Origin of the sequence: Traorella massiliensis (assembly GCF_900104665.1) — a bacterium.
Taxonomy (GTDB): domain Bacteria; phylum Bacillota_I; class Bacilli_A; order Erysipelotrichales; family Erysipelotrichaceae; genus Traorella; species Traorella massiliensis.
Window position 1 is genome coordinate 230,687 of the sequence record NZ_LT629968.1, and the last position, 57,671, is coordinate 288,357.

Below are 57,671 nucleotides of genomic sequence, written 5' to 3' on the forward strand. Positions count from 1 at the left end.
ATTGATTGAAATGATATAATAAAATCATGAAAAGTAAAAAAATCTTTATTTTATTTTGTATATGGATATGTTTTATATGGGCTAATTCATTACTTCCGGCCACTCAATCAAGTGAATTATCAGGAGGACTGACATATCAATTGTATCACTTTTTACACTTACCTATTGATTTTGAACTGTTCCATACCTTCATTCGCAAATGTGCACACATTTGTGAATATGCCGTATTAGGAGGTTTAGCCCTCTTATCTTTTGGTTATCGGAAAAGAGGTCTTGGTATAAGTATCCTGGTTGCTTGCCTTGATGAAACGCTTCAGCTTTTTATTGAGGGAAGAAGCGGACAAATTAGTGATGTACTGATTGATAGCACTGGAATCATATGTGGTTTTTTTATTGCTTTTTTCTTTATGAAAAAATTATTTCATCAGGACTAACAAATTTGTCATTCTGGTTGTAAGCAAAACAGAAAAAGAATATACTGAGCATGTTCAAAGGGGGAGGATGTTATGTTAAGTATCCAAAATTTTTCTAAAAGTTATGATGATAAACTTGTAGTAAAGAAAATTAACCTGGAAGTAGAATCAGGTGAAATCTATGGCTTTATCGGTCATAATGGTGCCGGAAAAACGACAACGATCAAAAGCATTGCCGGTATTCTTGATTTTGATGAAGGTGATATTCTGATTAATGGAAAATCCATAAAAAAAGATCCTATTGCCTGTAAATCAATCATGGCCTATATTCCAGATAATCCTGAATTATATGATGGACTTTCAGGAATCAAGTATTTGAATTTTATTGCTGATATATATAAGGTCAGCAGTGAAAGAAGAATCGAATTGATCAAAAAATATAGTGAAGCATTCGAACTGGAAGCCAATCTGGGTGATTCTATTTCATCTTATTCGCACGGTATGAAACAAAAGCTGGCTATTATCGCAGCATTGATACATGAACCAAAACTGCTGTTATTAGATGAACCTTTTGTAGGTCTTGATCCAAAAGCAAGTCATATCTTAAAGATGATCATGCGTGAGATATGTGATCAGGGTGGCTGCATTTTCTTCTCTACACATGTTCTTGAAGTAGTAGAAAAGTTATGTGATCATGTTTGTATTATTAAAAATGGTGAGATCATCAAAGATGGTACGGTTGAAGAGGTCGTGGGTGATCAGTCATTAGAAGATGTTTTCCTGGAGTTAGCAGAACATGAGTAATTTATGGCTTTTGATGAAAATTCAGATCCAAGGCATTCTATTCAGAACGACCACACACCGTAATAAGAAAAAGAAGGCTGCAGGATTTGGTATGCTGATACTGCTGGCAGTAGTATTTATGTATATGTCAGTGGTATATGTTTCAGGAATGGTCATGGCATTTCCTGAAGGATATCAGTATATAGCTTTATATATCATGGGTATGGTAACAATATTTATGTTACTGATATTTGGCTATCAAAGTGCTGGCGGACATCTATTTGGATTTAAAGATTATGATCTGTTGATGTCGTTGCCAATAAAAAAATCAGAAGTTTTAGTAAGTAAATTCTTGTCATTTTTGGTTCTAGAATATTTTTATGGGTTCTTCTTATTAGCCCCATCTATTGTGATCGTAGGTATCGTATGTAAATATGGATTTATGTACTATGTATTGGGACTTGTTGCATGGCTGCTCATTCCTTTAGTACCTATGGTAATAGCGGCTCTTCTGGCATATCTGTCTATGTACATGGCTGGTAAATTTAAATATAAAAATCTTATGAATAATATTTTCTATATTATTCTGATGGGAGCTGTATTTGTCCTTATATTTGCTTATCAGAACCTATTAGGTCAAGAAGCAGGACAGCTTTTAGATTTACTATCTAATATTGAAAGATATCTTCCATTCATGTCTTTCTTATTTGATGGTATGGTATTTGGTGATCTATTGAAGTATCTTCTAGGTATTTTAATAAATGTAGCTGTATTTGGATTATTTGTAGGATTATTTTCAAAGAATTTCATGAAATTAAATTCACAGATTCAATCTGGATACAAAGTGAAAAACTTTAAACTTAGAGCAACAAAAGCGAATTCATCTTTTAAAGCTCTTTTCAATAAAGAACTGAGAACTTATTTCTCAAATACAGTTTATTTCATGAATACAGCAGTCATGCCAATCTTATTAGTAATCGGTTTTGCATATCTGTGTATTTTCATGAGAGAAGAAATGAATATCGTTCGGAATATGATGCCTGAAATCATCATGCCGGTATTCTGTGGAGCCATTTTATTATTAGCGTTGATGAGCTGTACGACGAACTCTTCGATATCACTGGAAGGCAAGAATTTTGATTCTTTGAAATCTTATCCTATTGATGTGATGGATATTTTTATGGCTAAGATGAGCGTGAATTGGCTCGTGATCATCCCTTGTGCACTCATATGCAGTGTGATGGCAGTCATCTTCTTGAACTTATCATTAGGTGATTTTCTATTATGTGTATTAACGACTTTGACAAGCAGCTTCTTTATCAGCTCTTTAGGATTGATCCTGAATCTGCATTTCTATCGTTTAGATTGGGATAATGCTGCTGTTGTTGTGAAACAGTCGATGCCGGTATGGATTACGACGATTGGCGGAATGGTCGTGGCAATTGGTATTATTTTCTTAGGCGTTCAATTAACAGAATATCTTTCAGCTACGATGATCGTTGTTTTGATGAATCTTGTGTTATTATTATTTGATATTGCTTTCTTTGTATATTTAAACAAAGGTGGAAGAAAACAATTTATGAAAATTCACTAAGAGGCGAAAAGCCTCTTTTTTTGAAAATTAATCCTTTTTTTCACATCAAAAAAAGTTATATAATTTAATTAGGAATTACAAATGGAAGTGATAATATGAGTAGAAATAGTGGCGGACGCAACAGTAAAAATTCTGACAATACACGTACTAGTAAAGGAAATCGAAGCAGCAGTGGTTCACGTAGCAGTGGCGGTTTAGGAAATAAACATTCCACTGGTGGATTTAGTGGAGGGGGACGAACCTCTGGAGGGTTTAGTGCGAGTGGACGTACATCAGGCAGAAGCTCATCTGCTGGAAATACTTCTTCACAGAAGCAGTCCACCAGTTCATCTTCAACAAGGCCATCTACTAATGAACGCCCAGCACCTGTAAGAAAACCTGATTCAGCACCTAAAGACAAAAAGATTCATACACCACCTAGAGATTATCATGAGCCGTCATTTCATCATCCCATAGAAGAGCCACCAGTGTCACAAAGTCGGGATAGTTATCATGTACCGCCACCAAGAGTTAGGCCACAGAAAAGGCCAAGAAAATCAATTCCAAAAAGACCAAGAAGGCAAATAAATGATAAGTATAATCTCAAGATTTTATTAAAAGTTTTCGGATATTTTTTACTCTTTTATATATTGGCCTCAATTTTAATGAACTTTCTTGGTTATACTCCTGCATCAACAGATGAAAACATTCCAAATAACACGACCAAAAGAGAACCTTTGCAAGGAATTGTAATGGAAACAGACTGGTATGAGGATGAACTAGGATGGATTCATGATGGTGATCTTCTAACAGATGGATTAGGATATTTCTATTCTGATACTGGCATACAACCGTATATTGTATTAATGGAAAGCGCAGATGAATTCTGGCAGGATTCTTTTCAATCACAGGCAGCTAGTGAATATTTAGAAGAATTGTATGATCAAAAATTCAGTGATGAAGGTCATATTATCCTTGCCTATTTTTCATCTTTAGATGATTCTGAAGAAGAAGTGAATGGAGAATTTTTATATTTAAGTGGTTCTGAAGCTGATAAGATCATGGATGAGGAAGCTTTGACAATTTTTTGGGCAAACTTCGAGAAAAATTATTATGATACTTCACTATCAATTGAAGAAATGATAGCAAATACTTTTGAAACCACCGCAAGATCTATTATGAATATGCCTATGACAGGTTGGGATGTCATAAAAGTGATGATCGTAATAGGAGGAGCTTATTTGATTATTCGCTTTTTATATAGAAAATTAAAAGCTAAAAATCAGAAGAAAGAAGAAAATACAGAAATGCTCTTGAATCAGCCATTAAAAACTTTTGGTATCGATACGACTGAATTGGAAGAGAAATATAGATAATGATTGAAATAGTAAAAACGTCTTTTAAGGCGTTTTTAGTATCATTATTCGTTATAAATTATGTTAGAATATAGGGTGTAATAAATATCGGTACTTTTACCTAGTAATAAAATATGATTAAAAAAAGAGAAAACATCCAATTTTCTCTTTCTATATATTTAAATTATACTGGAATGATAATGTACGATATATCGTTCAAATATTCAAAAGTTTAAAATAATACTGTATTTCTTAAAAATGTATAGAAAAAAAGCGTTAGTTTAAAGTGGGTGGTTATCATGAAAAAAATAGTTTTAATGATCATGATCCTGCTTCTGGCAGGATGTCAAAAAGAAATACCAAAAGCAGAAGAGGATTTTCGTTATTTTCTTTTCGCAACGCCTTTATCTGAGCATCCTATCTGGCTTCACAGCAAGGAAGGTTTTGAAGATGCATGCGAGGAATTAGATGTTATGTGTGACTGGATCGGGCCTAAGATTATTGATACAGAGACGATGGAAGAGGTTATTAAACAAGGCATCATTCAGAATGCTGATGGCATCATAACACAGGGTGTTGTATCTTCGGAGATTCTTGAAGAAGCAAAACAAAATAATATTCCAGTCGTATTAGTAGATTCAAATATGCCTGAAAGTGAGAAACTTGCTTTTTTCGGTAAAGACTTTACCAGACAGGCAGCAATGATCGTAGAAGAAACGGAAAAAAATCTAGGTAAAGAGGTTAAGCTGGTCGTAGCTATTCAAGTAGCAGAATTAGGTTTTGATATCGCAACGGATCAGATAGCAGAATTGGAAAAAGCATTGCAGAAGCATCCCGGAGGCTATGAGATCGTCAGTGTTACGGAATCCAAATCAGATGAAGTACGTGCCCAAAGCGAATGGATGCGTGTATTAGAAGAAAATCCGGAGATTAATCTTTCAGTTAGTTTTGCAGGAGAATCCGCACATGCTTGTGGTGAAATTGCTCATAATTTAGGAATTAAGGATCAATTGTTTGTCTTTGGGGTCGATGACATGGAAACGACGATCGATTATATAAAAAAAGGATATATTGATGCGAGCATCGTTACTTCGTTTTATCAGTATGGTTATGATTCTTTATATATGTTATATCAGTATAAAACAGAAAACAAAGTTCCTTCATCCGTGAATCAGCCAGTAGAATTACTTGTTGTAAATAAAGAAAATGCAGATACATATATGGAGGAATTAATGAAATGAGAAGTAAAAGTTATCGGCAACAGCTTTTATTTTATACGCTTGTTTCATTAGCATCTATTATCTTAGTTGTATTGATTCATGAATTTATTAATACACGACTGATTGATAAATATGACTCAGCATTCTCAATTTATGATGAAATGAGCCGATTTTATGATAATCAGAACCAGGCACACGAATCATTGAGAAACTATCTTTATACAAATGAAAGCTATATCTATGATGAATATGAAGGATATATAGAAAAAGCAAAAGAGAATTTAGAGCATATAACAGTTAGATTAGAAAATCAGGAAAATTTATGGCGATTTCAATTGCTTGAAAATATGGTGAATAATTACGAGAAAAATGTAACGATGATTCAGGTTGTGATGCAGGTTAAAAATGAAGAATATGATGAATATTATAATCGCTTAACTGAAATTAATAATGCGATCATTAAAACAAGTGATGAATATTTTCGTTTGCTGACAGATGAACTTGCGGAAGTAAGAAGTGATATTGATAGAGAGAGAAGTATTTTACAAGGAATTTCATGGGTTATCGTTCTTTTTTGTCTGATCATGATCAGCTGGTTAACTTACAGTATTTTTAGAAGTATTACTCGACCTATCAATGAAATCGTTCAAAATATTAATGAAATCAAGTCAGGAAATTATAATCTTCAAAAAATTGCCTCTGTGAATGATGAAATGAATATTTTATGTATAGCTTTACAAGATATGGCACTGACCGTTAAAAAAAATCAGGAAAATGAAAAAAGGCAGACGGAGCTTGAACGTAAACTATTGATCAAAGAAAATGAAAGCTTACGTAAGGATGAAATTCTTGCAAGCAGTGAGCTGAGATCTTTACAAAATCAGCTAAATCCACATTTCCTTTTTAATACGTTTAATATGATTTATCAGAAGGCTCTTGAAGAGAATTCCAAGAGTACGATTGAGATGATCGAAAAAATGACAGAGTGTATGCGATATACGTTAAGTAATCGAAGCAGAACAACGACTTTAGATATGGAAATTAATTTTATTCGCAATTATTTATTTATTCAAAGTAAACGTTTTGAAGATCGAATACAATTTGAATTCAATGTTGAAAAGAATGTACCGGATATAAAAATTCCATCAATGATCATTGAGCCATTGATTGATAATGCGATTCGCCATGGGTTATCTGATATGGAATCAGGTGGTGAGATTTCTGTCAATATTACGTTTGCAGATGATCATGTTTATATACGTGTAGAAGATAATGGTAAAGGTATGGATGTAGATGAAGTTGAAAAGCTGATTCTAAATAATTTTGAAAAAGATGATGAAAAATATGAAGATAGTTATGGATTATATAATCTGGCAAGGCGTTTAAAGATGTATTTTGGTGATGAGGCAGCCATTAATATCAGCAGTATGCCTGAATGTGGTTTTGATGCCCTGATCATATTACCGGCATCAATGAGTTAGGGGGATCTATTATGAATGTTTTGATCGTAGAAGATGAAAAAATTGAACGAGATGCATTAGTTTCTTTATTTTCGGAATATTTTTCTAAAAGAGTACAGCTTGTTACTTCTGTCAATAATGGGGAAAGTGCTTTAGAAGAGTTTGAGAGGAATAATTTTGAACTTGTTATTTCTGATATCAATATACCACGGATGAATGGTTTGGAACTCCTTCGTGCAATCAAGACACAAAAACCAAAGACACGCTGCATTATCTTAACTTCTTATGATTATTTTGAGTATGCTCAGGAATCTATTCGTATTGGAGTGGATGATTTTATATTAAAACCAGCGAAAAAACAAGACATTTGTAATCGTATCGAAAAGATGATGGATATGATCGAAGAAGAATCAAAAGGAGAAGGGATTTCACTTTCTTATCATTTAAGACAAGTACAGTCTATCTTACAAAGTGATTTATTATATGCAATTCTTTATAATGATTCTGAAAAAAATATTCAGCGTTATTTTAAGATCTTACATATGAATGTGAAGAATGCTGTCTGTTTCTGTATCAAAAGAAAGGAAACAGATATTGATGGGCTTGATAAAGTGGTTTCTATCTTAAAAGAATCAGGTTATATCTGTATCTTTGAAACTTATTTTGATAATTTAGTTGTTTTTGTGTTCTATGATGAGATCATACCCCATCAAAGCGTTGTATTTATCTATAATATGTTTATAAAGTTATGTGCCAATAAAAGTGTGATTGGTGTAGGTAAAGTAAAAAGTAAATGTTCCGAGTATTATGATTCATTCAAAGAAGCTTTAGGAAATATCAATAATAGCGTTGCTTTTCAGGAAGAAAAAAGCAGTGTATCTGTCAATGAGGAAATGTTGAAAATCATTGATGAGATTGAAGAAGCAATTAAAGTTGGGAATGAAAATATTTCTACGAATATTTCTAAGAAAATCTATGATCAGCTTTTAGTTTATGATCGTAAAGATGCGAATACGATATTAGAAAACTTCTTTTATACTTTTATGGAACGTATGGAAAAATATGATCATGCTTTAGATAAAGACAATTTACAAAAAGAATTAAAAAGAATATCACAGGCTCAGAATATTCGTGATATCTATATTCAGTTAACATATTTAGTGAAAAGTATGATCGATCCTATCATTTACAGTACAAAGAAAAATACTCATCACTTGATCAAAGAAGCTTATAAGTATATTGAAAAGAAATATCGTTATCCGATCGGATTAAATGATGTAGCAGCACATTTAGATGTGACACCACAATATATCAGTTCTTTATTTACTAAGTATACAGGAAAGAACTTTACTTATGTACTTTCTGAATATCGTGTTAATAAAGCGAAAGAGTTATTGGATCAGGGTGCTAAGATCAAAGAAATTGCATCACTTGTAGGTTTTCAGAATCAGAATTACTTCACAAAAGTATTTAAGAAAATAACCGGGGTTACTCCTAGTGAGTATAAAAATGAGTAATGTAGTGAAAGTAATTTAAAATATAACTATAATTCTTAAAAAAAAGCTAAAAGATTTTTGTATAGTATGGATATAAGAAAAATAAATGTTCTTATAAAACGTAAAAGTAAGGAGGGCAAATATGAATCTATGTTTGAATTTTAAGGAAGACTTAAAAAAAGTCATAAAATTAGGATTATGTTTTATGATGATTTTTTCCTGTTTTACTGCTAGAGAAATTCATGCAGTAAATGAAAATACAAATGAATATCAGATTACAGAAGATGCTTATATTCGTAATGGGAATAATTCATCAAAGAACTATGATTTTGAGAATATTACTAAGGATCATAGTTCTGATTATGTAGGATTGGATTATAAAGTCATCAATTTTAAAAATGGCGGTGTTAATTCACAAATAATAGGATTGATGAAACTGCCTCTGCCTACTCAGCAGGAAATAGAAGAAAATGGATATAATACTTATGAATTTGTATTTAACATTTTTAAGAATCCAGATTATGGAAATGGTCCTCAAACCTATCATTTTTACTATACAACAGATACAGGATGGTCGGAAAATGAGATTACCTGGAATAATAAACCAGACAGTGTTGATATAGAAGGAGAAAATCTTTTATTTGACTTTACAGTGGCTAAAGATTTTAGATATGAAACACTCACAGATGAAGAAAAAAGAATTACTGTGGATGTTAGCGATACCATTGAAAAGCTTGTAAATGAAGGTACCAGTGCAATTACGATTTTTGTCGTTGCGGAAGAGGAAAAAAATACTTCTTTGATGATTCATAGCAAAGAGAGTGGTAACGATGGCATTTATAGAGGCGCTAAATTAGTAGCATCTGTAAATCAGGAAGCTGAATATGTAGTTACTGAAGATGCTTATGTACGTCAAAGCAAATCAACGACGAATTATAATTATGAATCTATAGGGTCTGGCCATGGTGATCAGTATGTTGGAAAAAATATTAGAGCGTTAAGTTCTAAATACCAGAGTAGTGAAGAAATTTTTACTTTATTAAAGTTTAATTTGCCATCTAGTGAAGATTTAGAGGTATATGATAAATTTGAGCTAGAATTTAATATCTTTAAAAATCCAGGTTATAACACAAATCCAACACAAACTTATCAGTTCTTTTATACAACTGATACAAACTGGGATGAAACTACACTTACTTGGAACAATAAACCTGAATCAGTAAATCGAAATTCATCTAATTTAATGGGAACTTTTACGATTGAACAAGGTGATGAGTATGAAATTAAAACAGATGCGGAAAAATTAGTTCGTGTAGACATTACTCATGCAGTTGAGAAATTGGTTGATGAAGGTGTTACAAAAGCTACTTTCTTTATTACTGGGCAAAATTCTTCTGGAACATCTTTGATGATTCATGATCGTACGAGTGGTTCAGTATCTACAGATGTCAATGGTGATAAAGGAGCTAAAATTATTGCTTCAAAGACAGGAATCACATTGGATTCTTTAAAAGGGTTGATTGAAGAATGTAAACTGATTTCTTCAGATAATTATTCAGAGGATAGTTATTCTGCTTTACAGAGTGCAATTAGTGAAGCAGAAGCATATGTACAGACAAATCCGACAGACGCAAGAAAGATTCGTGATATGTATATTAATCTTGAATCAGCTAAAAATGCATTGGTTAGTACATCAGATCCTGATGATACAGATAATGTTGCATATCAAAAACCAACAAGAAGCAATCTTTCAAAAGATCAGACAGTATATGTTAATGATGGAAATAATCAAACACAATGGACAGGAAAATTTTATCCGTCATATGTCGATGTTGATTTAATGGATACTTATGATATTGAGGACATAGTACTAAATTTCCCTGAAAACAAAGTCATCTATTATACATTGTATGGAAGTAATGATGGAAAAAATTATGATGAAATATTTCAGCACCATAGTGATGAACCTAAAACAGCTGAAGGTGATGTTATTTCTGTAAGTGGTTGCCAATACCGCATTATTCGAGTTTATTTAGAATATACAAAAGGCGATGTAAAATCTTATTTATCTGAAATTCGTGTTCATGGTACAAAAACAAATACGAATACTGAAGAGTTGCGTAAAGGTACTTTTGAAGAGATAACAGGAATTCAAGCATATGAAGATACAGAATACGCAGCACCAATTACACAAGAAGAAACAATTGAAAATGTTTATGGTATCATTGATCGTACTATAGGAGCCGAATATAGAGATTGGTTTACATTTGAAATTGCTCCAAACACGGAAAATGATTATGATTATTTCGAACTGAGTGATGTTAATGGTAAGATTCATATTAAAGGTAATGAAGGATTATCTTTAACAACAGGATTGAATTACTATTATAAAAATTATGTAAATGTTCAGATTTCTGAACAAACAATGCAGGTAAATATGCCTGACAGTATTGTTCCAATTGGTACCACAGTCCGCAAGGAAACACCAATAGAAGTGCGTTATGCATTTAACTATTGTACATTAAGTTACACATTTGCATTCTTTGGGGAGGAAGAATGGCAGAGAGAAAATGACTGGCTGGCATTAAATGGAGTTAATGTTGTTCTTGATTTGGCAGGCCAGGAAGCCACATGGATCAAATTCTTAATGAATTTTGGATACTCATTTGATGATGCGAAAGACTGGTTAGTAGGCCCGGGATATGAAGCATGGCAATTTATGCAAAATATGGAAGTATTTGGCGGACCTCTTCCTGATGGATATGTCATTGACCGTGTTGAATTAGCAAGATCGACTCAACGCTGGAAAAGGTCGTTAGGAATGGATACTGTATTGCAGGGCTACGCAGGAATGGTACCGACTAATTTTACAGATTTTTATGATGTTGATGTTACGGTACAAGGCAGTTGGGGCGGATTTGATCGTCCATCAATGATCGCAACTGATAGTGAAGCTTATGATTTGTTTGCTGAGAAATTTTATGAAGCTCAGAAATTTGTCTATGGCGATACCACAGATTATTATGCAGTCGATCCATTCCACGAAGGAGGAAGAAGACCATCAGGATTAACTGATGATGTGATTTCTAAAGAAGTTCTGGAATCTATGCTTAAATATGATCCGGATGCAGTCTGGACCGTTCAAGGCTGGCAATCAAATCCAACAGATAAATTGCTTGAAGGTATGGGAGAATATCGTGAAGATCATGTTTTAGTGGTTGATTTAATTAAATATCCGTTGCTTTCAAGTGGGGAAGCTCAGTATAAGAAGAATGAATTCCAAGGTACTAGCTGGGCTTGGTGCTTATTAGGCAATTTTGGTGGCAACCCGACAATGAACGGTGAAGTTGAAACAATGGTAAATGATATTTTAAGTGCTAAGAAAAATTCAAAACATATGAAAGGAATTGGAATTATTTCGGAAGCAACTTATGATAATCCAATGATTTATGATCTTATCTTTGATCTTGCATGGGTTGATGAAAATTTTGACTTAAATGCATGGGTAAAGAAGTATATTCAAAGAAGATATGGTGCAACTTCAACGAATGCTGAATATGCATGGAACCTAATTATTGATGCGAATTATGATTATGGTGTTCGATTGACTCCTGAAATTTTAGGTTTGAGAACAGGAGGAATACCAGCTAAATTAGGAAAGAAAACTATTGGATATGATACATCAGATTTAGAAACTGCCTTACGTCTATTACTTGAAGATTTTGATACATTTAAAGATAGTGAAGGTTATCGCTATGATTTAACTGAAATTATGCGTCAGGTAGCTAGTAATTATATTACTTTGAAGTATCATGAAGTAATTGATGCTCGTGATTCTAAAGATTTAGAAGCATTCCAAAAAGTAAAAGAAGAATTTTTGAATGCCTTTGATGTGCTTAATGAAGTTACAGGAACACAGCAGGACTGGTTAGGTGGAGAATGGATTGGAAAAGCTGAAGATCGTGCAGAAAATTATGATGATTTCTCAATGTCAGCATTTAAAATGAATGCAAAATCTTTAATTACTACTTGGGGAAGTACGACAGATGCATTGATTGATTATGGCTTTAGAACATATGAAGGAGCATTCAACGATGTTATCAAAGCCCGCTGGGTTGAATACCTTGATCAAGTAGAAGCAAATATTAAAGATGGAACTCCAATTACAGTGCCAACTTCTACTTCAGGATATGCATCATTCTATTGGAAATGGGTTATCGGAGATCAGGATTATACTCGTGAAGCCAAAGATACACCGGAAGACTTGAAGAGAGTAGCGGATCGTGTATTAGAAGAATGCGTATTTACAGGTGAGTTAGATCCGAATATTGGCAATGTTGCATTGAATCGGAAAGTTCAGAGTCGTGATGTTGAAAGTGGAAAAGCTTCTCAGGTAAATGATGGCATGATTGATACAAGTGTAGTTTTAAGTGGCAATCATCCAGAATTGACCGTTGATCTGATAGCTGAATTCCAGCTTTCAAAAATTCAGGTTATTCTTGATGGTACTGATAATAAAGCATATCAGTATGAAATATATGGAAGTACTGATGGAAAAGAATGGCATCTTATCGCTCAAAAAGATGATGATAGTATCGCAACTGATGAAGGAGTAACACATGAAATTACAAGTTCAACAGATCGATATATTAAAATTGTGGGTACAGGAAATTCATCTGATCAGACATTGGTAATCAAGGAAATTCGTGCATATGGTGAGCGAAGACTTCCGGAGTTAGAAGCACTTCAGAGATTAGTTGATTATGCAGAAACAATCGAGAAAGGAATAAATAGCGATACTGATTATGCACAGTTCCAGAAAGCTTTAGAAAATGCGTATGCAGCTTTAGAAGAAACATCTCCTGACACAGTAAATACGGCTTATTGGAATTTGTATGATGCAATTGTTGAATTAAATATTAGTGATGTTCACAATGTTGCTTTAAATAAGCCAACTGAGGCTTCAAATGATCCGGATGGTCATTCAGAAGGAATGGTTGATGGAACAACATCAACGAATTGGAATTCAGGACGCTTAAGTATTCCAGGTAAGCCATATGATCATGATACTTTATTACCAGGTGAAAATATCATTGATTTAGAAGATGTTTATAATATCAATGAGTTGAGAATTTATTTTGGAAGTTCCTCAATTTGGTATAACTATGAAATTTATGGTAGTCTTGATGGAGAAAAATGGGAAAAACTTGCTGAGAAAACAACCCAGACACTTCCAAATGAAGATGAAGATGTTCACGTAATTGAAACTGGACAGTATCGATATATTAAACTCTTGACAACGAATGTTCAAATTGGAAGTGACGACAGAAGAAATAATGTCAATGTTACAGAACTTGAAGTCTATGGATATGAAGTAGCTGATACCACTCAATTAAAGGCTAAGATAGAAGAATTAGAAAAGCTTGATGAATCATTGTATACAAAGGAAAGCTGGGAAAATCTGAAGGAAGAATTGAGTTATGCTAAGGAAATTGCAGAAGACCAGTATTCAATGCAGTCAGATGTAACAGATGCTTTAGGATATTTGAATGATGCACAGCTGAATTTAGTCTATAAATTCGCTGATTACACAGCTTTGAATTCTGCAATATTAAAAGCAACGAGCTTAGATAAGAACTTGTATAAAGATTTCTCAGCGGTAGAAAAAGCATTGGATGCAGTTATTCCGGATTTAGATATCACACACCAGGAAGAAGTGGATGCAATGGCAAAAGCTATCGAAGATGCCATCAATGCTCTTGAGTACAAAGATGCTGACTACAGTAAGGTCAATGATGCAGTTACAAAGGCTAATGGGCTGAACAAAGATCTTTATAAGGACTTCTCAGCAGTAGAAAAAGCATTGGAAGCAGTCAACCCTGATTTAGATATCACTCAACAGGAAGAGGTAGATGCCATGGCAAAAGCTATTGAAGATGCCATCCGTGCTCTTGAATATAAAGATGCTGATTACAGTGCTGTAGAGAAGGCAAAGGAAAAAGTACCAACAGATCTAAGCATCTATACAGAAGAATCAGTGAAAGCATTAAATGATGCACTGGCAGGTGTAGTAGAAGGCAAGAACATCACTGAACAGGAAGAAGTGGATGCGATGGCTAAAGCGATTGAAAATGCAATCAATGGACTTGTGAAGAAGGATACAGGAAATAGTGATAAACCAACAGAACCGACAACACCGACTGATCCTGAAACACCATCAGAACCGGAAGGACCAAATACAAGTGACAATTATCAAGTTGCAGTATTTGCAGGACTGATGATTCTGAGTGCAGGAGTACTTGCATTCGTACTTTTCAAAAGAAAAAGGGATGTAAAATAACGTATAAGAGTTAGTTGAATGACTAACTCTTTTTTAGCATTAATAAAGAATTCAATTAAATAGAACACAAAAAAAATTTAAAATTTAACTATAAATCTTAAAAAATAACCAAAAATAATTTATATGATTTGAATGTAGAATTCAGATATTTCTTTTGTACATTAGTTGTGATTATTTAGAGAGGAGGAGAAATATGAAAAAAGTAAAGAATGCAATCAAATTTTTGATAGTTTTTTTAATGTCCATCAACATATTTGGAGTAAATATTAAAGCAGTTAATACTAAAATTGATGTTGATGATATGCAAAAACTAGTGTACTCAGATGGAGAAAGTTCTATGCCATATCGTTTATATATTCCAGAAGATTATGATAGTACAAAAGAATATCCAACAATCGTATTTTTACATGGTGCAGGAGAAAGAGGTAATAACAATACATCACAGTTAGCCAATGCCATTCAAAATTTATTTGATACACAAGAACAAATGAAAAATGCAATTGTTATAGCTCCTCAATGCCCATCAGGGAAGCGCTGGGTTGAAACAGACTGGACAAAGGGTAACTATGATAGTGATGCTATTGCAGAAGAACAATTAGCAATCGTAATGAAAATATTAGAATCTGTTCAAATGCAATATTCTACAGATAATGATCGAATTTATGCAATAGGTCTATCTATGGGTGGATTTGGTACATGGAATTTACTGATGAATCATAGTGATGTATTTGCAGCAGGAATTCCAATTTGTGGAGGTGCTGATACAAGCAAAGCAGAAATATTAAAAGATATTCCTATTTGGACATTCCATGGTACAAGTGATCCAACTGTTCCATATTCAGGAACAAAGGAAATGGTTGATGCTATTCAAGCTGTTGGCGGACAGAAAATAACATTTACCACTTATGAAGGAGCCAATCATATCATTTGGAATACAGCAGCTGAAACAGAAGGATTGATTGACTGGCTCTTCTCACAAAAACTATCAGATCGTCAATTATATAATTTGTATGATAAAAATCATTATGATAATTGGGATAATGCTTTGACAAACAATGGTAATAAATTAGTGAATGAAACGAATTATCAAAATATATTTACAACACATCCAATTGAAGTAAAAAACGGTGATACATTATATTGGGGAAGTTTTGGACAAGAAACTTATGTGATGGAAGTTTATAATAAAGATCATCAATTTATTAAACAGGTACTTTTTAAAGAAGTTGAAAGTACGGCTTTAGGTACGACCGTTACAGGTGTTGGAAACAAGACGGTAAATGAATATCGGTATTCATATAAAATAACAAATGAAGATGCAGCATATGTCAGAATTTTAGGAAATATTTCTACTAAAGATCGTTTTCAAGTTTTTAAAAACTTAGAAGAAAATAATTTGGAATATCCAGACACATACATACCTTATGAAGATAATGTTTTAATTGGTAAATCTGTTTTATTTGCTGGTGACAGTATTACCAATGCTATTAAGGATGACTATCAATTAAGCGGATGGGCTGGAAGAATTGGTGAAAGTAATAATATGAACTGGATCAACGCTGGTGTTAGTGGTGCTTCTGCATCAACAAGCAGAGGATCGAATCGTGTAATTAATCAATTAAAAAATCATAGTAACAAAGATTATGATTATATTATTTTACATGCCGGTGTCAATGATGCGATGGATAGCGTAGAAGTTGGATCAATGAGTGATTCATATAACATAAATGATTTTGATACTTCTACATTTGCTGGCGGATTAGAAGAATTATTTTATTACACAACAAAAAATTACTATGGTAAAAAAATTGGATATATCATAAACTATGCAACACCTAATTCGACATGGGGTGGCAATACAAAAGATATGTCTGCTTATTTTGAAACTGCAAAAGAAATTTGTGATAAATGGGAGATACCATATATTGATTTATATAGTGGTACAATAGAATTAGATGGAAAAGAATATTCATATAGTCATGATATTCTAAATGTAGAAAGTTCAGGTTCATTTTACAATAATGATTCAGGTGAAGTTCATATTGGCGGAAAGGGATATGATATCATATCACCTTACATTGGGTATTGGATGAGATCAATAGAAAGTAATACTATTGGATCAGAACTAGGTGATATTCAAGAGAATATCGCTCTAAATGCAACCGTATCTGCTGATAAAGAAGCTAAAGATAGATCTTCAATTGCAGGAATAAATGATGGTATCATGCAGGATGTCAGAAGCAATTTTACTATTTTTTATAATAGTGATCTTCCTACAATTGAATTGAAATGGGAAAAACCTCAAACTATTACAGATATTCATTTATTTACTTTCTGTGCTAAGAGATTTGGTCCTACGAAGTATGAATTATTCTATATATTAGAAGGACAAGAAGAACCACACTCTTTAGGTATTAAAACTATTGAATGGCAAACTGATTTAAATACTATTTTTGAAGCTAATGAATGGAAATTTGAGGAACCATTAGAAAATGTAGTTTCTTTGCAATTTAAAATGATGCAAGGCGGTTCAGCAGGTAAATGTACGATACAGGAAATTGAAGTTTACGGCTATGAAAGGAAAGAAATACCTTATGTTGTTAGTTGTGAATCGTTTGCAGAATTGAATGTAAATCATATAGATGAAGTATCAAGCAGCCTGCCAAAGAGTGGAAGTGTATTATTATCTAATGATGAAAAATTATATGTGCCAATTAATTGGAATTTAGAGAATCTTAATGATGAAACGAATGATTTTATTTTAGAGGGAACTTTAGAATTGCCGGAAGGCTATAGCAATAAGGACAATATTAAAGCAAAAATAGAAGTAAGTATCCATGTAGATAAATCACAGTTAATAGATTTAATAAATAGAATTGAATCAAAACTTAATAAAACTGATGAAAATCTATATACAGAAACTTCTTTATCTGCTTTAAAAAAGAGTTTAGAGGATGCTAAAAAGGTAGTAGAAGATGATAGTTTATCTCAAAAATATGTAGATTTTGCATATGATTCTTTAATCAAGGCTAATAAGTTAGAATATAAGTCAGCAGATTATGAAGAATTGAATAAAGTGATAGCAGAGGTAGAAAATATTCTAAACAGTAAAAATTATGAAAAATTCTATACAGAAAGTTCACGTAACGATTTGGAATTAAAATATGCGGCTGCGAAAAAAATAGAAACTGATTTAGATATTACCAAACAAGAAGAAATTGATACTGTAAAGGACGCATTGGAAAATGCTAAAGCTAATTTAATTTTTAATTCAGCTGACTACAGTAAGGTCAATGATGCAGTTACAAAGGCTAATGGTCTGAACAAAGATCTTTATAAAGACTTCTCAGCAGTAGAAAAAGCATTGGAAGCAGTTATTCCGGATTTAGATATCACGCATCAAGCAGAAGTAGATACAATGGCTAAAGCGATTGAGGATGCAATTAATGCTCTTGAGTATAAAGATGCTGATTACAGTGCTGTAGAGAAGGCAAAAGCAAAAGTACCAACAGATTTAAGCATCTATACAGAAGAATCAGTGAAAGCATTAAATGATGCACTAGCAGGTGTTGTAAAAGGCAAGAACATCACTGAACAGGAAGAAGTGGATACGATGGCCAAAGCAATTGAGAATGCAATCAATGGACTTGTGAAGAAGGATACAGGAAAACCTGAGGATCCATCAAAACCAACAGATCCAGCAATTCCGGTTGAACCAGAGAATCCAACAACACCAAGTGAACCAGAAACACCAACAGAACCAGAAGGACCAAATACAAGTGACAATTATCAAGTTACAGTATTTACAGGACTGATGATTCTAAGTGCATGCGTGCTTGCATTCGTACTTCTCAAAAGAAAAAGAGAAGCAAAATAACGTATAGGAGCTAGTCCATAGACTAGCTCTTTAAATAGATATTGTTGCAAAATTGTAAGGGTTTACAATAAATGCTTATTGTACTATAATGCAGATATAAGTATTTGAAAGAGGAGGGGGAACATGGATTAAATGGAATTTATTCTGTATGTTTTTGGTATATATGTGAGGAATTGTTTGATGATAATTTGAGAAATGAATTAAGTATGTTTTTTTAATATAAGAAAGGAATTGACCATATAAGGGAAAGGTTAAGAATTGGATATAATATGAAAAAAAAGTTTTGTTCTATATTGGTAATATTTTCAATGATTTTAAGCGTGCTGCCTGTTAATTATGCTTATGCTTCAGCAGAAGAACCTCTAACAATTGAAAAGGTAGATTTTACTACGACTTCAATTGAGAAAGAGAGGACTTCTGATGATGAAAAACTTTTAGAAAATTACCAGCAAATTAAAACAGAAGCACCTCTTCTTTCAGAAGATAAAACACATATTATTTTACCTTCCTGTGATGAAGGATACGAAGTATCATTATATGGTACAAGTAATCCTGCTGTTATCGATATGGAAGGAAATGTAACTCAACCATTAGAAGATATGGAAGTCTATTTGTTTTATCAGATTGAAAACACTGAAACAAACGAGAGTCTTCATATGGATGATCCTATTAAAGTAGTAGTAAATGGTAAATATGGTGATGAATATAAGAATATTAATCGTCCGGAAATTATACCAGGAATACGTGAATGGAAAGGTAACGAAGGTGATTTTCATTTTACTGGAAAAATAGTCATTGCAGATGAATCACTACAGGAAGCTGCTTCTTATGTGTCATATTATATTAATGAAATGACGGATATAGAAACAGCTGTGGTTCAGAAAAAAGCTGAAGCAGGGGATATATATCTTGAATATAATAAAAGTCTATCTGTAGGAAAAGAAGGGTATACGATTGATATTAAAGATATTATGACTGTACAGGCAACAGATTATCAGGGAATTGTATATGCAGGAGCGACAATAGCGCAAATGTTCATGCAAAGCACAAATCAGACCATTCCTTGTGGAATCATGAGAGATTATCCGCAATATGAAGTTCGCTCAACTATGTTTGATGTAGCACGTTTTTATATGCCACTTGATTATGTAGAAGAAATCACAAAATATGCTGCATTTTTTAAGATGAATGAAATTCATCTGCATATCAATGATTGTGGTGGTGAACAAGATGCAGCATTTCGAGTTGAAAGTAAAAAGTTTCCTGCATTGAATACAGGATTGGCTGAGGATGAAATTTATTCTCAAGAAGATTATATTAACTATCAGAAACGAATGAAAAAATTAGGAGTGGATATTGTTACAGAAATTGATACACCCGCTCATGCCACCTCTTTCTGGTATGTCGATCCATCAATTATGATAGATACCGTCCATGTGAATATTTATGATGAAGAAGCAAGGAATTTTGTAAAATCCGTTTACGATGAATTTTTAGATCCAGAAAATCCAGTGTTTTTAGGAGAAGCTTTCAATGTAGGTGTTGATGAATACCCTCCTGGAAATAATGAACAGGTACGAGCTTATATGGATGAAATGATCAAATATATTGATTCTAAAGGAATTGAGGCTCGTCTTTGGTCAGGATTGAATGATGTAGTAAGTGATCAGCCATATACGGGGTATGCAGGCGAAACCCCTGTATCCAACAAAGGTGTTTTTCATTTTTATAATGATGCTGTTGCTGATTTGACAACGATGTTAGAGGGCGAATACAGAATGATTAATAATATGTATCAGAATCTGTATATTGTTCCTGTTGTTGTAAATGGAACAAATGATTTTCTTAATTTAGAAAAAGTGTATGATACCTGGGAAGCAGGAATTGTGTCATTTGGTGAAGGGGAAATTATGCCGGGGCACCCACTTTTGCTAGGGTCAGAAACATCTATCTGGAATGATGCCAAAGCAGGATGTTCAGAGTTTGACTTATTTGATCGAGCGAAAGATCAGATTATGTTAATGGCGGAAAAAAACTGGTATGGCAGGAAGGGTGAAGGACAATCTTCAGAAGAATTTGTGAATCGTGTGAATAAATTAGCCAATACAGCTCCTGGTTCGAATCCAGCACGATATATTGAGTCTACAACAGAAGTTATCGCAAGATATGATTTTGGTAACAGTATGGAAGACTGTTCTGAAAATGGCTATGATGCAAAAGTTAATGGTTTGACCATTGATGAAGAAATGAATGCTTTGAAGTTAGATGGTAATGGCTATATTTCATTACCTTTCAATAGTGTAGGTTATCCATATACAGTTGAATTTGATATGTATATCTCTTCAGATACTCCAGCAAATGCTCTTATGTTTTCTGGTAAGGATGGAGAATTAATATATAATGTAGATGGAACTGGTAAAATTGGGTTTAAGAGAAAAGGATATACATATCTTTTTGATTATGAAGTACCATTAAATGAAATGATACATTATACTTTAGTTTGTAAGGATGAGAGAACATATTTGTCAACAGAAGATAGTTTTCAAGTTGAAGCAGATTATTATCAAGTTAGTGCATATACAAAAGGTAGCAGTTCTTTTGTATTCCCTACTGAAAAAATAGGTTCAGGCATAAAAGGATATATTAAATCTTTAGTTATTTCTAAAAGTGAAAACAATTCATTAGCAATAGAAAATATAGCTCTTGGAAAGGAAGTAATGATAAGCGGACCGGAAGGTGGTTATAATGAAGATGGTACCTATGTATATCCTCAATTTGATAAAGATAATGTGACAGATGGTAATTCGAATACAAGAACTTCTTTAGAATACAAAGATGATGCATGGATAGAAATTGATTTAGGTGAGGTATATCTTGCTGATACGATTCAAATTCAATTCACAAATCGTCCAATAAGTTATGAATTATATGTTTCTGAAGATGGCAATAAATGGGAACTTATGGATACGAGAACTGAACTGGCAGGTGGCAGTTCTGGTGCGGAATTGCATACATTAACAAATGGTGAAAAGGTAAGATATATCAAATATCAGCAAACAAAGATGTGGTATCACACAGATCAAGACTTCTATTATTCCGCAGGAATTTCAGAAATAGAAGTTTATGGACTTTCTTTCATAATGATTCAAGAAGTACTTGATAAAGCAACAAATTGTTTAACATCTGTACCAGAGATGGAGGAAAATAAAGATATCCGTGCTAAACTTGAAGAAAGTATTTCTATTTGTAATGATTTAATGGATAATGGAAGTTGTGAAGAACTCATAAATATCATTCATACGATACAACAATTGAGTGATAAACTTTATAATGGTAATTATGATATACCGATAACAGATAAAACAATTTTGAAGCAACTACTTGACGAAGAAATAGATATTACAGGATATGACTCTAATTTAGTAAATATATATTTGGATGCTTTAGAAAAAGGAAAAGAAGTTTATTATGATATAACTGCATCACAAAAAAAGATTGAATTAGTCGTTGATATGATTCAGGAAGCAAAAGAAAACATGATGGCCGTTAATCTAGCTTTAAATAAACCTGTTACAGTAAGTGGGGTAGAAGGAGGTTATGATGAAAACGGAAATCTTATTTATCCACAGTTTGATCCGAAACATGCAACAGATGGTGATATGAATACACGTATATCTTTAAATTATGCTGATGATGCATGGGTTCAGGTAGATTTAGGAAGTGTTTATGTTTTAGATTCTATTAAAACATATTTCTCTCAGCGGCCAGTCGGTTATAAGATGATGGTTTCCAGAGATGGTATCAACTGGAAAACAGTAGATGAAAAAAATAATCTAGAAGGTGGAAGTTCTGGACTCGATGAAGTTACATTTAAAGAATATACAGAAGCAAGATATGTGCGATATCAACAGACTGCAATGTGGTATTCTGAAGCTTCGGGTGCTCAATATTACTCTGGTAATTTTTATGAATTAGAAGTTTATGGCAGTTTAGTTAAATATGAAAATGTATCAAATGGTAAATCTGTTGAAATTAGTGGACCAGAAGGTGGTTTTAATGATGATGGTTCTTTTGTATATCCGCAATTTGATCCGAAGCATGTTACAGATAATGATTTCAATACGAGAACTTCTCTTGAATATAAAGATGATGCCTGGATCAAAATTGATTTAGAAAAAGAATATTATATAGATCGTATTATCACATCTTTAACAAATCAACCTATAAGTTATGAAATCTATATATCACAGGATGGTAACGAATGGATTCTTGTTGATAAAAAAGAGGGTCTTACTGGTGGAGTAGCGGCTACATATGAAACGGTTTTAAGTGAAAGCCTGAAAGCAAGATTTGTTAAGTTCCAACAAACAGAAATGTGGTATCATACAGACCAGGATTTCTATTATTCAGCAGGAGTGTCTGAGATTCAAATATTAGGTAGAGAAGTTCCTGATACAACACAGATAGAAAAATTGATTGCAGATAGTGAAAATTTAATTCAAGATCATTATACAGTTGAAAGTTGGCAAATATTTAATGAAAGATTAGTAGAAGCAAAAAAAATGTTACAGCAATATTATTTGACTGAAACTGATATTGATAATGTATACAACCTACTACAAAATGCTTTTAATAGTTTAAAATACAATTCCGCTGATTACACAGCAGTAGATGAAGCTATCACAAAAGCCAATGGCTTGAATAAAGATCTCTATAAAGACTTTTCAGGAGTAGCAGAAGCATTAGCTAATGTAGTTTATGATTTAGATATCACGCATCAAGCAGAAGTCGATGCAATGGCTAAAGCGATTGAGGATGCAATTAATGCTCTTGAGTATAAGGGTGCTGATTACACAGCTTTGAATTCTGCGATTTTAAAAGCAACGAACTTAGATAAGAATTTGTATAAAGACTTCTCAGCAGTAGAAAAAGCATTGGAAGCAGTTATTCCGGATTTAGATATCACGCATCAAGCAGAAGTAGATACAATGGCTAAAGCGATCGAAGATGCAATTAATACTCTTGAGTTTAAAGATGCTGATTACAGTGCTGTAGAGAAGGCAAAAGCCAAAGTGCCAGCAGATCTAAGCATCTATACAGAAGAATCGGTGAAAGCATTAAATGATGCACTAGCAGGTGTAGTAGAAGGCAAGAACATCACTGAACAGGAAGAAGTAGATGCCATGGCCAAAGCAATTGAGAATGCAATCAATGGACTGGTGAAGAAGGATACGGGAAATACAGATAAACCAGCAGAGCCAGCAATTCCGGTTGAACCAGAGAATCCAACAACACCAAGTGAACCAGAAACACCAACAGAACCGGAAGGACCAAATACAAGTGACAATTATCAAGTTACAGTATTTACAGGATTACTGATTCTAAGTGCATGCGTGCTTGCATTGATCTTTATTAAAAGAAAAAGAGAAGCAAAATAACATAAAAGAGTTAGTTGAATGACTAACTCTTTTTTAGCATTAATGAAAAATTAAATTAAATGTAATCTATCTTGTATTTTTTTGCCATCTATTATTTCGAAATCTATAGTTCTTATTCCGTTTTTTATCTTAAATTCAGCGTAATAACAAGGAATTAAAAAATCTTTTATCATTCTTATTTTCTATCCTTAAATCAATTCTTCAAGACTGATTAACTCCAATGACTTACAAAGATATCCGAATGCACTGAAATTGAATCTCTTTATATAAAACAATGATTTTAATTTGTTCGGTAACTTTGTAACTTCTTTATATTCATTGAAGTCAATATCTTTTTCAAATTCATGTTCCGATAACAAACAAGAACATAAGTACAAAACCTTTGATGTTTGATCTAGCGCATCATCTGGATTATATTTGTATCCTATCATATGTCCTTTTACTTTACGGATACCGATTAAAAACTGCTGATAATCTTCTTTGCATATTGTTCCTTTTGCCATAACAGACAGACAAGCACGAATTGTATCTCTTAAACATTCTTTATAGTCGATATCTAATCCTCTGAAACTTATTTCAATTTCAGCTGTTTTTAAATAGGTTTTTCTGACAGCTTCATAATCTTGAAGTTCATTAAATAAACATGCGATATCATTTAATTGTTTAATAATCTCCAATTCTTTATCTACGCCAAATGGTATTCCGGTTGTGTAAGGAGCAAATGCAGTAAGTTTATCTCCTAATATGCAATCGATTGATGGAACTTGTATTGGAATTTTAGGTGTACTTACTTTCAAGAAACGATTATCGATTTCTTTTTCTATAACTTTTGCATATGGACTTTCCCCAAAAACAACATCTAAAATGATATTTGTTTCATTTGATTGTATTGGAGAATCATAATAGAAACGGAAATGACGCTTTTCAAGCTTGTTTCTTCCTTTTCTTTTGTTCTCTTCCATATGCTTAAAAGGAAAAATCTGTTCTGCTTTTCTTAAATATTCATCCAAATCAATGCAAGGTTCTACAATAATATCAATATCAGTTGATAAACGCTTTGGATTATTTAAAAGCAACAATAAACAGGTTCCACCTTTGAAAATGAAGGGCATCTCAGCTCTAGCCAATGCTTCTAGTAATCCAAAAGCAAATAGCGATCTTTCTACAAGATTTCGATCTGCTCTTATTTCATCAGTCAAATTTTGGATATAGTCGCTTGTATAAATACTTGTATCAATCATAATCTATTCTATCCCTTCACTTTATCTAATATTTCTTTTATTTTCTTTTGTGCATTTCTTCTTCTAGCGTAACGCATTAGTTTTCTTCCGTCTATCTGGTATTGATTAAAACAATATTCGTATATATCATAAATCTCTGAATTATTGATTAAACTAGAAGTAAATTTATCAACAACTAGATCCACCAACAATTTCTCTAATCTTATTTGATGAGGTGTATCAATTTCAGTAGGAGATTCTGAAACTAAATTTTTAACAACAATCGTTTCCCATGTAGCGTAATGGTAAAAATCATCACTATTTGGTTTTAACAAAACATTATTATACTTTTTTTTCAATACTTCAAAAAAAGATTCCACAAAAATTGATTCCACTTCTACAACATAAGTTTTATTAGCTAATAAATGATTCAAAAATTCATTTAATTGAGTAAATTCCCAAACTTGTAATTTGATGAGTGGATATTGCTCTTCTAAAAAATCATGAATTTCTTTCAGCTTTTCACTCAATTTGTAAGTATAGAGCTTCTTATCGGAAGTAACAACATATTTATCTTTATCTACTTTTTTGATTAAATTCTTTTGCAAATAACTTTCTAATAGACTACTAAGATTATTGAAGTTATAATTAGGATCTTTTTCCCTGATTACAGTTCTTAAATCTTCTCGACTAAAATTATCTTTATTTCTTATCAAATTAATTACTTCATTACGAGTCAAGATAAACACCTCCAACATGGGATTTTGGCAATTATTTAATATTTTGCCGATTTTCCATCTCACATTTATAGTATAGCACAAATAAAACACAAATAATAGTAATGGAATGGTTTTCAGCAATTTTTAATTTTTTGCCAATTTTCCACGTGGAGAGTGAACTGATAGAGGTATAATCAAGATGAAGAGTACTAACAAGTAATCTTCCTCATAATAGTGATCTTCCAAATTGAATTGAAATGGAAAAAGGACAAGAAGAACCGATACAAGAAATTGAAATTTATGATTATGAAAAGAAAGAAATACCTTATATTGTTAGTTGTGAATCGTTCGCAGAATTGAATGTAAATAATGTAGATGAAGTATCCGACAAGTCCATGGACTAGCTCTTTAAATATATAAAATTTTTACAAAAAAGTGGGAAAAATGAAGATTGAGTGCATATAGAAGAGTAGGAGGTACTCTTTTATGAAGCAGAAAATCTTACTCGATCAGCATTTCAAGAATATCTTAAGGAACAAGCTGATCCTTGCTTATATCATGAAGGACAATCTTGATGAATATGCAAATTCCTCTATCGGTGAGATCATGAAATGCATCGAGCCTCAAGGAGATGTCCCTTTACATACACATCTTATTTCTGGACATCGCAATGAGAACAATGAAGATGACGTCAGTGTTGTCTTTGATTCGCTTGTCTATGCATCCCTGCCCCATGATGATAAAAGAAAAATCGCCATGATCATCAATCTGGAAGCACAGGGTGAACTGAAAGGAAGAAGCCATGTCTTAAGCAGGGCCAACTACTACAATTCCCGCAATGTATCGATGCAGGTGAATGAGTTCTTCGACCATGCGCAGTATGACGATATCGTAAAGGTCGTATCGATCTGGATCGTGTTCAATGCCCCCAAGCATAAGCAAAACTGCATCAACCGCTACCGGATGGTGGAGGAGCATATTATCGGGAATGCGTGCGAGGAGGAAAAATATTTTGATAAGCAGCAGATCCTTGTGCTATACTTAGGGTATAAGGAAAGCGAATATATTTCGATGAACATCCTAAGGATATTGGCAGATAATGGGATGGACTATGAAACAAAGAATGAGGCATTAGAGAAGTACGATATAAGGCTTAAGGGAGGACTGGCAAAGGAGGTAAGAAGCATGTGCGACTATGGAGATTATGTAGAGAAGATGGGCACAGAGAAAGGCTTGCAACAAGGATTACAGAGAGGAATATTACAAGGCAAGGAACAGGGATTTTTACAGGGAAGTGAAAACAAAACAGTTGAAGATATTCAAAGCTTAACAAAGACATTGAAATTAAGTGTTGATGAAGCGATGGATGCTTTACAGATTCCTATTGAAGAAAGAGCGAATTATTTGAAGTTATTAAGTGAGAAAAATATTTGAAAGAATTCTGATTGTTTAAAAAATTACTCATTGTTAGAAATAATTACTTATAGTTTTTTGTATCATAGAATCAAATAAAAAAGTGATGAAGATAAGTATTTGATATACAGTTTATCTGTTTCTCACATATCAGATATTTATCTATAAACTTTTTTGCTGCTATTCCACCAGCTAGCAGCTTTTTTTATAAATGAAATAGTTTTTGTGTTACAATATACAAAGATAAGGATGTGAAGAAATGGAATTTATAGTTTTATATATATTATGTATACTTATTATTGTGCTTTTATTTGTTTTATTATTAAAACCAAATAAAGAAAAAGATGAAATGAGAAATATTCATTCAAAGATTCAGACACTGAATGAAACACAGAAAATCAGTAATGATATGATGAGCAATCGTTTAAAAGAGATGAATGAAACGATCAAGGGAATGAATGAGATGTCATTTCAGACAAATGAATCCATACGTAAGCAGCTTTCGGAGACAACAAGCAAGTTAGAAGAAAAGGTGAATAGCTTAACTTTACAGAATGAAAGTAAGTTGGAAGCGATGCGTTTAACTGTAGAAAATAAGATTACTTCTTTACAGGAAGATAATGCGAAAAAGCTGGAAGCGATGCGCTTGACCGTAGATGAGAAATTACAAGAAACCTTAGATAAACGTATCAGTCAGTCATTTCAGTTAGTAAATGATCGTTTGGAACAGGTGTATAAAGGCTTAGGAGAGATGCAGACGCTGGCAAGCGGTGTAGGCGATCTGAAAAAGGTTTTAAGTAATGTGAAAACCCGTGGTATTTTAGGTGAAATTCAATTAAAAGCAATATTAGAAGAAATTTTAACACCAGAGCAGTATGAAGAAAATGTCGCAACTAAAAAAGGTAGTAGCAATGTAGTAGAATTTGCATTAAAACTACCTGGCGATGGTTCCGGGTCAACGGTTTATCTGCCAATTGATTCAAAATTTCCAGGGGATAAATATGCTCAGTTAGTTGATGCTTATGATGAAGGTGATCCAGCTAAAATTGCTCTTGCCCAAAAAGAATTAGATACTATTATTAAGAAAAGCGCAAAGGATATTCATGATAAGTATATTGATGTTCCTAATACAACAGAATTTGCGATCATGTTTTTACCTTTTGAAGGGCTTTATGCAGAAGTGGTACGTCGAGGCTTTGTAGAAAGTTTGCAGAGAGATTATAAGATCAATATTGCAGGACCTACGACGATGGCCGCACTTCTAAATTCTTTACAGATGGGATTTAGAACTCTTGCGATTCAGAAAAGAAGCAGTGAGGTTTGGGAAGTTTTAGGAGCTGTTAAGAGTGAATTTGAAAAGTTTGGTACAGTGTTAGAAAATACGCAAAACAAATTGAATCTGGCTCAGAAAGAATTAGATCATCTAGTAGGAGTACGTACTCGACAGATACAGAAAAAACTGGATAAGGTATCAAGTATTGATTCTATACAATCTGAAAAAATATTAGAAATAAATCAGTCAAATAAATCGACACTTGATTAGGGCTGTTTTATAATAATGATATATGGAGGTGAAGCGGATGATTTATAAAATTCAATTGAATGATGTGCTGGTGACAAGTAATTGTGAAATAAGCGAAGAAGAGGGAAAAGCTTATGTTGAATGGGCACAGAAAAAGTATGCGGGTAAGAAAATTGATGAAGTCAGGCTGAACTTCAATGGCGATGATGTTGATGTGGAAACTCATTTAGCACCGGAGTCTTTTGAAAAGATTCGACGTATCACAGGTTATTTAGTAGGTACGGTTGACCGTTTCAATGATGCAAAGCGGGCTGAAGAAAGAGATCGTGTCAAACATATGTAGAAAGCTCAATCATGAGCTTTTTATTTGAGGTATAGTTATGGAAATAAAAAATGAATTATGTGCATGGTTTGTATCAAATCATCGAAAACTGCCATTTCGGGAAAGTAAAGATCCTTATGCCATCTGGGTGAGTGAAATCATGGCTCAGCAGACAAGGATCGAAACGATGCTGCCTTATTATGAAAGATGGATGAAAGACTATCCTACAATTGAATCTTTAGCTTCGGCACCTTTAGAAAAAGTATTAAAAAGCTGGGAAGGACTAGGATATTATAATCGTGCACGTAAGCTGCATGAGGGTGCCAAACAAGTCGTGGAACAATATCAGGGCCAGCTTCCTGCTGATATGGAAGAACTTGAAAAAATCAGTGGTATTGGACCCTATACGGCTGGGGCTATTGCCTCAATTGCTTTTGGTATACCTGCTCCCGCAGTTGATGGCAATGTACTTCGAGTCATAACACGTCTTCTAGAGATCGATGATGATATTTCTAAACAGACAACAGTAAAGAAAGTAAAAACGATCGTTAGAGAAATGATGCAGGGAAGCAATCCAAGTGATTTTACACAGGGATTGATGGAACTGGGAGCACTCGTATGCATGCCGCAGGTAATACTTTGTAAAGATTGTCCACTTAATCAAACATGTCTTGGCTATGCACATCAGACACAGATGAACTTTCCTGTTAAGACAAAGCCAAAGAAAGCTCCTGTATTTAATTATCAAACACTTCTGATCATCAAAAAACATCAGATTCTTTTAAGTAAAGATGATCGTGATGGTCTTATGAAAGGATTTTATCGTCTTCCTCAATATGAAACTTATGATACGAATGGTTATGAATATATAAATGAGATGAAGCATGTATATTCTCATAAAATATGGAAAATGAAAATATTTCAGCATCAAAGTGGAATAATACCAAATGATGAATATGTGATATGGGTAGATATCGATCAATTGGATCAGCTTCCTATTATTGGTGCACATTTAAAGATCTTGAATCAAAGAATTCATAAAATCGGATAAAATCTCTAGAGATTTTATTATCAATTTAACTTTACAAAAAAAGTAAAAAGTTTAGATAAAAATTGGGAAAAATGAAACTTTTGCGCATATATAAGAGTAGGAGGGATATATGCGTAAAAATAAAATTGATCAATTTTTTAAACATATTCTAAGATACAAGATCGTATTGGCTCATATCATGAAAGATTATCTAGAAGAATATATGAACTATTCGATTCCTGAGATCATGGAATGCATTGAACCAAAAGGGGATGTGCCTTTACATAAACATACCGTAAGCGGTCATAGAAATGAAAATAATGAAGACGATACTAGCATTTTCTTTGACTCGCTTGTCTATGCCTCTTTGCCACAAAACAAGGGCAAAATTGCCATGATCCTCAATCTGGAAGCTCAAGGAGAACTGAAAGGAAGAAGCCATGTCTTAAGCAGAGCTAACTACTATAATTCCCGTAATACATCGATGCAGGTGGAGGAACTGTTTGATCACGCCTGCTATGATGATATCGTGAAGGTGGTGTCGATCTGGATCGTGTTCAACGCAGTGAAGTACAAACAGGGTAGCATCAACCGGTACCGGATGGTGGAGGAGCATATTATTGGAGATACATGTGAGGAAGAAAAATATTTTGATAAGCAGCAGATCGTTGTGCTATACTTAGGATATAAGGAAAGCGAAAAAGTATCAATGAATATCTTGCGGGTGTTGGCAGATAATATGTCATCACAAGAGAAGATAGAAAGACTGAAGAAGTATGATGTAGAACTAACGAAAAAACAGGAAGAGGAGGTTAGCCGGATGTGTGATTATGGTGCATATGTAGAGAGCATAGGTATTGAAAAAGGTATCAAGGAAGGCTTAAAACAAGGAAGCGAGAACAAAACCATAGAAGCTATCCAAAGTCTGACAAAGACCTTGAAGCTAAGTGTTGATGAAGCGATGGATGCTTTACAGATATCTGCGGAGGAAAAGAGTTATTATTTAAAGTTATTGAATGAAAAAGTGAATGCATGATCATTAACATATATGTATGTCAAAAATAAAGCAGTGATATCAATGAATACCACTGCTTTTGTCTATTTAAGTGTATTTAATAATCCACCATGTTCAAGGATATTGATCTGTTCTTCATTATAAGGAAGAAGTAATCGATATGTTTTATTTTTGGTAGTATTTTGAACTTCAATGACAGAATTTGGTTTTAACTTGTGCAAATCAGTAAAATATAATTCATCAGTTTCATCAATGGTATCATAATCTTTTTCATCTTCAAAAATACATGGCAAGATACCAAAGTTAATAAGATTGGCCTGATGGATACGGGCAAAGCTTTTTGCCAGAACAGCTTTGATTCCTAAATACATCGGAGCTAAAGCTGCATGTTCACGGGAAGAACCCTGACCATAATTCTGCCCTGCTACGATAAATCCGCCCTTATTATTTAAACAATCATCGTGGAAAGATTCTTTCTGATTCATAAAGCAGAATTCAGAAATCTTTTCAATATTGCTGCGATATGGAAGAATCTTAGCTCCCGCTGGCATGATATCATCTGTAGTGATATGATCGCCTACCTTGATGATTACTTTTTTAGATAGCTGATCATCTAATGGTGTATTGATTGGCAAAGGCTTGATATTTGGCCCACGAACAATTTCTACATCTTTTGAACAGCTTGGATAAATGATGTTTTCATCATGAATCGTATAGATTTCTAAATCTTCAGCACATTCATAATTACATTCCCTAGGATCGCTGATGACGCCTTGAATAGCACTGTAAGCAGCAGTTTCGCATGATACAAGTCCTACCTTAGCACTAAGCGTTCCACTACGGCCATAGAAATTACGATTAAATGTTCTCAGTGAGAAAGCATTGGTAGCAGGGGATTGGCCCATGCCGATACAAGGTCCGCACGTACACTCTAAAAGCCTTACGCCACTTTCTAGAATAGGCGTTAACTGATTATTTTGTGAGAGCATGCATAACACCTGCTTGCTTCCACATGAAAGAGAAGCTGAAACATTTGGATGAACGACATGTCCTTTTAAGATATTTGAAACAGTAACTATATCCAGATAAGAAGAGTTGGTGCATGATCCAATATTTACTTGCTGGATTGGCGTTCCCGCCATGCTTTTTACAGTTACGACATTGTCAGGCATATGTGGCAGGGCAATGAGCGGTTCTAATTCATTGAGATCAATGACATATTCTTCATCATACGTAGCATTCTCATCAGCTTTGATTTCCACATAATCTTTTTCACGATGCTGCTTTTTTAAAAATTCATATGTTTTTTCATCACTTGGAAAAATAGAACTGGTGGCACCTAATTCAGCCCCCATATTGGTAATAGTGGCTCTTTGAGGAATACTGAGTGTTGAAACACCTTCCCCAGTATATTCTATGATCTTTCCTACGCCGCCTTTGACGCTAAGCATTGAAAGAACTTTTAAAATAATATCCTTTGCAGCCACACCCTTTTGAAGCTTACCTTTAAGTTCCATTTTTACGATTTTTGGCATTATGATCTGAAAAGGACGTCCAGCCATAGCGGCAGCAACATCTAATCCTCCAGCTCCCATGGCCAGCATTCCCATTCCACCAGCTGTTGGAGTATGCGAATCACTACCTAAAAGTGTTTTTCCAGGAACTGCAAAACGTTCAAGATGTACCTGATGACAGATACCATTTCCAGCTTTTGAGAAAACGATGCCATAACGGTCAGCAACACTTTGCAGATATGCGTGATCATCAGCATTTTCAAAACCGCTTTGAAGCGTATTGTGATCGATATAGCTGACAGATAATTCGGTTTTAACACGATCGATACCAATACTTTCAAGCTGTAAATAAGCCATGGTGCCAGTCGCATCCTGTGTCAGCGTCTGATCGATTTTGATCTTAATAGGTTTTCCTGCACACATTTCACCACTGACTAAATGTTGAGCAAGTATTTTTTCACTAACTGTGTTCATAATATCACCTCTCGTCTTTTTGATTATAACATAGTTTTCGTTGAAACAAGATACTAAATGTAATATAATGAAAATAATTGAAAAAAATGAAACAGGTGATTCTATGGAAAAAACTTTAAAAACTATATTGGAACAGGCTATTAAAGATAACCAGATAGATAATGAATTATATTCTTTTTATAATGTGAAAAAGGGTTTGCGTAATGAAGACCATACGGGTGTTTTAGTAGGACTGACTCAAATTGCCGATGTGGTTGGTTATGAAAGAGCCGACAGTAAAAAGATTGAATGTGAAGGAAGATTATACTATCGAGGTTATGAAATTCGTGATTTGATGAAAATATTTGATTTTAGTCATCATCGTGGTTTTGAACAATGTTCATTCTTGCTTTTATTTGGTCATCTTCCAAGTGATGCGGAAATGGATCTTTTTCTAGATTATTATCGTCAGAATACTGCTCTTCCACAAGATTTTTTAGAATTAAATATTTTAAGGATGCCTGGAAAAAATTTGATGAATAAGATTCAACAAGCGATTTTAATGCTTTATGCATATGATGATAAAGCAGATGATATAACACCTTATAATACACTGATACAAGGCTTAAGCTTAATGGCCAAGATGCCCAGCATCATTGCTTATTCTTATCAGACAAAAATTCATAACTTTGATGATCGGTCACTGATCATACATCGGGTATTACCCGATGAGAGTATCTCTGAAACGATTTTAAGACTAACACGAAGTGATGGCAAGTATACGCAAACAGAAGCTGAAGTACTTGATAGCATGCTGGTTTTACATGCCGATCATGGTGGTGGAAATAATTCCACTTTCACAAATGTCGTGATTTCATCAACAGGAACTGATCTATATTCTTCAATGGCGGGAAGTGTTGGAGCTTTAAAAGGGCCAAGACATGGTGGAGCTAATCAGGCGGTCGTGGAGATGATGAAAGCCGTAATTCAGGAAATAGGTTATTGTGAAGACGAAGCAGTGGTAAGAGATTTAATTGAGCGGATCGTTGATAAAAAATTCTATGACGGCAAAGGCTTGGTTTATGGCATGGGCCATGCCGTTTATACACTTTCTGATCCAAGAAGCTGTATCTTACAGGAAAAAGCAGCTATTTTAGCTAAAGAAAAAGGAATGGAAAAGGAATTTGCTTTCTATCAGCGTTTTGAAAAATGTGCGAAAGAAGTTCTATGGGAGAAAAAGCATAAACATGTATCAAGCAATATTGATTTTTATAGCGGCTTTGTTTATGAAATGCTGAATATTCCTTTTGAATTGGTCGCACCATTGTTTGTCTGTGCCAGAATGGTTGGCTGGCTGGCTCATAACATAGAAGATAAGTGCTATTGTGATAAGATCGTCCGTCCAGCAACAAAATATGTAGGAACGATAAAGGAGGCAGGAAAATGAAAAAAGTAACATTATTTAAAGGGGACGGTATCGGCCCTGAAATCTGTGCATCTGTTAAGAAAGTCATTGAAGCAAGTCGTGCAGATATTGAATTTGAAGAATTTAATGTTGGAGAAGCTGAATATAATGCACACGGTGCATTGATCCCACAAGAAGCATTTGATTCTATAGAAAAAAATCATGTTATTTTAAAAGCACCGATCACAACACCTATTGGTAAAGGATTTCGCAGCTGCAATGTTTTGCTTCGTGAAAAATATGATCTTTATGCCAATATCCGTCCGGCTAAAAATCTTCCTAATGTCAAAAGTCCTTTTGATCATGTAGATATGGTAATTTTTAGAGAAAATACAGAAGATTTATATGTTGGCAAAGAAGAAAAGATAGATGAAGATACTGTCTATGCGACAAAAATCATTACCCGAAAATGTTCTGAAAGAATCATTCGGGCAGCTTTTGATTATGCACTTGAAAATAAGAGAAAAAAAGTCAGCTGTATTCATAAAGCCAATATTTTAAAAATGAGCGATGGTTTGTTTTTATCTGTTTTTCAGGAAATCAGTAAAGAATATCCAAATATTGAAGCAGATGCTTATATCGTTGATAATGCCTGCATGCAAATGGTCATGCATCCTGAAAAGTTTGATGTGATGGTCATGCCTAACTTATATGGAGATATTTTAAGTGACCTGGCAAGTGGATTGATCGGTGGCTTAGGCTTTCTTCCAAGTGCTAATATCGGAAAAGAGATTGCGATGTTTGAAGCAGTTCATGGCAGCGCTCCGGATATTGCCGGACAGAATAAAGCAAATCCAACTGCCCTTCTTCTGAGTGCTTGTATGATGTTAGATTATCTGGATGAACATCAAAAAGCTGAAAAAATTCGGGAAGCAATTTACAAGGTTTTGCAAGAAGGAAAGGTTCGTACACAGGATTGTGGAGGAAATGCTACAACAAGTGAATACACGGATGCCATTTTAATGGCTATGAGTTAATATTTAAAGTGTAATAAAGCAAATAGAAAGCAAGCTTGTGAAAATTTGTAAAAGAATATTGAAAAAAGATAGCATTTCATACATAAAAGTGCTACAATAATCATCGTCTGTGAGACAAAAAGGAGATACAGAATGAAAAAATTTTTATCAGTGCTTGCATTGCTTTTAGTGGTTGCAGGTTGTAGCAATGCTCCAGCAGAAAATGAAAACACACCAAATGAAAATCAGCCAGCAGCTATTACTACTTTGGATACTGTAACATTTGCAGATGAATTGGAAAACACAGAGACTGTTAAGGTTTATGTAAATGATTCAGCAGATACTTCAAAGACATTAGTAGAGGCTTATTTAGATGCAGATTCAGCAGATCTTAAGACTGTTGTGGTAGATACGCTTAAATCTTTAACTCTTGAAGAATCAAGCGATTAGGAAAAGGTTTATGGAACACCATATTTCATGATAGATTTAAACTCTGCACTTGATTCAAATTATGTGCGTTTTGCAGTGTTTGAAGATACTGTAGTTATTCAAACAAAAGAAAGTTATGTCAATTATACATTAGATGATGCTTCTGCCGAAACAATCAACACATTAACAAGCAGTATTTATCAAGCATTTGTTCAAGCATTTGCTTCAGAAGAAGAGTAAACCTCTTCTTTTTTTTATTTATAAGATAAAATTATAAATATCTTAGCACTCTAAGCACAAAAGTGCTTGCAATCTTCTAAAAGTGGAGTATAATACTATTAGCACTAAAATGGTCGGAGTGCTAAAGGAGGAAGAGGTAATTATGAGTCGTAATAAACAATTTAAAGCTGAATCTAAAAGATTACTTGATTTGATGATTAATTCTATTTATACACATAAGGAGATATTCTTGAGAGAATTGATTTCTAATGCAAGTGATGCCCTAGATAAACTCAATTATCTTTCTTTCAATGAAGAAGGAATTGACAGAGAGAATTTAAAAATTAAAATCAGTACAGATGAACAAAATAAAACAATCATTATTAGTGATAATGGTATTGGGATGAATGAAAGCGAACTAGAAGAAAATCTTGGTACGATTGCTAAGAGTGGTTCATTGGTTTTCAAACAGGAACTTGATGAAAATAAGAAAGATGATGTTGATATCATCGGACAGTTTGGTGTCGGCTTCTATGCAGCTTTTATGGTAGCAAAGGAAGTGGTTGTAGAAAGTAAAAAATATAATGAAGAAAAAGCTTATCGCTGGGTGAGTGATGGCAGTAATGGCTATCGTATTGATGAATGTGATAAAGCCGATCGTGGAACAACGATTACTTTATTCTTAAAAGATGATACAAAAGAAGAAAATTATTCTGATTTTGCGAAACAGTTTAAAATTGAAACATTAGTAAAGAAATATTCAGATTACATCCGTTATCCAATTACGATGATGGTATCAAAGTATGAGGGTGAAGGCGATGATAAACAGTTAGTAGTGGAAGAAAAGACTTTGAATTCAATGGTTCCTTTATGGAAAAGAAAGAGATCTGAAATCAAAGATGAAGAATATAATGAATTTTATAAAAATAAATTCAATGATTATGCCGATCCTCAAAAAGTAATTCATACCCATGTAGAAGGTGCAGTTACTTTTGATGCCCTTCTATTTATTCCAAGTCATGCACCTTATAACTATTATTCACAGGATTATGAAAAAGGCTTGCAGCTATATTCTAGTGGTGTATTCATCATGGATAAAGCGAGTGATCTGATTCCAGAACATTTCCGTTTTGTGAGAGGTCTTGTGGATTCTCAGGATCTAAGTCTGAATATCTCACGTGAAATGCTTCAGCACGATCGCCAGCTGAAAGTTATGGCCAATCGAATTGAAAAGAAGATTCAGTCTGAATTGAAAAAGATGTTAGCTAATGAACGTGAAGAATATGAAAAATTCTGGGCAAATTTCGGTTTACAGCTAAAGTATGGTGTGTACAATGATTTTGGTGCCCATAAAGATATGCTGGTAGACTTACTGCTATTTACTTCTAGTAAAGAAAAGAAGCTTGTTACATTGAAAGAATATGTAGAAAGAATGAAGGAAGGACAGGAAGTCATCTACTTTGCAAGTGGTGACGATGTGAATAAGATCGATCAGTTACCGGCAGCTGAGCTTGTAAAGGATAAAGGTTATGAAATTTTATATCTGACAGATAATGTTGATGAATTTGCACTTCAGGTACTTCAGGAATATGATTCTAAGAAGTTCAAGAATATTACACAAGGTGACTTAAATCTTGAAAGCGAAGAAGAGAAGAAACAGGTAGAAGAAAAGAAAGAAGAAAATAAGGATTTATTGGAAGCTTTGAAAGAAAGCTTGAAGGATAAAGTCAGTGATGTGAAACTATCCACTCGTTTAAAGAGCCATCCTGTATGTTTAAGTGCTGATGAAGGGCTTAGCTTTGAGATGGAGAAAGTATTGGCACAGATGCCAGATGGTAATCCATATGGTATGAAAGCTGTACGTATCCTGGAAATCAATCCAAATCATGCAATCTTTAATGCATTACAAAATGTGTATGCGAAAGATAAAGATAAGATTTCAAAATATGCTGATTTGCTTTATGATCAGGCATTATTGATTGAAGGTTTTGATCTGGAAGATCCGATTGCTTTCTCTAATGCTGTCTGTGAATTGATGGTAGAGGCAAGTAAATAGAAATTTAAGAGCAAGATGAATATATGCTTGCTCTTTTTTTACGTTTATTTTACTGTTTTGTGATTGTGAATTTTTAATAAAATGATTATGGTTATGATAGGAGGTAAGAATGATGGCATTGTTAATGAATGATACAGATATGGATCGAATGTTAAATGAAATCTGTCCTAAAGGAGAAACTTATCGTGCAAAGGCATGGGGAACGATCATGGCGGGAACTGCTGAAGTATTAACTCTTGGTGCTCTAAGCAATACATATTGTTATCTTGGGATAAGTGAACATTATTTGGTCATTGCAATTGTTGGAACATTAAATATTGATACGATCAAGGGCAAGATATGCTTGCCATTTGACAAAATTGAAAGTGTTTCTGTAAAACACGGGATTTTTCCTTCTCAAAGAATTATTAAGTTAAAAAGTGAAAATGTAAAACTTAAAATATCTTTGATCAATAATCCTCTGGGTGCAAAAGTCAAAAATCAGAAAGAGGGAATGAATGGAATTTGCGAAGCCTTAACATCTTTAAAATAAAAGAACATGAGCATTTAAATGGTATTTTTCACTAAAAGGTTTATAGTTATGTTATAGAAAAGAGGTTACTATTATGAGAGTAAAATTTAAAGGTGAATATACACCGCTTAGTGAAAATATAAAGGAAAAAGATCATTTAGGCGAATATACAGTTGTAGATTCAAAGATGAATGAAATTAAAAGTAATGATCTAAAGGGAATTAAAATCATCCTTACGGTCCCAAGTGTTGATACTTCGGTATGTTCACGTGAACTAGCAAAATTTATTGATATTCTAAAGAATGAAACGATTACGATTCTTTCTGTTTCCATGGATTTACCTTTTGCGTTAGATCGCTGGTGTCAAAGTCATGCTTCTGAGAATATCGTTACTGCTAGTGATTTCAGATATCATGATTTTGCAGATGCAAGCGGATTATTAATGCCGGAGATTGGATTATTTTCAAGAAGTGTATTGCTTGTGGATGAAAATGATATGGTTCGTTATCTAGAAATTGTTGAGGATGTCTCCAATGAACCTGATTATGAAAAGGTCATGGAACAATTACAATTATTGAAAAAAAGTGCATAAGCACTTTTTTATTTTACCTTTCTTGTCCACCCATATGGATCTTCACTTTCACCCCATTGAATTGACGAGAGAATATCATAAAGAAGACGGGTAATATGACCTATCTGATGGTTATTGATGACTATATTTTGTTTTTTATAAAGTAGTTCTCCAATAGGTGTAATAAGAGCTGCTGTACCACAGCCAAAAGCCTCACTGAGACGTCCGTCATGTGCTGCTTCCATTAAGAAATGAATATCTATTTTTTCTTCTTTAACTTCAACTTGCTGATCTTTTAGAATATGAAGAATGGAGTCACGGGTAATTCCAGGCAAGATCGATCCGCTAAGAGGAGCTGTATAAACAATATTGTCAATAACAAACATGACATTCATCGTTCCTACTTCTTCAACATATTTTCTTTCGATGCCATCTAACCACAACACCTGATCACAGCCTAATTGTTTTGCTTTGCTTTGGGCAATGATGCTTGAAGCATAATTACCACCGCATTTTATGTTTCCTGTACCTCCAATGACCGCTCGTACATATTCATCTTCCACATAAATCTTTACAGGCTCCAGACCATTTTTGTAATAGGAAGCAGAAGGTGAAGCGATAATGACAAACTGATAGCTTTCGGAAGCATGAACGCCTACTCCGGCTTCATTGGCAAACATAAATGGACGGATATACAAGCTGGTACCTTTTTTTGAAGGAATCCAGTCTTTTTCTATTCTAACGAGTGCTTCCACAGCTTCTATAAAGTCATTCTCTGAAATAAGAGGCATACATAGTCTTTGATTAGAATTCATCATTCGCCAAGCGTTCATTTCAGGGCGGAAAAGTAAGATTTCATTTTTTTCGGTTTTATAAGCTTTTAATCCTTCAAAGGTTTCCTGAGCATAGTGAAAAACCATACTGGCAGGATCCATAGTAATTGGAGCATAAGGAACGATACGGGCATCATGCCAATGATGATCATCATAGTTCATGACAAACATATGATCCGTAAAATATTTTCCAAATCCTAAATGTTCAAAATCAGGTTTTTCTTTTAAAATAGTGTTTTTTTCAAATCTGATGTCCATAATTACCTCCAAAAAAAGACACTACTTCCATAGTAGCGTCTTTGCCTGACTCCATTATAGAAAAATAAGGGTCACTTGTCAATATTGCTTCGTTACTCTCATCCAGGTAGTTGTGATTTTTCTTGGATTTTCTTCTTCCACAACTGTTTTTCTTTCCATTGAAAGGCTTCTACAGTTGCTTTGACTCATATCACGATTACATTGCCAATCAATATTTCCGTTTTCATACATATCTCGGTTTTCTTCGTCTTCAAAATTCATTTCATCATCCATGTTATTCATTTCATCAAGAAGGGCCTCCATATCAAATTCATCATCATTTTCATCATCCATGACATAAGAAGAATTAACAGGTAAATCATCTTTAAAGTCATAAGGTGAAATATCCTCTGGTTTCCACATACGAGCCTGCTTGGGTGCTTCCATATAAACTTTTTCCATTTGTACTCTTCCTTTCGCTTTATACTATGTATGTCTTTGCCTTTGGTTCTTCAGTTAGCCTTGACAAACAATATAAAGTCCTTTATACTATGTTAGACAATACTAACAAAAAGATTTTATTTTTTTGTCTTATATGTTATATAAGGCTAACAAGGAGGGTTTATGATTAATAAGCGATTGATACGGGAAATGAAAAGTTCGCTTGTCTTTATTTATAAAAATGTATTGACACAATGGCTCATGCTGATTCTGAATATTCTTATGATGATGCTCATAGCGATGACGCTGGAAGGATTGCTTAAAAATACTTTGATTTTGAATCAGATGATGCTGTATCTAACAGTGGTAATTGTGATTGTAGCGCTACGTTCTATCCTTTCTAAAAAAAGTGTCATGTATGGGTATGGAGCTTCAAAGGAAGTAAAAAAGGTGCTTCGTGAAAAGATTTTAACAAAACTGAATGAAATGGGTAGCGGTTATCATCAGAAAATTGCGACATCATCACTGGTACAGATGTGTGTAGAGGGAATTGATCAGCTGGAAATCTATTATGGTTCGTATCTTTCACAGTTCTTCTACAGTATGCTGGCTCCTTTAACTTTATTTATTATATTATCGTTTGTTAATTTCAAAGTGGCTTTAATCCTGTTTATCTGTGTCCCTTTGATTCCTGTTACGATCATTTTAGTTAGTAAATTTGCCAAGAAACTGTTAAGTAAATACTGGGGACAATATACGACACTGGGGGATAGCTTTTTGGAAAATCTTGAGGGATTGACTACTCTAAAAATTTATCAGGCAGATGGTTATAAGCATGAAAAGATGAATGAAGAGGCTGAAAATTTCCGTAAAGTAACGATGAAGGTTTTGACAATGCAGCTCAATTCAATTACGATCATGGATCTGATTGCTTATGGAGGAGCCGGTATCGGTATGATGGCTGCTTTGTTTGAATTTCAAAGCGGAGCTGTTTCAATAGGAGAGTGTATCTTGATCATCTTATTGTCAGCTGACTTTTTTATTCCGATGCGTACACTGGGCTCTTTATTTCATGTTGCTATGAATGGGATAGCAGCGAGTGACAAATTATTTCGTTTTTTAGATGAAAAAGTAGAAGAAGACGGTACGATAAATGATATTAAGACTGACCAGAACATTTACTTAGATCATGTTAGCTTTGCTTATGAAAATGACCAAAATGTCTTAAATGACATCGTTATGGAAATAAAACCGCATCAGATGACAAGCATTGTTGGTGAGAGCGGTTGTGGGAAAAGTACGATTTCTTCTTTATTGATGAAAGAGATAAGAGCCAATCAGGGTCGTATTTTTGTAGGGGATAAAGAATTAGTTCATTTTTCTAGAAAAGCATGGATGAAGAAAATTACTTATCTTTCAAGCAATGCTTTGCTTTTTAAGGGAAGTGTTCGTGAGAATCTTTTGATGGCCAAAAAAGATGCAACTGATTCTGAAATGATTGAAGTATTAAAGAAAGTAAAGATTTATGATTTTTTAGAAAATGAGCAAGGCTTAGATACACCTATACTTGAAAATGGAAGTAATTTATCAGGGGGACAGTGTCAGCGCATTGCTTTTGCTAGAGCTTTGCTGCATAACAGTGAAATCTATATTTTTGATGAAGCAACTTCAAATATCGATGTAGAAAGTGAAAATGATCTGATGAAACTGGTAGATGAAATGAAAGATGAAAAAACGATTCTTTTGATTTCCCATCGGCTGATGAATGTAGTTAAAAGCGATCAGATTTATGTCATGGAGAAGTCAAGGATCATTGAAAATGGTACTCATGAGGAATTGCTGAAAAAAGCAGGCGCTTATCAAAACTTATGGGAAAGTCAGAAAAAATTAGAGACATTGAAGGGGAGGTCATTATGAAGAAAAACAGTGTGAGCATATTATTCAGACTGATTGGATTAGTCAAGCCTTTACTTGTCTATATGATCCTGGCAATCGTTTTAGGAGTGTTAGGGTTTGTTTGTGCTAACTTCTTGACCGTACTGGCAACAGCAGGTCTATTAAAGATCATACAGAAAGATGCTGTTTCGCAGATCATTCTTATTTTATTGTTTTTTGCTTTTATTCGTGGTTTCTTACGTTATGGAGAGCAGACTTGCAATCATTATATCGCTTTTAAACTTTTAGCACTGATTCGTGATCATGTGTTTGCTGCTTTAAGAAAACTTGCACCTGCAAAACTGGAAGGAAAAGATAAGGGAAATCTGATTTCGATCATTACAAGCGATATTGAACTTTTAGAAGTATTTTATGCTCATACGATTTCACCTGTCATGATTGCTTTACTGATGAGTATCATTATGATGTTTTTCTTTGGTATTTTTCATCCTTTATTAGCATTATATGCACTTATGGCTTATGCTCTTGTAGGAATCGTGATTCCTCTATGGACACATCATCGCTATGGCAGCTTAGGAAGTCAAGTGCGTCATGAATCAGGATCATTATCAAGTTTTGTTCTTGAAAATCTTCGTGGACAAAAAGAAATTATTCAATATGATGCTTTTGAAGACAAGCTATCACAGTTAAAGATGCGCAGTGAAAAGCTATCTGATATCGAAAAGAAGATGAAAAAAGTCCAGGCAGGAAATACTTCTTTGAGTTCTTCAGCCATCATCCTTCTTTCAATCGGAATGATTGCTCTTTCAGGAATATTTGTATTTGAAAATCTGCTTACTGCTGAACAGGCGATCATTGTCAGCGTAGCTATGTTTTCTTCTTTTTCACCTTATTTGGCACTTGCAAATCTATCAAGTACGATTCAGCCAACGATTGCGGCAGCATCACGAGTATTAGAAATTTTAGATGAAAAGCCACAGATCGTTGAAAATGAAACCGGTGAAGTGATCAATGGCAAAGAAATCAGTGTTCATCAAGTATCTTTTAGCTATGACCAGGATCAGATATTAAAAGATGTGAGTCTTCACATATCAGAAAATGAAGTAATTGGCATCGTAGGAAAGAGTGGTAGCGGCAAGAGTACCTTATTAAAGCTTTTGATGCGTTTCTGGGATAGTGAAAGTGGCAAGATTACGATCGATCAAAAAGCGATTGTACAAATCAAAACACGATCACTACGGGATCATGAAAGTTATATGACTCAGAAAACCCATCTTTTCCATGATTCTATTTTAAATAACATTAAAATAGCTAAACTAGATGCCACTTTAGAAGAAGTACAAGAAGCCTGTAAGAAAGCAAGTATTCATGATTTTATCATGAGTCTTCCTAAAGGTTATGACACGCCTGTAAGTGAGTGTGGTGATTCCTTAAGCGGCGGTGAGAAGCAGCGTATTGGTCTGGCAAGAGCTTTCCTTCACGATGGGGCCATCATGCTTTTAGATGAACCTACTAGTAACTTGGATTCCTTAAATGAAAAAATTATCTTAAAAGCACTTATGGAACAAGCTTCTTCCAAGATCATTATCCTTGTATCACATCGCCCTTCAACTATCAGCTGGTGTGATCGAATGATCTCTATGGAAAATGGGAGAGTCAGTTAATGAATAAGAGTGCCATTGTTATTCAAATGATTGATCTTTATTATAAAAAAAGAGGCGGTACACAATGTGAAGAGTGTATTGAATTAAAAAAATATGCTCAATATCGTTTAGAAAAGTGTCCTTTTAAGGATAAAAATATGTTTTGTTCAAAATGCAGCATTCACTGCTATCAGCCTGATAAAAAGGAACAAATCAAAAAAGTCATGCGTTATGCAGGTCCAAGAATGTTGTTCTACCACCCTATACTTACAATCAGACATTTTATTGGAGGATAATTATATGAGAATCATTTACTTTATTGTCGGACTTATTACTTTAGCAATCGGAGCGATTGGTGCCGTATTGCCAATGCTGCCATCATTCCCTTTTCTTCTATTAAGTGCTATCTGTTTTGCGAAAAGCTCAAAGAGGATGCATGACTGGCTTGTGGAAACCAATATGTATAAAAAAGTGGTCGTTCCATTAAGAGATGAAAAGAAGATGACTCTGAAAAATAAAATCAAGATCATGGCACTAGTAACAGTTTTGATGAGCATTGGTTTTGTGATGATGAATGAGGTAGTAATCGGACAGATCGTATTAGCATGTGTATGGCTATTCCATATGTATTATTTTATATTTAGAATAAAAACAAAGAAAGCAGAGAATCTTTAAGAATTTCTGCTTTTATTTATATCGATGACATTTACTTGCGGACGATTGAAAATTCGAGGAATGACGACCATGGTGCCAACTCCTCTGCTAACGATCATTCTGGTGTTATTCTTTTGATAGATCCCACTTGTATATTTAGGAAAAAGTCCCTGATTAGGAGCCAATATTCCCTGATTGATGAAAGGGATCCGCCATTGACCGCCATGAGCATGTCCTGCAAAGATTAAATCAATATCATGAATATCTAACTTATCAAAAACTTCAGGCTGATGCATGAGCAGAATATTGAAATCAGAAGCTTTTCTTTTTATATTTGCTTCGCTGATATTTCCATAACGGATGATCGCTTCATCAAGTGAAAGAATTTTTATATGATCTTGAAATAAGATACTTTTATTGTGATCAAGTAATATAATATTATTTTCCATTAATTTGTCATAAAATAATTTCTTTTTAAAAGAATCCATCGCTAATTCATGATTTCCATCAATATAATAAGAAGGAATATCAGCGAGTACCTGAAAAAAGTCAGCTGAATTCATATAATGATTGCCAGCGACAAAATCTCCTGTTAAAAGAACAAGATCCGGTTTCGTATCTTTTACGATCTTTTTTAATTGTTGAATAAATATTTGATTATTATGCAGATCACTGATATGAAGGATTCTTAAAGACTTTTTGATTTTTGATGATGTGTGATCATAATGTGTAAGTTCAATCGTATAATTGCTCCAAAGATAGATGATAAGTACAATTACCAATATAATAATTCCTACAATAATTTTCATAAAAAGCCTCCTTCATAAAAGAATATCATGACTTTCTTCTTCTGAATTCAATATATTCTTTCATATCTTTGAATATTACCATAGAGATAGAGGATATACAAATCAAAAGACTTTACTCACATATTTATTTTTTTGTCATAGATTAAAGTGGAGGCTCTTATGACAAAAATACTCGTTTATGATGAATCAGATAACAGAATGATGACCTTGAATCGTGAGGAAAGCAGCCCAATGCCATATTCTTATGAAAGAACTTTATTAGTGAGAGAATTTCGTGGTTCCTCACGCAGTTCTCTTTTATATACGACAACACGGGCCATGGAAGCGTGGAATGCAACAAGAAGAACATATGGATCAGCAATTCCAGTAGGTTATGCTTTCAAACGTATTTGGGAAGGTGGGCATGGACAGCAATCTCAGCATTATGCAGGAGTTTCTTTTGATGTTGGACAGCGTTTAAGCCAGGCACAGCGGAATCGTATCCATCAGATAGCAACAGATTTAGGTGTCTGGGGTTATGTGGAACCATTAAGTATGACACCGACATGGGTTCATTTTGATCGACGATATGGAAGGGGAGCCTGTAATCCGGGAAGTGGCTATCCGCTTCTTCGAATGGGTGATACTTCAACCTATGTCATTATTCTTCAAGATGCATTAAATGCTCTTGGTTACAGCACAAAATACCTGGATGGCATTTTTGGAACACATACAAGAGATGCTTTAATTAGCTATCAGCGTAATAATTCTTTAAGTGCTGATGGTATAGCCGGGTGTAATACGTGGCGTAAGCTTGTCAGTATGGTCGTAGGTATCGGTCGTACTCCTACAGTAATCGATTGAGGTCCGTAAGGACTTCTTTTTTGATAGCAAAATAATGAAAGTTATTTATGAAATGTGTATAATAATATTAGTATTTATTTGGAGGAAATTGTCATGGAAATCACTCACAAACAGCCTTTATTTATCATAACGGGTGATTCCTGTGTAGGAAAATCAACGATATGTAATGAGCTGTTTAAAAAGGAAAGCGCCTATATTGTCATGGAAAGTGATCTTTTATGGCATGAGATTTATGATACACCTGAAGATAACTACTATGCTTATCGTCAGCTATGGATGAGGGTATGTGGAGCTATATCACAGGGAGGCAAGCCTGTGGTTTTATGTGGCTGTAACACACCTGAGCAGATGGAAAGCCTGCCACAACGCAAGTGGTTTCTCAATGTATACTATCTTGCGTTCATAGCTGATGAAAAAGTTTTGAAAGAAAGACTTAAGAAACGAGAGGTTTATGATGAAAAGTGGATCTTATCATCATTGCACTTCAATCGCTGGCTGAAAGAGAATGCTCATCTTACGCAGCCAAAAATAGATGTTTTAGATATTTCTGATCTGACATTATCACAGTGTGTACAATATGTCGATCAATGGATCATGTGCAAAATAAAAGAAAGTGGGGAAATGATATGAGTTTAGTTAAACATGAAATAAAAAGTGAACGAAGAATGCAGCTAATCAATATTACGGATATAGTTAAAAAGGATTTAGATATTCAAGAGGGTATTTGTGTGGTTTATACACCACATACGACCTGCGGCATTAGTGTTAATGAAAATGCCGATCCATCTGTATGTAATGATATGATCTATGGTTATGAAAAAGTATTTCCTACAAACGATGACTTTTATCATCACATGGAAGGGAATTCAGCTGCTCATATGAAAAGCAGTGCTTTTGGCTGTAATCAAACCTTTATCGTTCATGAAGGCAAGCTGATTCTAGGAATCTGGCAGGGTATTTATTTTTGTGAATTTGATGGTCCACGTAATCGAAGTTTTTATGTGAAAACGATTGAAGGGTAGAAATTGTGTAAAAAATGATTGAGTGAAAGAAGTTATACGTTATTCATAATAAAATAGCAGTATTCATTATATTTGAATACTGCTTATCAGGTTTGGCGATGAAGCTTTAGTGTTTTAGTAATTGCTGGTATTTTGAAAAATCCTCTACTGGAAGCTCTAAAATTTCCATGGCCTTTTTTAAATCAACTTGTAAATGTTTCATAACACTTTGAAGTGATTTTAAGGTTGTTTTCTCAATGCCTTGAGCCAATCCTTCAGCTTTGCCTCGATTTGCCACATACTCATCTAAATTACACATTTCTCGGATCTCCTTTCTCAATTCTTCATTCATTTTAATGCCATAGTCTTTTTCTAGAACTTCAATTTTTCTTTTTTCTTTGATATTTCCATCAAATAATGTCTGCAAGAAACCTAAGCATTCATTCTTGCTTTCCTCACCTAAGTAAAGCAGGATCACTGACAGTTTGTCATAGTCTTTTTTTCTAAGCTTATTGTATCCAAGAAGAACTTTTTTGTCCAGTGAGATTTCTGTTATGCTGCCTCTTTCTTCCTTGGGAGGATTCAGACAGATCCAAATTGAATAGACCTTCTTGAGATTTTCATAATGGGAACTTTTGATCTGATCCTCATACTGCATGGAAAGCATCCTTCCGCCATAATAGACCCCTCTTGCCGATAAAGGATAGTTGGGATAGAAGTCATCCTGAATTTCGATATTGATGTAGAAGTCAATATCCTGATCACTCTCAGGCAGATGTGCCATAAAGAAGATATCAAAAACGACTTTTCCTTCTTTCAGAGTATCATCTTCAAACTGGGTAATGAAAGGTGACAGACGATGGACTTCTTTCTGATTGAAAGAGATATCATGGATACAGTCAGAAGCGATGATGCCGATTGGAATCTTCTTAAATTCTGAGATACAGTGGTGAAGGATATAAGCAAGAAAGAGAGGGCGTGAGAGAACATATTTGCTTTGATAGTCATAGCTTTTATGTTTCATTATAACTGTTACCTCCTACTATTCTTATATGCATCAAAACCATAAAATTCCTAAAAAAAATAATTTATTTTTTTGTGATTAATTTTTAAAAAATATAAATTTTTATGCTACAATAGTAGCTATGAGCGGATTAAGTAAGTCATATTTATTAAATGGGGATATCAAAGCAGGGTTGATGAAATTGGCCCTGCCTTTAATGGTACTTAATCTTGTGAATTCTTTATATAATATCGTTGATACATTCTGGGTTGGCAGGATGGGGGAATTGCAGGTAGGGGCAGTTGCCTTGATTGGGCCGATCATGGGCTGTGGCAGTGCTTTGGTCGTTGGGTTAAGTGCAGCTGGTATTTCAATGATCTCGAAGGCTTTGGGAAGCTCGGATCCTGAAAAGGCGAATGAATATGCAACTCATTTATTAGTCATTGCCATGGTTTTTGGCATTGTAATAGGGGCTGGATGTCTTTTATTTTCTTCGCTGATTTTAGACTGGCTGCAGACACCTGCAGATATCTATCAGGATGCTTCTGCTTATCTGTTTGGCATTTCTTTTGATTTTCTATTTTTGTTTGTTTTGAATATATTTCAAACAATTCGACAAGCAGATGGAGATGGGCGAAGTGCTGTTGTTTTTAATGCAATCGCAGCTATTTTAAATACGATCTTAGATCCATTTTTTATCTTTACCTTACATATGGGAGTTTTGGGAGCGGCAGTTGCGACTGTATTAAGTAAAGTCTTAGTGATGCCTTTTGTGTTTTATATTCTTTTTCATGATCATGATCATGTCGTATGTTCATTTAAGAGCAAAATGAAATGGCAGGTATTCAAAGAACTGATCTTTGTAGGAATTCCAGCTTCATTAGCACAGTTTTTATCTAGTTTTGGATTTGTCTTGATGAATAAGTCAATTGTCGGTTATGGATCAATTGCAATGAGTGCATATGGTTTAGGAAATAAGGTCACTGATCTGTATTATATTCCTGTTAATGCTTTTGGTGGAGCATTAGCGCCATTTATTGGTCAGAATATTGGAGCTGGCAATCGTGAAAGAGCAAAGGAATGTTTCAAACAAGCCATGATCTTAACAGCAATATGCAGTGCCATCGTAATGATCATAGGCCTTTTTGCATCTCGTTATCTTGTCTTATTGTTTGTCAGTGATGCTTCTAATGAATTGATGAATATGACACTTGAATATTGTTTTTATGTTGTTGTGACGATCTTTTTTATGGGGTGGTTTCAGAATATTCATGGTGTATTCAGTGGAGCTGGAAAAACAAGACTCATCTTAATTCTTTCAACTTTTCGTTTATGGGGTCTTAGAATTCCAATGATTTATCTGTTTTATTATTTTACAAATCTAGGACCTGCCGGTATCTGGTGGGCGATGGTCATCAGTAATTTTATTACTTGTCTTGCAGGGCAATTTTTCTATCAGCAATATAGCTGGCTAAAAAATGAACAAAAAGAAGGATAACAGAAATGTCATGCTTTTTCCGTATAAGATATGATATAATCTTTTATCATGGAGGAAGTAAACATGGACGAAAAAGAAATTAAGAGAAGGATCAAAGCTGGCAGGAATTTTATGAAATTCAGAGCTGAAGATGAAAATAGTGATTTTATATCAGATCAGCAGTTAAAAAAACCACAGCCTCCTTTGTGTAAAGAAAAAACCGGCAATTGTTTGATTGCTCTTTCAAAGGATTTCGATGCTTTGAATATCAACAAAGATTTTACTACAATCTTAATGGAAAGAAAAAGTCACCGTATTTTTTCTCAAAAAAAGATGACTTTACTTCAGCTTTCTTATTTATTATATATGACTCAGGGAGTCAAGGGTATCCGAGGAGAAAATTATGCAACGATGCGTACGGTTCCTAGTGGAGGTGCCCGTCATGGCTTTGAAACATATTTGATTGTAAATCAGGTAGAGGGGTTAAAAGCAGGAAAGTATCATTATCTTCCTATGACACATGAACTTGAATTTTTAGGAAATATAGATCATGCAGAAGAAATTATCGATGAAACGCTTGTTGGACAAAAGTGGGCTGTCAAAGCCAATGTGATTTTTTATTGGTCTTTTGTTGCTTATCGTTGTGAGTGGCGTTATGGTATTTATGCCCATCGGCCAGCTTTGATCGATGCCGGACATGTAGGACAAAACTTATATCTGGCTTGCAGTGCTTTAGGACTGGGAACTTGTTGTTTAGCGGCCTTTGATGATTATAAATGCAATGAAACATTTGCACTTGATGGTGAGGAAGAATTTGTGGTCTATGCAGCACCGGCAGGAACGATCGACTAGGAGGAATATGATGAAAAAATCAATATTTAGTCGTTTTATGAAGGCGTTGGCAATGGAGATTCGTGAACATAAAAGTACCTTCATTGTTTATTCTGTATTGCGTCTTGCAGTCATTGCAGTAGGTATCCTGCAGTTTTTTAACGGCAATTATGAAAATGTCTTCTTATGTATCCTGACGCTGATTCTATTAATGGTTCCTAGTTTTATACAGCTTACTTTTAAAGTAGAATTACCGACAACATTGGAAATTATTATTCTGCTGTTTATTTTTGCGGCTGAAATTTTAGGAGAAATAGATGATTATTATCTTCTTTTTCCGTTCTGGGATACGATGTTACATACGATAAACGGCTTTTTGGCTGCAGCGATCGGCTTTTCATTAGTTACTCTTTTAAATGATAGTGAGAAGATCCAGTTTGAACTTTCACCTATATTTGTTGTTATCGTCGCATTCTGTTTTTCAATGACGATTGGCGTTGTATGGGAATTTTTTGAATTTGGAATGGATCAGATATTTGGAATGGATACTCAGAAAGATACAATCATTCATATCTTGAATTCAGTGTCTATAAGTGCTGATGGTTCTATGACGACCTTTAGGGATATAGGTAATGTGGTGATTGATGGAACAGCTTTGCCTATTCATGGTTATTTAGATATAGGGCTGATTGATACGATGCAGGACTTGATCGTTAATTTTATCGGCGCTTCAGTTTTTTCTGTATTTGGCTTTTTCTATATTAAATTTAAAGGGAAGATCAATCTTGTCAATCGCTTTATACCGACAAAGAAAAGCAAAGATAGAGATTATTTAGAAAAGGTTATTAATGATGCTGAATGATATAGATGAAAATAGAATAAAATTAACAAGAATCAGCAAATATATGTCAATGCTTTTACGTCATCACCCGGAAGCAATCGGTTTGGACATGGACGAACACGGCTGGGTAAAGGTAAATGATTTGATTGAAGGTATTCAAGAAAATAAGAGCAAGACGTTTGGTATGAATGAACTGGAAGAAATTGTCAGGACAGATGAAAAACAAAGATATTCTTTTAATGCAGATAAAACATTGATCAGGGCCAATCAAGGGCATTCGATTCAGGTCGATGTTGAACTAAAGAAAAGAACTCCTCCAGAAATTTTGTATCACGGAACGGGTGAAAAATATGTTGCTTCGATCGATCAGCAGGGCTTATTATCGAAAGCTCGATTATATGTACATTTGTCATGGGATATTGAGACCGCTATAAAGGTGGGAAAGCGTCATGGAAAAGTAGTAATTTATAAAGTAGACGCTAAAAAGATGGCTAAGGATGGTTATGATTTTTATCTTTCCGTAAACAATGTATGGCTGACTCATGATGTGCCTGTTTTATATTTAAGCAAAGTAGAATTGGATAAATGATCATGAAAAAAGTGGATTTGCATATACATTCCATGTATTCAGATGGTACATATACGGTGAATGAAATCATTGAAAGGGCAAAAGAAAATCAGGTTGAACTCATCTTCATCTGTGATCATAGCTGTATAGAAGCTTATGATGAATTGGAAAATAAAAAGTTAGATGTAAAAATTCTTCCTGGTGTTGAGATTGATAGTGTAGATGATTATATTGATTTTCATATTTTGGGATATAATTTTGATATTCATGATCAGCAATTTAAAAAGTTTATCGAAGAAAATAATTCTCGTCTTGAATTAGTGAATGTAAAGCTGCTTGAAAAAGTGATACGTGATCATCCTGCACTTTCACTTCAGGAATACCGGAATTTTTCTTATGATTGAAAAAAAGGAGGCTGGAAGCTTCTGCATTATTTTGCTGATAAGGGAATTTGTGAAACGATCTGGGATGGCTTTGAAATTTATGCCAGATATCATCATTCTTATGCGGAAGCAAATTTCCCGTCAATTGATGAAGTCTGTGATCAAATTCATAAAGCAAATAGAAAAGCGATTCTTGCTCATCCAGGAAAGACGATTCCTTATCATACACTCAATGAATTTAAGACATATCTAGAGCGTTTGCTGGAACACCCTTTTGATGGCGTAGAATGTTACTATTCATCACATAGTGAAAAGATTACAAATATTTGTCTAGAATTTTGTCATAAGAAAAAAAGAATGATCACTTGTGGCAGTGATTGTCATGGGGAATTTGAGAAGACAAAGATGGGTCAATTGAATATTTCTGGTGATTTTCTTCAGCTAAAAGATTTTATATAAATAAAGGCATCATCTCTCATCTGAGAAATGATGCCTTTTAAAAGAAATTAAAAACACCATGATTATTTATTTTCTTACAAAAGCAATAATTCTTCCACCAGGCCCGGCATGAGAACCGATAACAGGTCCTACGATTCCATGGATCACATTTTCAAAATGAAATTCTTCTTTTAAAAGATTTTCAAATTTATCTAATCCTTCGCTGTTCCCAGTATATCCGATACATACAGGTTCTTGCAGATCAATATCACCAGTTTCATGGATCAGTTCAATGATCTTAGAGATGCTTTTACGAGTACCACGACAATTCGCAAATAATTCAAGCTTTCCGTCTTTGATACCTACGACAGGTTTAAACTTTAATAAAGTTCCTACAGTAGCACTTGTTTTAGAAAGACGGCCTCCTTTGTAGAAATATTCTAAAGTATCTACTAAAGCAAAAATATGAACTTTTTGTTTATAATCTTCTAAGAAAGCTACAATTTCTTCTAATGTTTTTCCTTCATCTCTTAATTGAAGAGCTTTTTCAATAATGATTCTTAATCCAAATGTTGCACTGGCACTGTTTATAACCTGAATTTTGTTATATTCTAGTAGTTCTTTTGCAATCATGGCACTTTGATAAGTTCCACTAACTTCACTAGATAAAGTAATTACTAAGATTTCATCTCCAGCTTCTTTAGCTTTTTCATAGACTTTTAAGAAGTCTTGTGGTGATGGCTGTGATGTAGATGGTGTCAGATCTTTTTCTTCCAGCTGTTTATAAAAGTCTTCTGGTGAAAGTTCAACACGGTCTTTGTATTCATTCCCGTCAACACGTACGATCAGCGGTACGATTTCAATATTCATTTCTTTCGCAAGCTCTAAAGAAATATCGGATGTAGAATCGGTAATAATTTTAATCATTTGTATGTTCTCCTTTTTTCATTTCGTCATCAATCTTAATAAGCATTTTTTCAAGAAGAGCCACTTCTTCAGGGTCAAAGATCTTTTCAATATGATTGAGCGTTTTTGAGATATATAGATCATTTTCCCGATAACAGTCAATAAATTTCTGTGTGACCTTTAAATGTGAAGCACGCTTATCTTCTTTGCTTGGCACTTTAGTCAGATAACCTTTTTCGATCATCTGATTGATCTTATAGGTAGCATTGGGCTGTGAGATTCCCATATAGCTGGCATATTCAAGAATTGTAGGTTCTTTCAACATATGAATAATATCTAAGCTGAAAGCTTCCTGCATGTTTAAATCTTTTGTATTACGGCATAAAGACGCATAGAAATTCATTTTGAAGATGTCATAAACTTTCTGGAATTCTTCTGCTAACATAATCTCCTCCTTAAATACTTAAAATATTTTAAATAAAATATTTTAAGTATATTATATGCCTTTCCTGATAAATGTCAATATAATATAAGTTGATTTTGTATATTGAATGTTTAGGGTAAACATAATATTAGGAATGATTAATATAACTATAAAAAGCGATGTTTTGTTTAAATAATATATGAATGCATTAAATTGCTTTTAAATATAATCAGATATTTTTTTATGATTTTATCTGAGAATAAAATAAGTTTTGATGATGTATAAAATATAATATATTTGTTATCATATACTTTATTTTAGCTGTATTTTATTTATTTTTGTTTTGATTTATATCAATGAATTTTTTATCATGAAGCATGGTTTTTATGATAAAAATCATAGTTAAGAATGAAATATAAATAAATAATAAGAGGGATATTGTTGAACAAAAAAGATATTGACAAAAATCATTGCTGGTGTAAAAATAAGTATATTGATATATATGCAGAAAGGACTTGATAAAGGTGATGACAGACAGAATAACTATGTCAATGATCCTGCTTAAGTTAAAAACTATTTTATATCATAAAGTGCATGCGCCCTTTAAATTAGGGTTAAATTGCGCTTTTTTTCGTTTCTTTTAAAGAATTCGATGAAAGGATGGAGGTAGTATGTTGAAGATGAAACGGAAATTATGGAGCATTCTGGTAGCAGCGTGTATGACTTTTGCATTTATGCCAACAATGGTATCGGCAGCTGGAGGAGAAGCCAGTGCAGACGGAGTAGAATATGCAACTCTTAAAGAGGCCCTGGAAGCCGGAGGGAATGTAAAATTGCTGCAAGATGTAGAAGTTGATTCGATCATTAATGTTACGAAGTCAACAGTGCTTGATCTTGGTGATTATACTATTACAAACAGAGTAGAAAATGAACGTCCTATTTGTGTAAACACAGATAGTTTTACTATTGTTGCTGATGAGGGAGGTATGATCATTCCTGAGGAAAATACAAGTGCTCTTGGTTTTATTAAAGTTGAGGCTGTTTCTGATTTCACTATTAATGGTGGTAATTATACAGGCAATACGAATAATGGTGCTTTTTTCCGTTTTCTAGAAGGAGCATCTGGTGCTAATATTGAATTAAATGATTTAACTGTCACAACCAACAATGATGCATTTTATGTTGCAGAAACATTTGACACGGTTAATATGCAAGTTAATGGGGGAACTTATGAAGTAGACACTAGAGCTTTTTTGGTAGATGTTTATGACTATGAAAATAGCCCGGTCGTATTTGACGGTGTTACGATAACAGCGAATCGAGGCCCTTGTATTGAAATGTCAGGCGCTAATACGACTTTTATTGATTGTAATTTTACTGTTACTGGTGATTTTACAGGCGGTTATACCTGGGCCCGTTGTGCAATTGGTATTGGATATGAAGGAAGAGCAACGATCAAAAGCGGTACTTATATAGCTAATGGATCTTTGATGAAAGAAAATGAAGGATATGGTGTTTATATTTATTCTTCTGGCGGAGAAGTAAATATTGAAGGAGGCAGTTTTTCTGGTGCGTCAGCTTCACTTAAAGCAGATGTCGATAAGAATAATTATGGTAATCCTGCAGTCATTCATGTTATAGGTGGTAATTTTGATGGCGATATTTTAGCTGTGACTAATACAGGATTGGAAAGTATTATAATTGATGGAGGAGAATTTACAGGTATAACAGAAAAAACAACATCGAATACTATAAATAATATATCTGTTTCCGGAGGATCATTTAATCTTTCGATGATGAATTTTGTGGATAGTGAAATAAAATATGAGCTACAAAATAATGATTATTATACATATTATTCTACATTACAAGAAACTATTGATCATGCAGATTCAGAAGCTGTCATTACAGCGATAGATGATGGATCTTCTACTGTTTCATATACTGCTACGTTAGTTTACAATGATGGTACGAATAAAATGGTGCAGATTGTGACTGAAGCAGAAGGTGAAATTGAACTTCCAGCTTTAAATCGTACAGGCTATTTATTCTTAGGATGGGATGATGGAACTGGTTCAATCATTGAGGCAGGTGAGGTTTACGCTTTGACTTCTAATAAGACGTTAACTGCACAATGGAATGAATTAACGAAGATTAAAATTGAAATGAAAGAACCTACATGTACGGAAGACGGTAATATTGAATATTGGTACTGTCCGGAATTAAATCAATATTTTACTGATGAAACATTAACACAAGCTATTGATTTAGAAGATACGATATTAACGGCCAAAGGTCATGATTTTGTTGGCGGCAAATGTACGATTTGTGGTGAAACAGACACGGCTTTTGATCCGGTCATCATTGAGGGTGCAAATAGTATTTATAATGGTGAAGCTGAAGGTCTTGCTTTCCGTTCAAATGCTGACTTTGATCATTTTCTAAGTGTTAGGGTCGATGGTAATGAGGTTGCGGCAGAACACTATATCGTTCAGGAAGGAAGCACCATTGTAACACTTAAAGAGGAATATCTGAATACTTTAAGCAAAGGTAAACATACCCTGGCTATTATATCTGTCACGGGTGAAGCTACAACTGAATTTACGATTGCAGATAATGGTGAGGTACCGACGAGTCCTGTGACTCCTTCAACACCTGATACAGGGGATCATTCAAAAAACTTAATGTGGATTATGATCGCACTGTTGTCATGCATAGGTTTAAGCAGTAGTATTCTTTATAAGAGAAAGTTAAATAAAAATAGTTATTAATTGCATAGAATATGATCAAAAAGATGGATACATGATCTCTGATTTTAATCCATCTTTTTTGATTAGCTAAAACATGGATAAATATTCTAGTAAAAATGATTATAAGTATAAGGGTGTCAATATAGTTTTTCTGATGTCTGATTTATCCCATATCTGTTTTATGATAGAATAAGTTTATATAGAAGAAAGCAAGAAAGCAGGTGGAAAAATGAGTGAATGGCAAGAAATTAGCCTACATGATATGAAAGGTATTCGAATCGGTCATGCCCAGGATGAAGAACATGCAACAGGATGCAGTGTGA

46 protein-coding genes and 1 pseudogene (1 of these 47 cut by a window edge) are annotated in these 57,671 nt (G+C 34.0%); 38 read left to right on the forward strand and 9 right to left on the reverse strand.

Features of this window, described 5'->3' with window-relative positions:
* The first annotated feature begins 26 nt into the window (after positions 1–26).
* The 10 genes from BQ5367_RS05625 to BQ5367_RS05670 all read left to right on the forward strand — a co-directional run bounded on the left by BQ5367_RS05625 (position 27) and on the right by BQ5367_RS05670 (position 23,955).
* The gene (locus BQ5367_RS05625) at positions 27–434 is read left to right on the forward strand and encodes a VanZ family protein (protein ID WP_071441562.1); all 408 of its coding nucleotides are present in this window, start codon (positions 27–29) and stop codon (positions 432–434) included.
* A gap of 72 nt (positions 435–506) precedes the next feature.
* Positions 507–1,217, forward strand: coding sequence for an ABC transporter ATP-binding protein (locus tag BQ5367_RS05630; protein WP_071441563.1), 711 nt, complete (start codon positions 507–509; stop codon positions 1,215–1,217).
* Positions 1,210–2,790, forward strand: a complete 1,581-nt coding sequence (locus BQ5367_RS05635; protein ID WP_071441564.1) for an ABC transporter permease — start codon at positions 1,210–1,212, stop codon at positions 2,788–2,790. The genes BQ5367_RS05630 and BQ5367_RS05635 overlap by 8 nt, the downstream gene beginning before the upstream one ends.
* A gap of 95 nt (positions 2,791–2,885) precedes the next feature.
* A complete protein-coding gene (locus BQ5367_RS05640; RefSeq protein WP_071441565.1) occupies positions 2,886–4,145 on the forward strand; it encodes a hypothetical protein in 1,260 nt (419 codons plus the stop codon).
* 278 nt (positions 4,146–4,423) lie between these two features.
* Entirely contained in the window at positions 4,424–5,365 is a 942-nt protein-coding gene (locus tag BQ5367_RS05645; protein WP_071441566.1) for a sugar ABC transporter substrate-binding protein, read from the forward strand.
* On the forward strand, positions 5,362–6,825 hold the full coding sequence (locus BQ5367_RS05650; RefSeq protein ID WP_071441567.1) for a sensor histidine kinase: 1,464 nt from the start codon (positions 5,362–5,364) through the stop codon (positions 6,823–6,825). The genes BQ5367_RS05645 and BQ5367_RS05650 overlap by 4 nt, the downstream gene beginning before the upstream one ends.
* An 11-nt stretch (positions 6,826–6,836) precedes the next feature.
* Complete coding sequence (locus BQ5367_RS05655; RefSeq protein ID WP_071441568.1) at positions 6,837–8,321, forward strand: response regulator transcription factor; 1,485 nt, start codon at positions 6,837–6,839, stop codon at positions 8,319–8,321.
* A gap of 121 nt (positions 8,322–8,442) precedes the next feature.
* The gene (locus BQ5367_RS05660) at positions 8,443–14,640 is read left to right on the forward strand and encodes an alpha-N-acetylglucosaminidase TIM-barrel domain-containing protein (protein WP_071441569.1); all 6,198 of its coding nucleotides are present in this window, start codon (positions 8,443–8,445) and stop codon (positions 14,638–14,640) included.
* A gap of 193 nt (positions 14,641–14,833) precedes the next feature.
* On the forward strand, positions 14,834–18,517 hold the full coding sequence (locus BQ5367_RS05665) for a GDSL-type esterase/lipase family protein (RefSeq protein WP_071441570.1): 3,684 nt from the start codon (positions 14,834–14,836) through the stop codon (positions 18,515–18,517).
* A 269-nt stretch (positions 18,518–18,786) separates the two neighbouring features.
* The gene (locus BQ5367_RS05670; protein WP_071441571.1) at positions 18,787–23,955 is read left to right on the forward strand and encodes a discoidin domain-containing protein; all 5,169 of its coding nucleotides are present in this window, start codon (positions 18,787–18,789) and stop codon (positions 23,953–23,955) included.
* A 188-nt stretch (positions 23,956–24,143) separates the two neighbouring features.
* On the opposite strand, the gene BQ5367_RS05675 is transcribed toward BQ5367_RS05670, so the two are convergent.
* Both BQ5367_RS05675 and BQ5367_RS05680 read right to left on the reverse strand, forming a co-directional pair.
* The gene (locus BQ5367_RS05675; RefSeq protein WP_071441572.1) at positions 24,144–25,196 is read right to left on the reverse strand and encodes a nucleotidyl transferase AbiEii/AbiGii toxin family protein; all 1,053 of its coding nucleotides are present in this window, start codon (positions 25,194–25,196) and stop codon (positions 24,144–24,146) included.
* 8 nt (positions 25,197–25,204) lie between these two features.
* Positions 25,205–25,915, reverse strand: coding sequence for a DUF6577 family protein (locus tag BQ5367_RS05680; RefSeq protein WP_071441573.1), 711 nt, complete (start codon positions 25,913–25,915; stop codon positions 25,205–25,207).
* 236 nt (positions 25,916–26,151) lie between these two features.
* On the opposite strand from BQ5367_RS05680, the gene BQ5367_RS13485 reads away from it, so the two are divergent.
* From BQ5367_RS13485 to BQ5367_RS05705, 6 genes and pseudogenes are all read left to right on the forward strand, one after another.
* On the forward strand, positions 26,152–26,298 hold the full coding sequence (locus tag BQ5367_RS13485; protein ID WP_154667081.1) for a hypothetical protein: 147 nt from the start codon (positions 26,152–26,154) through the stop codon (positions 26,296–26,298).
* An 82-nt stretch (positions 26,299–26,380) separates the two neighbouring features.
* The gene (locus BQ5367_RS05685) at positions 26,381–27,328 is read left to right on the forward strand and encodes a hypothetical protein (RefSeq protein WP_071441574.1); all 948 of its coding nucleotides are present in this window, start codon (positions 26,381–26,383) and stop codon (positions 27,326–27,328) included.
* Between the two features lie 238 nt (positions 27,329–27,566).
* On the forward strand, positions 27,567–28,850 hold the full coding sequence (locus BQ5367_RS05690; protein WP_071441575.1) for a DNA recombination protein RmuC: 1,284 nt from the start codon (positions 27,567–27,569) through the stop codon (positions 28,848–28,850).
* A 220-nt stretch (positions 28,851–29,070) separates the two neighbouring features.
* A pseudogene (gene nrdD / locus BQ5367_RS14050) lies at positions 29,071–29,172 on the forward strand (anaerobic ribonucleoside-triphosphate reductase); the annotation flags it as partial.
* A 37-nt stretch (positions 29,173–29,209) separates the two neighbouring features.
* A complete protein-coding gene (mutY, locus tag BQ5367_RS05700) occupies positions 29,210–30,202 on the forward strand; it encodes an A/G-specific adenine glycosylase (RefSeq protein WP_071441577.1) in 993 nt (330 codons plus the stop codon).
* 109 nt (positions 30,203–30,311) lie between these two features.
* Complete coding sequence (locus BQ5367_RS05705; RefSeq protein ID WP_071441578.1) at positions 30,312–31,217, forward strand: hypothetical protein; 906 nt, start codon at positions 30,312–30,314, stop codon at positions 31,215–31,217.
* 62 nt (positions 31,218–31,279) lie between these two features.
* Here BQ5367_RS05705 and BQ5367_RS05710 read toward each other — a convergent pair whose 3' ends face one another.
* The gene (locus tag BQ5367_RS05710; RefSeq protein WP_071441579.1) at positions 31,280–33,184 is read right to left on the reverse strand and encodes an aconitate hydratase; all 1,905 of its coding nucleotides are present in this window, start codon (positions 33,182–33,184) and stop codon (positions 31,280–31,282) included.
* Positions 33,185–33,287: 103 nt separating this feature from the next.
* On the opposite strand from BQ5367_RS05710, the gene BQ5367_RS05715 reads away from it, so the two are divergent.
* The 7 genes from BQ5367_RS05715 (at position 33,288) to tpx (ending at position 39,391) form a co-directional block, all read left to right on the forward strand.
* Entirely contained in the window at positions 33,288–34,610 is a 1,323-nt protein-coding gene (locus tag BQ5367_RS05715; protein WP_071441854.1) for a citrate synthase, read from the forward strand.
* Positions 34,607–35,605 (forward strand): isocitrate/isopropylmalate dehydrogenase family protein, encoded by a 999-nt coding sequence (locus BQ5367_RS05720; protein ID WP_071441580.1) that lies wholly within the window; start codon positions 34,607–34,609, stop codon positions 35,603–35,605. Before BQ5367_RS05715 ends, BQ5367_RS05720 begins: the two co-directional genes overlap by 4 nt.
* A 132-nt stretch (positions 35,606–35,737) precedes the next feature.
* Positions 35,738–36,034 (forward strand): lipoprotein, encoded by a 297-nt coding sequence (locus BQ5367_RS05725; RefSeq protein WP_071441581.1) that lies wholly within the window; start codon positions 35,738–35,740, stop codon positions 36,032–36,034.
* Between the two features lie 27 nt (positions 36,035–36,061).
* Entirely contained in the window at positions 36,062–36,253 is a 192-nt protein-coding gene (locus BQ5367_RS05730; RefSeq protein ID WP_071441582.1) for a hypothetical protein, read from the forward strand.
* A gap of 142 nt (positions 36,254–36,395) precedes the next feature.
* Entirely contained in the window at positions 36,396–38,288 is a 1,893-nt protein-coding gene (gene htpG / locus BQ5367_RS05735; protein WP_071441583.1) for a molecular chaperone HtpG, read from the forward strand.
* Between the two features lie 109 nt (positions 38,289–38,397).
* Positions 38,398–38,820, forward strand: a complete 423-nt coding sequence (locus tag BQ5367_RS05740; RefSeq protein ID WP_071441584.1) for a hypothetical protein — start codon at positions 38,398–38,400, stop codon at positions 38,818–38,820.
* Positions 38,821–38,893: 73 nt separating this feature from the next.
* Positions 38,894–39,391 carry a thiol peroxidase gene (gene tpx / locus BQ5367_RS05745; RefSeq protein ID WP_071441585.1) on the forward strand — a complete coding sequence of 166 codons (498 nt, stop codon included), beginning with the start codon at positions 38,894–38,896 and terminating at the stop codon, positions 39,389–39,391.
* Between the two features lie 8 nt (positions 39,392–39,399).
* Here the strand turns inward: tpx and BQ5367_RS05750 are convergent, their stop codons facing one another.
* Together BQ5367_RS05750 and BQ5367_RS05755 are read right to left on the reverse strand one after the other, a co-directional pair.
* Positions 39,400–40,461, reverse strand: a complete 1,062-nt coding sequence (locus BQ5367_RS05750; protein ID WP_071441586.1) for a branched-chain amino acid aminotransferase — start codon at positions 40,459–40,461, stop codon at positions 39,400–39,402.
* A 78-nt stretch (positions 40,462–40,539) separates the two neighbouring features.
* The gene (locus tag BQ5367_RS05755; RefSeq protein ID WP_071441587.1) at positions 40,540–40,902 is read right to left on the reverse strand and encodes a hypothetical protein; all 363 of its coding nucleotides are present in this window, start codon (positions 40,900–40,902) and stop codon (positions 40,540–40,542) included.
* Positions 40,903–41,064: 162 nt separating this feature from the next.
* Between BQ5367_RS05755 and BQ5367_RS05760 the strand changes: the two genes are divergently transcribed.
* From BQ5367_RS05760 to BQ5367_RS05775, 4 genes are read left to right on the forward strand one after another with little or no spacing between them, the layout of a single operon-like run.
* Positions 41,065–42,798, forward strand: coding sequence for an ABC transporter ATP-binding protein/permease (locus BQ5367_RS05760; protein ID WP_071441588.1), 1,734 nt, complete (start codon positions 41,065–41,067; stop codon positions 42,796–42,798).
* The gene (locus tag BQ5367_RS05765) at positions 42,795–44,441 is read left to right on the forward strand and encodes an amino acid ABC transporter ATP-binding/permease protein (RefSeq protein WP_083383177.1); all 1,647 of its coding nucleotides are present in this window, start codon (positions 42,795–42,797) and stop codon (positions 44,439–44,441) included. Before BQ5367_RS05760 ends, BQ5367_RS05765 begins: the two co-directional genes overlap by 4 nt.
* On the forward strand, positions 44,441–44,716 hold the full coding sequence (locus tag BQ5367_RS05770; protein ID WP_071441589.1) for a nitrous oxide-stimulated promoter family protein: 276 nt from the start codon (positions 44,441–44,443) through the stop codon (positions 44,714–44,716). Before BQ5367_RS05765 ends, BQ5367_RS05770 begins: the two co-directional genes overlap by 1 nt.
* Positions 44,717–44,720: 4 nt before the next feature.
* On the forward strand, positions 44,721–45,095 hold the full coding sequence (locus tag BQ5367_RS05775; protein WP_071441590.1) for a YbaN family protein: 375 nt from the start codon (positions 44,721–44,723) through the stop codon (positions 45,093–45,095).
* Here BQ5367_RS05775 and BQ5367_RS05780 read toward each other — a convergent pair.
* On the reverse strand, positions 45,092–45,883 hold the full coding sequence (locus BQ5367_RS05780; RefSeq protein ID WP_071441591.1) for a metallophosphoesterase: 792 nt from the start codon (positions 45,881–45,883) through the stop codon (positions 45,092–45,094). The two genes, BQ5367_RS05775 and BQ5367_RS05780, sit on opposite strands and share 4 nt — an antisense overlap.
* Before the next feature lie 159 nt (positions 45,884–46,042).
* Between BQ5367_RS05780 and BQ5367_RS05785 the strand changes: the two genes are divergently transcribed.
* The 3 genes from BQ5367_RS05785 (at position 46,043) to BQ5367_RS05795 (ending at position 47,748) form a co-directional block, all read left to right on the forward strand.
* Complete coding sequence (locus tag BQ5367_RS05785) at positions 46,043–46,726, forward strand: peptidoglycan-binding domain-containing protein (protein WP_071441592.1); 684 nt, start codon at positions 46,043–46,045, stop codon at positions 46,724–46,726.
* Between the two features lie 93 nt (positions 46,727–46,819).
* Positions 46,820–47,356 (forward strand): P-loop nucleotide/nucleoside kinase family protein, encoded by a 537-nt coding sequence (locus BQ5367_RS05790; protein ID WP_071441593.1) that lies wholly within the window; start codon positions 46,820–46,822, stop codon positions 47,354–47,356.
* Positions 47,353–47,748 (forward strand): secondary thiamine-phosphate synthase enzyme YjbQ, encoded by a 396-nt coding sequence (locus tag BQ5367_RS05795; RefSeq protein ID WP_071441594.1) that lies wholly within the window; start codon positions 47,353–47,355, stop codon positions 47,746–47,748. The genes BQ5367_RS05790 and BQ5367_RS05795 overlap by 4 nt, the downstream gene beginning before the upstream one ends.
* A gap of 106 nt (positions 47,749–47,854) precedes the next feature.
* On the opposite strand, the gene BQ5367_RS05800 is transcribed toward BQ5367_RS05795, so the two are convergent.
* A complete protein-coding gene (locus BQ5367_RS05800; protein WP_071441595.1) occupies positions 47,855–48,751 on the reverse strand; it encodes a hypothetical protein in 897 nt (298 codons plus the stop codon).
* Between the two features lie 175 nt (positions 48,752–48,926).
* Between BQ5367_RS05800 and BQ5367_RS05805 the strand changes: the two genes are divergently transcribed.
* The 6 genes from BQ5367_RS05805 to BQ5367_RS13355 all read left to right on the forward strand — a co-directional run bounded on the left by BQ5367_RS05805 (position 48,927) and on the right by BQ5367_RS13355 (position 53,289).
* Positions 48,927–50,228 (forward strand): MATE family efflux transporter, encoded by a 1,302-nt coding sequence (locus BQ5367_RS05805; RefSeq protein ID WP_071441596.1) that lies wholly within the window; start codon positions 48,927–48,929, stop codon positions 50,226–50,228.
* 63 nt (positions 50,229–50,291) lie between these two features.
* Positions 50,292–51,059 carry a SagB/ThcOx family dehydrogenase gene (locus BQ5367_RS05810; RefSeq protein WP_071441597.1) on the forward strand — a complete coding sequence of 256 codons (768 nt, stop codon included), beginning with the start codon at positions 50,292–50,294 and terminating at the stop codon, positions 51,057–51,059.
* Positions 51,060–51,069: 10 nt separating this feature from the next.
* The gene (locus tag BQ5367_RS05815; protein ID WP_202615271.1) at positions 51,070–51,900 is read left to right on the forward strand and encodes a hypothetical protein; all 831 of its coding nucleotides are present in this window, start codon (positions 51,070–51,072) and stop codon (positions 51,898–51,900) included.
* Complete coding sequence (locus BQ5367_RS05820) at positions 51,890–52,468, forward strand: RNA 2'-phosphotransferase (RefSeq protein WP_143052352.1); 579 nt, start codon at positions 51,890–51,892, stop codon at positions 52,466–52,468. Before BQ5367_RS05815 ends, BQ5367_RS05820 begins: the two co-directional genes overlap by 11 nt.
* 2 nt (positions 52,469–52,470) lie before the next feature.
* On the forward strand, positions 52,471–52,851 hold the full coding sequence (locus BQ5367_RS05825; RefSeq protein WP_161940474.1) for a PHP domain-containing protein: 381 nt from the start codon (positions 52,471–52,473) through the stop codon (positions 52,849–52,851).
* Between the two features lie 237 nt (positions 52,852–53,088).
* On the forward strand, positions 53,089–53,289 hold the full coding sequence (locus BQ5367_RS13355) for a PHP domain-containing protein (RefSeq protein ID WP_143052353.1): 201 nt from the start codon (positions 53,089–53,091) through the stop codon (positions 53,287–53,289).
* 66 nt (positions 53,290–53,355) lie between these two features.
* Here BQ5367_RS13355 and BQ5367_RS05835 read toward each other — a convergent pair whose 3' ends face one another.
* On the reverse strand, positions 53,356–54,195 hold the full coding sequence (locus BQ5367_RS05835) for a DegV family protein (RefSeq protein ID WP_071441602.1): 840 nt from the start codon (positions 54,193–54,195) through the stop codon (positions 53,356–53,358).
* On the reverse strand, positions 54,188–54,619 hold the full coding sequence (locus tag BQ5367_RS05840) for a MarR family winged helix-turn-helix transcriptional regulator (RefSeq protein ID WP_071441603.1): 432 nt from the start codon (positions 54,617–54,619) through the stop codon (positions 54,188–54,190). Before BQ5367_RS05840 ends, BQ5367_RS05835 begins: the two co-directional genes overlap by 8 nt.
* 650 nt (positions 54,620–55,269) lie before the next feature.
* On the opposite strand from BQ5367_RS05840, the gene BQ5367_RS05845 reads away from it, so the two are divergent.
* Together BQ5367_RS05845 and BQ5367_RS05850 are read left to right on the forward strand one after the other, a co-directional pair.
* The gene (locus BQ5367_RS05845; protein ID WP_071441604.1) at positions 55,270–57,369 is read left to right on the forward strand and encodes an InlB B-repeat-containing protein; all 2,100 of its coding nucleotides are present in this window, start codon (positions 55,270–55,272) and stop codon (positions 57,367–57,369) included.
* Positions 57,370–57,577: 208 nt separating this feature from the next.
* Positions 57,578–57,671, forward strand: partial view of a P1 family peptidase gene (locus tag BQ5367_RS05850; RefSeq protein ID WP_071441605.1) — the start only. The gene runs 875 nt beyond the window's last position; the window shows 94 of its 969 coding nt (coding positions 1–94); it begins with the start codon at positions 57,578–57,580; its stop codon lies beyond the right edge, outside the window.

Coding starts and splice junctions, on each gene's coding strand:
- BQ5367_RS05800 (WP_071441595.1), bottom strand. CDS start 48,751: ATGAAACATAAAAGCTATGACTATCAAAGCAAATATGTTCTCTCACGC.
- BQ5367_RS05635 (WP_071441564.1), top strand. CDS start 1,210: ATGAGTAATTTATGGCTTTTGATGAAAATTCAGATCCAAGGCATTCTA.
- BQ5367_RS05650 (WP_071441567.1), top strand. CDS start 5,362: ATGAGAAGTAAAAGTTATCGGCAACAGCTTTTATTTTATACGCTTGTT.
- BQ5367_RS05835 (WP_071441602.1), bottom strand. CDS start 54,195: ATGATTAAAATTATTACCGATTCTACATCCGATATTTCTTTAGAGCTT.
- BQ5367_RS05715 (WP_071441854.1), top strand. CDS start 33,288: ATGGAAAAAACTTTAAAAACTATATTGGAACAGGCTATTAAAGATAAC.
- BQ5367_RS05820 (WP_143052352.1), top strand. CDS start 51,890: ATGCTGAATGATATAGATGAAAATAGAATAAAATTAACAAGAATCAGC.
- BQ5367_RS05645 (WP_071441566.1), top strand. CDS start 4,424: ATGAAAAAAATAGTTTTAATGATCATGATCCTGCTTCTGGCAGGATGT.
- BQ5367_RS05840 (WP_071441603.1), bottom strand. CDS start 54,619: ATGTTAGCAGAAGAATTCCAGAAAGTTTATGACATCTTCAAAATGAAT.
- BQ5367_RS05755 (WP_071441587.1), bottom strand. CDS start 40,902: ATGGAAAAAGTTTATATGGAAGCACCCAAGCAGGCTCGTATGTGGAAA.
- BQ5367_RS05740 (WP_071441584.1), top strand. CDS start 38,398: ATGATGGCATTGTTAATGAATGATACAGATATGGATCGAATGTTAAAT.
- BQ5367_RS05665 (WP_071441570.1), top strand. CDS start 14,834: ATGAAAAAAGTAAAGAATGCAATCAAATTTTTGATAGTTTTTTTAATG.
- BQ5367_RS05685 (WP_071441574.1), top strand. CDS start 26,381: ATGAAGCAGAAAATCTTACTCGATCAGCATTTCAAGAATATCTTAAGG.
- BQ5367_RS05720 (WP_071441580.1), top strand. CDS start 34,607: ATGAAAAAAGTAACATTATTTAAAGGGGACGGTATCGGCCCTGAAATC.
- BQ5367_RS05630 (WP_071441563.1), top strand. CDS start 507: ATGTTAAGTATCCAAAATTTTTCTAAAAGTTATGATGATAAACTTGTA.
- htpG (WP_071441583.1), top strand. CDS start 36,396: ATGAGTCGTAATAAACAATTTAAAGCTGAATCTAAAAGATTACTTGAT.
- BQ5367_RS05750 (WP_071441586.1), bottom strand. CDS start 40,461: ATGGACATCAGATTTGAAAAAAACACTATTTTAAAAGAAAAACCTGAT.
- BQ5367_RS05785 (WP_071441592.1), top strand. CDS start 46,043: ATGACAAAAATACTCGTTTATGATGAATCAGATAACAGAATGATGACC.
- BQ5367_RS13485 (WP_154667081.1), top strand. CDS start 26,152: ATGGAAAAAGGACAAGAAGAACCGATACAAGAAATTGAAATTTATGAT.
- BQ5367_RS05805 (WP_071441596.1), top strand. CDS start 48,927: ATGAAATTGGCCCTGCCTTTAATGGTACTTAATCTTGTGAATTCTTTA.
- BQ5367_RS05655 (WP_071441568.1), top strand. CDS start 6,837: ATGAATGTTTTGATCGTAGAAGATGAAAAAATTGAACGAGATGCATTA.
- BQ5367_RS05845 (WP_071441604.1), top strand. CDS start 55,270: ATGTTGAAGATGAAACGGAAATTATGGAGCATTCTGGTAGCAGCGTGT.
- BQ5367_RS05760 (WP_071441588.1), top strand. CDS start 41,065: ATGATTAATAAGCGATTGATACGGGAAATGAAAAGTTCGCTTGTCTTT.
- BQ5367_RS05625 (WP_071441562.1), top strand. CDS start 27: ATGAAAAGTAAAAAAATCTTTATTTTATTTTGTATATGGATATGTTTT.
- BQ5367_RS05675 (WP_071441572.1), bottom strand. CDS start 25,196: ATGATTGATACAAGTATTTATACAAGCGACTATATCCAAAATTTGACT.
- BQ5367_RS05775 (WP_071441590.1), top strand. CDS start 44,721: ATGAGAATCATTTACTTTATTGTCGGACTTATTACTTTAGCAATCGGA.
- BQ5367_RS05825 (WP_161940474.1), top strand. CDS start 52,471: ATGAAAAAAGTGGATTTGCATATACATTCCATGTATTCAGATGGTACA.
- BQ5367_RS05815 (WP_202615271.1), top strand. CDS start 51,070: ATGAAAAAATCAATATTTAGTCGTTTTATGAAGGCGTTGGCAATGGAG.
- BQ5367_RS05725 (WP_071441581.1), top strand. CDS start 35,738: ATGAAAAAATTTTTATCAGTGCTTGCATTGCTTTTAGTGGTTGCAGGT.
- BQ5367_RS05810 (WP_071441597.1), top strand. CDS start 50,292: ATGGACGAAAAAGAAATTAAGAGAAGGATCAAAGCTGGCAGGAATTTT.
- BQ5367_RS05795 (WP_071441594.1), top strand. CDS start 47,353: ATGAGTTTAGTTAAACATGAAATAAAAAGTGAACGAAGAATGCAGCTA.
- BQ5367_RS05710 (WP_071441579.1), bottom strand. CDS start 33,184: ATGAACACAGTTAGTGAAAAAATACTTGCTCAACATTTAGTCAGTGGT.
- BQ5367_RS05765 (WP_083383177.1), top strand. CDS start 42,795: ATGAAGAAAAACAGTGTGAGCATATTATTCAGACTGATTGGATTAGTC.
- tpx (WP_071441585.1), top strand. CDS start 38,894: ATGAGAGTAAAATTTAAAGGTGAATATACACCGCTTAGTGAAAATATA.
- BQ5367_RS05705 (WP_071441578.1), top strand. CDS start 30,312: ATGCGTAAAAATAAAATTGATCAATTTTTTAAACATATTCTAAGATAC.
- BQ5367_RS05730 (WP_071441582.1), top strand. CDS start 36,062: ATGATAGATTTAAACTCTGCACTTGATTCAAATTATGTGCGTTTTGCA.
- BQ5367_RS05660 (WP_071441569.1), top strand. CDS start 8,443: ATGAATCTATGTTTGAATTTTAAGGAAGACTTAAAAAAAGTCATAAAA.
- BQ5367_RS05690 (WP_071441575.1), top strand. CDS start 27,567: ATGGAATTTATAGTTTTATATATATTATGTATACTTATTATTGTGCTT.
- BQ5367_RS05780 (WP_071441591.1), bottom strand. CDS start 45,883: ATGAAAATTATTGTAGGAATTATTATATTGGTAATTGTACTTATCATC.
- BQ5367_RS05670 (WP_071441571.1), top strand. CDS start 18,787: ATGAAAAAAAAGTTTTGTTCTATATTGGTAATATTTTCAATGATTTTA.
- BQ5367_RS05640 (WP_071441565.1), top strand. CDS start 2,886: ATGAGTAGAAATAGTGGCGGACGCAACAGTAAAAATTCTGACAATACA.
- BQ5367_RS05790 (WP_071441593.1), top strand. CDS start 46,820: ATGGAAATCACTCACAAACAGCCTTTATTTATCATAACGGGTGATTCC.
- mutY (WP_071441577.1), top strand. CDS start 29,210: ATGGAAATAAAAAATGAATTATGTGCATGGTTTGTATCAAATCATCGA.
- BQ5367_RS05770 (WP_071441589.1), top strand. CDS start 44,441: ATGAATAAGAGTGCCATTGTTATTCAAATGATTGATCTTTATTATAAA.